The sequence below is a fragment of the Aquiflexum sp. TKW24L genome (assembly GCF_023502205.1).
Lineage (GTDB): Bacteria > Bacteroidota > Bacteroidia > Cytophagales > Cyclobacteriaceae > Cognataquiflexum.
The window spans coordinates 1-57,671 of record NZ_JAMFLG010000013.1 but is presented as its reverse complement, the minus strand read 5'-3'; the positions used below and the strand labels follow the sequence as shown (position 1 = coordinate 57,671).

General features: G+C 40.1%; 51 protein-coding genes and 1 tRNA gene (1 of these 52 running past the window's edge). 34 read left to right on the top strand and 18 right to left on the bottom strand.

All coding sequences use genetic code 11. The features are described 5' to 3' along the window. Positions 1 to 968: the 5' portion of an ABC transporter permease gene (locus M3O96_RS10540; RefSeq protein WP_249720465.1), read on the bottom strand. Its footprint begins 277 nt before the window's first position; the window shows 968 of its 1,245 coding nt (coding positions 1–968); it begins with the start codon at positions 966 to 968; the stop codon falls past the left edge of the window. A 123-nt stretch (positions 969 to 1,091) separates the two neighbouring features. On the opposite strand from M3O96_RS10540, the gene queA reads away from it, so the two are divergent. The 5 genes from queA (at position 1,092) to M3O96_RS10515 (ending at position 5,627) form a co-directional block, all read left to right on the top strand. Further along, positions 1,092 to 2,141: a tRNA preQ1(34) S-adenosylmethionine ribosyltransferase-isomerase QueA gene (gene queA, locus M3O96_RS10535; protein ID WP_249720464.1), complete on the top strand. Its 1,050-nt coding sequence runs from the start codon at positions 1,092 to 1,094 to the stop codon at positions 2,139 to 2,141. Positions 2,142 to 2,249: 108 nt separating this feature from the next. Continuing rightward, positions 2,250 to 2,930, top strand: coding sequence for a 2-C-methyl-D-erythritol 4-phosphate cytidylyltransferase (locus tag M3O96_RS10530; RefSeq protein WP_249720463.1), 681 nt, complete (start codon positions 2,250 to 2,252; stop codon positions 2,928 to 2,930). Positions 2,931 to 3,061: 131 nt separating this feature from the next. Next, positions 3,062 to 3,850 (top strand): LiaF transmembrane domain-containing protein, encoded by a 789-nt coding sequence (locus M3O96_RS10525; RefSeq protein ID WP_249720462.1) that lies wholly within the window; start codon positions 3,062 to 3,064, stop codon positions 3,848 to 3,850. A gap of 12 nt (positions 3,851 to 3,862) precedes the next feature. Further along, on the top strand, positions 3,863 to 4,903 hold the full coding sequence (locus tag M3O96_RS10520; protein ID WP_249720460.1) for a sensor histidine kinase: 1,041 nt from the start codon (positions 3,863 to 3,865) through the stop codon (positions 4,901 to 4,903). Next, positions 4,896 to 5,627 (top strand): LytR/AlgR family response regulator transcription factor, encoded by a 732-nt coding sequence (locus M3O96_RS10515; RefSeq protein WP_249720457.1) that lies wholly within the window; start codon positions 4,896 to 4,898, stop codon positions 5,625 to 5,627. Before M3O96_RS10520 ends, M3O96_RS10515 begins: the two co-directional genes overlap by 8 nt. Positions 5,628 to 5,652: 25 nt before the next feature. Here M3O96_RS10515 and M3O96_RS10510 read toward each other — a convergent pair whose 3' ends face one another. Further along, positions 5,653 to 5,874, bottom strand: a complete 222-nt coding sequence (locus M3O96_RS10510; RefSeq protein WP_008625540.1) for a DUF2795 domain-containing protein — start codon at positions 5,872 to 5,874, stop codon at positions 5,653 to 5,655. Between the two features lie 76 nt (positions 5,875 to 5,950). Then, complete coding sequence (locus M3O96_RS10505) at positions 5,951 to 7,198, bottom strand: DUF349 domain-containing protein (RefSeq protein ID WP_249720455.1); 1,248 nt, start codon at positions 7,196 to 7,198, stop codon at positions 5,951 to 5,953. A gap of 136 nt (positions 7,199 to 7,334) precedes the next feature. Here M3O96_RS10505 and ettA point away from each other — a divergent pair, with 136 nt between their 5' ends. Then, positions 7,335 to 9,014 carry an energy-dependent translational throttle protein EttA gene (gene ettA / locus M3O96_RS10500; protein ID WP_249720453.1) on the top strand — a complete coding sequence of 560 codons (1,680 nt, stop codon included), beginning with the start codon at positions 7,335 to 7,337 and terminating at the stop codon, positions 9,012 to 9,014. Between the two features lie 511 nt (positions 9,015 to 9,525). Further along, positions 9,526 to 10,848: a pyridoxal phosphate-dependent aminotransferase gene (locus tag M3O96_RS10495; protein ID WP_249720576.1), complete on the top strand. Its 1,323-nt coding sequence runs from the start codon at positions 9,526 to 9,528 to the stop codon at positions 10,846 to 10,848. A 110-nt stretch (positions 10,849 to 10,958) separates the two neighbouring features. On the opposite strand, the gene M3O96_RS10490 is transcribed toward M3O96_RS10495, so the two are convergent. Beyond that, a complete protein-coding gene (locus M3O96_RS10490; protein ID WP_249720452.1) occupies positions 10,959 to 11,969 on the bottom strand; it encodes a zinc dependent phospholipase C family protein in 1,011 nt (336 codons plus the stop codon). Positions 11,970 to 12,174: 205 nt separating this feature from the next. On the opposite strand from M3O96_RS10490, the gene rpsT reads away from it, so the two are divergent. From rpsT to M3O96_RS10445, 9 genes are all read left to right on the top strand, one after another. Then, positions 12,175 to 12,429 carry a 30S ribosomal protein S20 gene (rpsT, locus tag M3O96_RS10485; protein WP_241143139.1) on the top strand — a complete coding sequence of 85 codons (255 nt, stop codon included), beginning with the start codon at positions 12,175 to 12,177 and terminating at the stop codon, positions 12,427 to 12,429. Between the two features lie 197 nt (positions 12,430 to 12,626). Next, on the top strand, positions 12,627 to 13,328 hold the full coding sequence (radC, locus tag M3O96_RS10480) for a RadC family protein (RefSeq protein WP_249720450.1): 702 nt from the start codon (positions 12,627 to 12,629) through the stop codon (positions 13,326 to 13,328). Between the two features lie 3 nt (positions 13,329 to 13,331). Further along, positions 13,332 to 13,952, top strand: a complete 621-nt coding sequence (locus tag M3O96_RS10475) for a DUF1684 domain-containing protein (RefSeq protein WP_249720447.1) — start codon at positions 13,332 to 13,334, stop codon at positions 13,950 to 13,952. 141 nt (positions 13,953 to 14,093) lie between these two features. Beyond that, entirely contained in the window at positions 14,094 to 16,505 is a 2,412-nt protein-coding gene (gene pheT, locus M3O96_RS10470) for a phenylalanine--tRNA ligase subunit beta (protein WP_249720446.1), read from the top strand. A gap of 2 nt (positions 16,506 to 16,507) precedes the next feature. Further along, the gene (locus tag M3O96_RS10465; RefSeq protein WP_249720444.1) at positions 16,508 to 16,792 is read left to right on the top strand and encodes a hypothetical protein; all 285 of its coding nucleotides are present in this window, start codon (positions 16,508 to 16,510) and stop codon (positions 16,790 to 16,792) included. A 1-nt stretch (position 16,793) separates the two neighbouring features. Further along, a complete protein-coding gene (locus M3O96_RS10460) occupies positions 16,794 to 17,078 on the top strand; it encodes a cell division protein ZapA (protein ID WP_249720441.1) in 285 nt (94 codons plus the stop codon). A 74-nt stretch (positions 17,079 to 17,152) separates the two neighbouring features. Further along, the gene (gene rny / locus M3O96_RS10455; protein ID WP_249720440.1) at positions 17,153 to 18,718 is read left to right on the top strand and encodes a ribonuclease Y; all 1,566 of its coding nucleotides are present in this window, start codon (positions 17,153 to 17,155) and stop codon (positions 18,716 to 18,718) included. A gap of 106 nt (positions 18,719 to 18,824) precedes the next feature. Next, positions 18,825 to 19,577 carry a zinc-dependent peptidase gene (locus tag M3O96_RS10450; RefSeq protein WP_249720438.1) on the top strand — a complete coding sequence of 251 codons (753 nt, stop codon included), beginning with the start codon at positions 18,825 to 18,827 and terminating at the stop codon, positions 19,575 to 19,577. An 89-nt stretch (positions 19,578 to 19,666) separates the two neighbouring features. After that, positions 19,667 to 20,953, top strand: coding sequence for a M20/M25/M40 family metallo-hydrolase (locus tag M3O96_RS10445; protein ID WP_249720437.1), 1,287 nt, complete (start codon positions 19,667 to 19,669; stop codon positions 20,951 to 20,953). A gap of 405 nt (positions 20,954 to 21,358) precedes the next feature. Here M3O96_RS10445 and M3O96_RS10440 read toward each other — a convergent pair whose 3' ends face one another. From M3O96_RS10440 to M3O96_RS10425, 4 genes are all read right to left on the bottom strand, one after another. Next, entirely contained in the window at positions 21,359 to 22,999 is a 1,641-nt protein-coding gene (locus M3O96_RS10440; RefSeq protein ID WP_249720436.1) for an ABC-F family ATP-binding cassette domain-containing protein, read from the bottom strand. A 161-nt stretch (positions 23,000 to 23,160) separates the two neighbouring features. Further along, positions 23,161 to 24,819 (bottom strand): MutS-related protein, encoded by a 1,659-nt coding sequence (locus M3O96_RS10435; RefSeq protein WP_249720434.1) that lies wholly within the window; start codon positions 24,817 to 24,819, stop codon positions 23,161 to 23,163. Between the two features lie 10 nt (positions 24,820 to 24,829). After that, positions 24,830 to 25,093, bottom strand: a complete 264-nt coding sequence (locus M3O96_RS10430) for a DUF2442 domain-containing protein (RefSeq protein ID WP_249720432.1) — start codon at positions 25,091 to 25,093, stop codon at positions 24,830 to 24,832. A gap of 11 nt (positions 25,094 to 25,104) precedes the next feature. Beyond that, positions 25,105 to 26,703: a phytoene desaturase family protein gene (locus M3O96_RS10425; protein WP_249720429.1), complete on the bottom strand. Its 1,599-nt coding sequence runs from the start codon at positions 26,701 to 26,703 to the stop codon at positions 25,105 to 25,107. 399 nt (positions 26,704 to 27,102) lie between these two features. Here M3O96_RS10425 and M3O96_RS10420 point away from each other — a divergent pair, with 399 nt between their 5' ends. Further along, positions 27,103 to 27,378: a hypothetical protein gene (locus M3O96_RS10420; RefSeq protein ID WP_249720427.1), complete on the top strand. Its 276-nt coding sequence runs from the start codon at positions 27,103 to 27,105 to the stop codon at positions 27,376 to 27,378. Positions 27,379 to 27,559: 181 nt separating this feature from the next. Here M3O96_RS10420 and sucD read toward each other — a convergent pair whose 3' ends face one another. Next, positions 27,560 to 28,441: a succinate--CoA ligase subunit alpha gene (gene sucD / locus M3O96_RS10415; RefSeq protein WP_249720425.1), complete on the bottom strand. Its 882-nt coding sequence runs from the start codon at positions 28,439 to 28,441 to the stop codon at positions 27,560 to 27,562. Positions 28,442 to 28,569: 128 nt separating this feature from the next. On the opposite strand from sucD, the gene M3O96_RS10410 reads away from it, so the two are divergent. Genes M3O96_RS10410 through M3O96_RS10390 form a run of 5 tightly spaced genes read left to right on the top strand, consistent with a single transcriptional unit; the run spans position 28,570 to position 35,579 of the window. After that, positions 28,570 to 32,010 (top strand): sensor histidine kinase, encoded by a 3,441-nt coding sequence (locus M3O96_RS10410; protein WP_249720423.1) that lies wholly within the window; start codon positions 28,570 to 28,572, stop codon positions 32,008 to 32,010. Between the two features lie 51 nt (positions 32,011 to 32,061). Next, positions 32,062 to 33,240, top strand: a complete 1,179-nt coding sequence (locus tag M3O96_RS10405) for a hybrid sensor histidine kinase/response regulator (RefSeq protein ID WP_249720573.1) — start codon at positions 32,062 to 32,064, stop codon at positions 33,238 to 33,240. Next, positions 33,240 to 33,875 (top strand): ABC transporter ATP-binding protein, encoded by a 636-nt coding sequence (locus tag M3O96_RS10400; protein ID WP_249720421.1) that lies wholly within the window; start codon positions 33,240 to 33,242, stop codon positions 33,873 to 33,875. Before M3O96_RS10405 ends, M3O96_RS10400 begins: the two co-directional genes overlap by 1 nt. Beyond that, positions 33,872 to 35,095: an ABC transporter permease gene (locus M3O96_RS10395; RefSeq protein WP_249720419.1), complete on the top strand. Its 1,224-nt coding sequence runs from the start codon at positions 33,872 to 33,874 to the stop codon at positions 35,093 to 35,095. Before M3O96_RS10400 ends, M3O96_RS10395 begins: the two co-directional genes overlap by 4 nt. Positions 35,096 to 35,141: 46 nt before the next feature. Beyond that, the gene (locus M3O96_RS10390) at positions 35,142 to 35,579 is read left to right on the top strand and encodes a hypothetical protein (protein ID WP_249720417.1); all 438 of its coding nucleotides are present in this window, start codon (positions 35,142 to 35,144) and stop codon (positions 35,577 to 35,579) included. Between the two features lie 76 nt (positions 35,580 to 35,655). On the opposite strand, the gene M3O96_RS10385 is transcribed toward M3O96_RS10390, so the two are convergent. After that, positions 35,656 to 36,480 carry an aminotransferase class IV gene (locus tag M3O96_RS10385; RefSeq protein WP_249720415.1) on the bottom strand — a complete coding sequence of 275 codons (825 nt, stop codon included), beginning with the start codon at positions 36,478 to 36,480 and terminating at the stop codon, positions 35,656 to 35,658. Between the two features lie 285 nt (positions 36,481 to 36,765). Here M3O96_RS10385 and M3O96_RS10380 point away from each other — a divergent pair, with 285 nt between their 5' ends. After that, positions 36,766 to 37,188 carry a hypothetical protein gene (locus tag M3O96_RS10380; RefSeq protein ID WP_249720413.1) on the top strand — a complete coding sequence of 141 codons (423 nt, stop codon included), beginning with the start codon at positions 36,766 to 36,768 and terminating at the stop codon, positions 37,186 to 37,188. Between the two features lie 7 nt (positions 37,189 to 37,195). On the opposite strand, the gene M3O96_RS10375 is transcribed toward M3O96_RS10380, so the two are convergent. The 3 genes from M3O96_RS10375 to M3O96_RS10365 are packed head-to-tail and all read right to left on the bottom strand — an operon-like array spanning position 37,196 to position 38,858. After that, positions 37,196 to 37,636: a c-type cytochrome gene (locus M3O96_RS10375; RefSeq protein ID WP_249720412.1), complete on the bottom strand. Its 441-nt coding sequence runs from the start codon at positions 37,634 to 37,636 to the stop codon at positions 37,196 to 37,198. Positions 37,637 to 37,639: 3 nt separating this feature from the next. Further along, on the bottom strand, positions 37,640 to 38,302 hold the full coding sequence (locus M3O96_RS10370; protein WP_249720411.1) for an SCO family protein: 663 nt from the start codon (positions 38,300 to 38,302) through the stop codon (positions 37,640 to 37,642). Positions 38,303 to 38,312: 10 nt separating this feature from the next. Next, positions 38,313 to 38,858: a CopD family protein gene (locus M3O96_RS10365; RefSeq protein WP_249720409.1), complete on the bottom strand. Its 546-nt coding sequence runs from the start codon at positions 38,856 to 38,858 to the stop codon at positions 38,313 to 38,315. A 50-nt stretch (positions 38,859 to 38,908) separates the two neighbouring features. Between M3O96_RS10365 and M3O96_RS10360 the strand changes: the two genes are divergently transcribed. From M3O96_RS10360 to M3O96_RS10350, 3 genes are read left to right on the top strand one after another with little or no spacing between them, the layout of a single operon-like run. After that, positions 38,909 to 39,313 carry a hypothetical protein gene (locus M3O96_RS10360; protein WP_249720407.1) on the top strand — a complete coding sequence of 135 codons (405 nt, stop codon included), beginning with the start codon at positions 38,909 to 38,911 and terminating at the stop codon, positions 39,311 to 39,313. A gap of 44 nt (positions 39,314 to 39,357) precedes the next feature. Beyond that, positions 39,358 to 40,362 (top strand): methylmalonyl Co-A mutase-associated GTPase MeaB, encoded by a 1,005-nt coding sequence (gene meaB, locus M3O96_RS10355; protein WP_249720405.1) that lies wholly within the window; start codon positions 39,358 to 39,360, stop codon positions 40,360 to 40,362. A gap of 14 nt (positions 40,363 to 40,376) precedes the next feature. Continuing rightward, entirely contained in the window at positions 40,377 to 41,138 is a 762-nt protein-coding gene (locus tag M3O96_RS10350) for a DUF3298 and DUF4163 domain-containing protein (RefSeq protein ID WP_249720403.1), read from the top strand. A gap of 50 nt (positions 41,139 to 41,188) precedes the next feature. Here M3O96_RS10350 and dnaA read toward each other — a convergent pair whose 3' ends face one another. Further along, a complete protein-coding gene (dnaA, locus tag M3O96_RS10345; RefSeq protein ID WP_249720402.1) occupies positions 41,189 to 42,610 on the bottom strand; it encodes a chromosomal replication initiator protein DnaA in 1,422 nt (473 codons plus the stop codon). A gap of 470 nt (positions 42,611 to 43,080) precedes the next feature. On the opposite strand from dnaA, the gene M3O96_RS10340 reads away from it, so the two are divergent. The 3 genes from M3O96_RS10340 (at position 43,081) to M3O96_RS10330 (ending at position 48,937) form a co-directional block, all read left to right on the top strand. Beyond that, complete coding sequence (locus M3O96_RS10340; protein WP_249720400.1) at positions 43,081 to 44,502, top strand: methylmalonyl-CoA mutase family protein; 1,422 nt, start codon at positions 43,081 to 43,083, stop codon at positions 44,500 to 44,502. Further along, positions 44,499 to 46,622 carry a methylmalonyl-CoA mutase gene (gene scpA, locus M3O96_RS10335; RefSeq protein WP_249720398.1) on the top strand — a complete coding sequence of 708 codons (2,124 nt, stop codon included), beginning with the start codon at positions 44,499 to 44,501 and terminating at the stop codon, positions 46,620 to 46,622. Before M3O96_RS10340 ends, scpA begins: the two co-directional genes overlap by 4 nt. A 149-nt stretch (positions 46,623 to 46,771) precedes the next feature. After that, the gene (locus tag M3O96_RS10330) at positions 46,772 to 48,937 is read left to right on the top strand and encodes a cation:proton antiporter (protein ID WP_249720397.1); all 2,166 of its coding nucleotides are present in this window, start codon (positions 46,772 to 46,774) and stop codon (positions 48,935 to 48,937) included. A 27-nt stretch (positions 48,938 to 48,964) separates the two neighbouring features. On the opposite strand, the gene M3O96_RS10325 is transcribed toward M3O96_RS10330, so the two are convergent. From M3O96_RS10325 to M3O96_RS10310, 4 genes are all read right to left on the bottom strand, one after another. Beyond that, positions 48,965 to 49,285: a 2Fe-2S iron-sulfur cluster-binding protein gene (locus M3O96_RS10325; RefSeq protein WP_241124582.1), complete on the bottom strand. Its 321-nt coding sequence runs from the start codon at positions 49,283 to 49,285 to the stop codon at positions 48,965 to 48,967. Positions 49,286 to 49,300: 15 nt separating this feature from the next. Then, on the bottom strand, positions 49,301 to 50,305 hold the full coding sequence (locus M3O96_RS10320) for an NAD(P)/FAD-dependent oxidoreductase (RefSeq protein ID WP_249720395.1): 1,005 nt from the start codon (positions 50,303 to 50,305) through the stop codon (positions 49,301 to 49,303). 96 nt (positions 50,306 to 50,401) lie between these two features. Next, complete coding sequence (locus M3O96_RS10315) at positions 50,402 to 50,833, bottom strand: MarR family winged helix-turn-helix transcriptional regulator (RefSeq protein ID WP_249720393.1); 432 nt, start codon at positions 50,831 to 50,833, stop codon at positions 50,402 to 50,404. Positions 50,834 to 50,925: 92 nt separating this feature from the next. Further along, positions 50,926 to 51,786: a toxin-antitoxin system YwqK family antitoxin gene (locus tag M3O96_RS10310; protein ID WP_249720391.1), complete on the bottom strand. Its 861-nt coding sequence runs from the start codon at positions 51,784 to 51,786 to the stop codon at positions 50,926 to 50,928. 138 nt (positions 51,787 to 51,924) lie between these two features. Here M3O96_RS10310 and M3O96_RS10305 point away from each other — a divergent pair, with 138 nt between their 5' ends. From M3O96_RS10305 to M3O96_RS10285, 5 genes are all read left to right on the top strand, one after another. After that, positions 51,925 to 53,127, top strand: coding sequence for a pyridoxal phosphate-dependent aminotransferase (locus M3O96_RS10305; protein WP_249720389.1), 1,203 nt, complete (start codon positions 51,925 to 51,927; stop codon positions 53,125 to 53,127). A gap of 94 nt (positions 53,128 to 53,221) precedes the next feature. Beyond that, a complete protein-coding gene (locus tag M3O96_RS10300) occupies positions 53,222 to 53,932 on the top strand; it encodes a glycosyltransferase family A protein (protein ID WP_249720387.1) in 711 nt (236 codons plus the stop codon). Positions 53,933 to 54,665: 733 nt separating this feature from the next. Then, positions 54,666 to 55,736: a DUF4421 domain-containing protein gene (locus M3O96_RS10295; protein ID WP_249720386.1), complete on the top strand. Its 1,071-nt coding sequence runs from the start codon at positions 54,666 to 54,668 to the stop codon at positions 55,734 to 55,736. Positions 55,737 to 55,793: 57 nt separating this feature from the next. After that, on the top strand, positions 55,794 to 57,338 hold the full coding sequence (gene amaB, locus M3O96_RS10290; RefSeq protein ID WP_249720385.1) for an L-piperidine-6-carboxylate dehydrogenase: 1,545 nt from the start codon (positions 55,794 to 55,796) through the stop codon (positions 57,336 to 57,338). Positions 57,339 to 57,488: 150 nt separating this feature from the next. Further along, a tRNA-Val gene (locus M3O96_RS10285) sits at positions 57,489 to 57,563 on the top strand. The last annotated feature ends 108 nt before the right edge of the window (positions 57,564 to 57,671 follow it).

Below are 57,671 nucleotides of genomic sequence, written 5' to 3'. Positions count from 1 at the left end.
ATGTTGGTTCTTTCTTTTACAGATACAAACATGATATTGGCAATTCCGAATCCGCCTACCAAAATTGAAAATCCTCCGATCACCCATCCTGCCGCACTGATCACGTCAAAGATAGATCCGATGGTATTCATGATAAATTCCGATTTGTTAAGAGAAAAGTTATCCTCTTCTGTAGGTTTCAAACCTCTTTTGGCTCTCAAAGAGCCAATGATCTCATTTTCGAGAGCCACCATTCCAATATCGCTATCCAATCCTTTGATGGCAATACTCGGTTCTATTCCGTTTTTGCCCACAAAAAACAATTTTGTAAAACTCCCATAAGGGATCATTACAGCTTCATCTTTGGAGGCGATTTCAAAAAGTCCTTCTCCTTCCAATTCGAATATACCGATGACAACAAACTTTCCTCCTTTAATTTTTATTTCTTTTCCTATTGGGTCGGAATTGGGAAATAGAGTTTTCGAAATTTTTTCACCAATGATGGCCACATTTCTTGAGGCATTAATTTCGGATTCTGTAAAAAACCTACCCGACTCTACCGGCACATCATATACGTCTTTGTAAGTAAATGTCACGCCGCTAAGGTTAGCTCCCTTAAAAGAGTTACTTCCAAATTGAACTGTAGATCTTGATCCCGCAGAAAAAGAAACCGCTTCGGTATTTTTGAGCTTATCTTTAAGGAATGTGTATTCCCCATAGGTATTATAAGGTCTTCTCAAGTATTTCCACCAGGGACGGTCAGGTCCCCCTACATAATAAATTCGGTTGATCGTGACAACGTTATTTCCCAAAAAGCTAAAACTCGATTTGATGTTTTTTTCCAGAGAATCTACCAAAGTGAAAACAGCGATGATCGCAAAAATCCCCACTGTTACTCCCAATAAGGAAAGTATGGTTCTTGTTAAGTTGGATTTGAGTGCCTGCATCGCAAACCTCAAGCTTTCCCAGGTTAATTTCAGAAATATCACGTCTAAGAAGTTGTTTTAAAAGTAATTGGCAATATAAGTAGATTTCGGGATTTTTATTTTTAACTTTGCGGTTTTTAAATCTTAAATTAAGACCAAGCAATTAGCATATCATATTCATAACCTATGAAGTTATCCGACTTTAAATTCGACGTCCCCAAAAAATTAATTTCTTTATATCCCACACCTAATAGAGATGAGTCCAGACTGATGGTGGTTAATAGGAAAACAGGTGAAATAGAGCACCGTATTTTCAAAGACATCATCGAATATTTTGGAGACGGTGATGTGTTCGTTATGAACAACACCAAAGTTTTCCCTGCAAGGTTGTACGGTAACAAAGAAAAAACAGGTGCAAAAATCGAGGTTTTTCTTTTGAGAGAACTGAATCAAGACCTGAGACTTTGGGATGTGTTGGTAGATCCTGCCCGAAAAATCAGGGTTGGTAACAAGCTTTATTTTGGTGACAGTGACTTGGTAGCCGAGGTAATTGACAATACCACTTCTCGCGGAAGAACCATCAGATTTTTGTTTGATGGTACCGATGAGGAATTTTATAAGACCATTGATACTTTGGGTGAAACGCCGATTTTGAAGGAGTTCATCGAAAGGAAGGTCGAAACTGAAGATAGGGAAAGATACCAGACCATTTTTGCTAAACACGTCGGTGCTGTTGCGGCGCCTACCGCAGGTCTTCACTTTACACCACATTTGTTGAAAAGACTAGAGCTTAAAGGTGTTGAGGTTTGCCCAATCACTTTACACGTAGGTCTTGGTACTTTCAGACAAGTGGATGTGGAAGATTTGACCAAACATAAAATGGATTCTGAAAATTATGACATCCCACCAAAGACCGTCGAATTTGTGAATGAAGCATTAGATAGCAAGAAAAGGGTAGTGGCTGTGGGTACTACAACTTTGAAAACCATCGAATCTTCTGTCACAGCAAATAACAGGTTGAAGGTAAGTAGCGGATGGACAGACAGGTTTATCATCCCTCCTTATGATTTCAAAATAGCAAATTCATTGATTACCAATTTCCATTTACCTGAATCAACTTTGTTGATGACAACTTCGGCATTTGGAGGATACGACTTGGTGATGAAAGCATACAGAGAAGCAATCAAAGAAAAATACCGCTTCTTCTCCTACGGGGATGCGATGTTGATTCTCTAAACTAAAAAAAAGGCTCGAAAGAGCCTTTTTTTATTGTTAATTATTTTTTGATCTTGTGATAAAACAGGGAAACAAAGAATACTTTACTTTTGGCAACCAAATTGCAAAATGAAAAAATTCGCCATCATTGTAGCAGGAGGAAGCGGTACCCGAATGGGAGCGCATATTTCCAAACAATATTTAGAAATTGGAGTAAAGCCCATTCTCATGCATACGCTTGAGGTTTTTTACCATACTATTTCGGACATCCAATTGATTTTGGTGATTCCTGAAGGTGACTTTGATTTTTGGGAAAATTTGTGTGATCAGTATAATTTCGAAATCCCCCATTCTATAATTAGAGGAGGAAACAGCAGGTTTCAATCAGTCAAAAATGGCTTAAACTCAATCAATGAAGATCAGGGAATTGTTGCCATACACGATGGTGTAAGGCCTTTTGTAAATCCTGATGTAATAATTGACAGTTTTGTGGTCGCAGAAAAATCCGGTTCAGCCATTGCGGTAGTTGCACTAAAAGATTCCCTTAGAAAATTGACCGATGATGGGAAGTCATTTTTTCAAGAAAGGCAAAATTTTAGGTTGGTACAGACACCTCAAACTTTTTTGCTGTCCAAAATTAAAAAAGCATTTGATGTAACTGAATTGTACCATTTTACAGATGATGCCACCGTATATGAGCATCAGGGATGGCAAGTAGAGTTGATATCTGGAAATCTTGAAAACATCAAAATCACAAGTCCCGATGATATGATTTACGCCGACTTTTTGATCAAAAAGCGAAATCTTTAAATCCCGTTTACCTAGTAATTTCCGACATTCACCGAGAATCCACGGGCGGTAACCTATTTCCATTCCGCTTTTTTTAACCCATGGTATAGCTTTGTCATCATCAAATCAATAGTATTAAACCAATTTCAATCATGGCAAAGAACAAATTTTCCTCTAAAAACAATGACCTGACAGCAGGTATCATCATTCTCGCTATAGGCGGTGTTCTATTACTGAAAGCTATGGGCTTCTGGTTTCCCGGTTGGGTTTTCTCTTGGCCGATGATATTCATCGCGATCGGTATAGTCAGTTTGATCAAACATAATTTTCAGAGTGGCTTCGGAGTATTTATGTTGTTGTTCGGAGCTTTCTTTTTGGTCAAAAAAGAACTTGGAATCCCCGTTGAAATTCAGCCATTCCTTATTCCTATTGGACTGATCGTGCTAGGCATTTTCTTGATATTGAAAAGAAATAGTGACAGGAACAAATTCACCGGTGATTTCTTCAAGACTTACAATAAGTCTGACAAACCATTTGGAACATCTACCGAGCAGACAAATGCCACATTCGCAAAGCCGCAAAGTATACCCTTCACCGATAATGGTGACACTATCAATGCTCAGGCTTTATTTACTGGTATAGAAAAACGAGTGTTGTCCAAAAACTTCATGGGTGGCAAAATCTCCGCGATTTTCGGTGGAACTGACATAGACCTTTCTCAGGCAGACCTTGCTGATGGGGCTATTATCAATATCGAGGTTGCATTTGGAGGCGTAAAACTGATTGTGCCACCGCATTGGGACCTTCAGATCAATGTGACCAATATCTTCGCAGGCATTGAAGACAAAAGAATGTATCCTCAGACTCCGACAGATGGAACCAAAGTTTTAAGAATATATGGATCTGTGATATTTGGAGGCTTGGAAATCAAATCTTTCTAATCGAGAAGTCAGATGCTGAAAAATCTTGTCTCCCGCAAAAATTTTGATTGGTTAAAAGCCTTAGCTGCTGTCCTGATCTGGATAGTGGCTTTGGCCTATCTGATTTCATTTTATGGATTTCCCATAAAACCTGCATTGATAGACGCTACGGTTCATACAATATTGGTTTTATTTGGATTTTGGCTACTGGAGAATGTATTCAAATATTATCTTCCGAAGCGGTCGCAGGGTTGGGTTGTCCTAAATGCTGGATGGATTCTTTCATCGGGTTTGGTGTTTTCAGGAGTTTATCTTCTAAGATTATTTATTGGTGAGGGAGAATACCTGGATTTTGTGGAATATGTTATGCTTGTCAAGGGATTGTTAGCCTTCATTTTATTTGTTTCATGGGCGGCACTTTTGGTATTCAATGCCAAAATTGAGGATCAACTCAAAACCAAAGAGCGTCAGGAAAAGATCAATCAGATGGCAAAAGATGCTGAACTCTATCATTTGCGTCAGCAGTTACAACCACATTTTTTATTTAACAGCCTCAACTCCATCAGTGCTTTGATCAAAAATCAACCAGAGAAGGCGAGGGAAATGGTTCTACAGTTGGCGGAATTTCTTAGAGGAACCATCAAGAAAGATGACCAAAATTGGCTGACTGTCTCTGAAGAAAAGGAATACCTTGACCTATATCTGGAGATAGAAAAGGTACGTTTTGGACACCGGTTAAATGTAGACTTTATAGCTGATGGAACAGTAATGACAGCGAAAGTACCTCCTCTTATGATTCAACCTCTTTTGGAGAATTCCATCAAGCATGGACTCTATGGGGTTACGGGTGATGTTTTGATTAAATTGAAATTTGAAATCGAAAATAATTACCTGTTGGTGAGTTTGTCAAATCCTTTTGATCTTGAAGCAGGCCCCGCAAAAGGGGCAGGATTTGGCCTTGACGCAGTCAAAAGGAGGCTATATTTGATGTTTGGAAGGAATGACCTATTAGAAACCCAAGTGTCAGAAAAAGTATATACCGTAAATCTAAAAATTCCCCAAAGAAATGATTAAGGTTTTGATCATAGATGATGAGCCATTGGCAACAGAGTTGGTCAAAGAATACCTGTCCGACTATCCTCAATTTGAAGTTCAAAAAGTCTGTCATGATGGCTTTGAGGGTTTGAAAGCTATTCAGGAATATAGCCCTGATTTGATTTTTCTGGATATACAAATGCCCAAACTCACAGGATTTGAATTGCTGGAATTATTGGATCATCCGCCTTCGGTGATTTTTTCAACGGCTTTTGATGCCTATGCACTCAAGGCATTTGATGCCCATGCGATAGATTACTTGTTGAAGCCATATTCCAAATCCCGGTTTGCAAAGTCATTAGAAAAATTTCTGCAATTAGGCAATAACATAGAGGCTATTAATTCGGTCAAAAATGAAGGGAGTTTTCAGGAGTCAGCAAATAGGGTAGTATTAAAAGTGAAAAATGACATCAAAATCATTCCGGTCCATGATATCAAATACCTTGAGGCCAATGATGATTATGTGAATATCTTCACCAAAGAAGGAAAATTTTTGAAAAACAAGACGCTTTCATTTTATGAAAAATCACTTGATCCTTCCCAATTTGTGCGGGTACATCGCTCATATTTGGTCAATATCTCGGAAATCACCAAGATTGAACCCTATGAAAAAGAAGGTTACTTATTGAAGCTGAAGGGCGGGGAAAGTATCCCTGTGAGTAAATCCGGATTACCAAAACTCAAAGCAGTATTGGGTTTATAAAAAAAAGCCCAGAAAATGGGCTTTTTTAATATTCGTCTTCATTAAAGAAGAAGTCATCTTTTGTCGGATAATCAGGCCAAATTTCCTCGATATTTTCGTAGGGCTCCCCGTCATCCTCTAATTCTTGGAGGTTTTCAACAACTTCCAGAGGAGCACCTGAACGGATTGCATAGTCTATCAATTCGTCTTTAGTAGCAGGCCATGGTGCGTCTTCAAGATATGACGCAAGTTCTAGTGTCCAATACATAGTGTGAGTTTTAAATGTTTACAGCCTTAGCGGTCTGCAAAAATAGAAATTGTTTTAAATTTTCAATGTTAACTTATTATTTATTTAAAAGTTCTTTGAGAATGAAAGTTTTCACATCTATTTTTCTTTTAAATGTGCCTATTTTTCTTCTCATCATGACTTCAAAATCTTCCTCATTTGTTCTGAAATTCTCGGCATTGTCCTTTACGGTCGCCAATTCACTTTCATCACGATGAATCAAATCCCTTAAAATGGCTGATTTAATTCGTTTTTGCTCAACCCTGTCTTTTTGATTGAAGTCCTCATATTTGGATAATGCCAATCTTTCCAAGAACAATTTTTCAAAAACTATCTCTGAAAAGAAAATAAAAGAACGCATGATTAGATTGGCTTCTTTTGGTTTACGCTGCGGAAGTTTTTTCCATTCTGCCTGCAACCTTTTGGCTGCAGAAACTACATCAGGATTGGTTTCCGAATAGGCAAGCTTTTTCATTTCCTCGGTCATGGACTCTAGTTTTTTCATCAGTTCCCAAGGTTTCATCTGGGGACCTGTTTCCATCGTCCTGCGGAATCGGCTGAAAATCCTGTTGTTTATTTTGGAAAACTCATCCCAAAGGGGCTGTCTTTTTTCTGCTGGTACCCGACCGGCAGCTTTCCATTCCTTTTGGATACGTTTGGAAATTTCAAACGCACGTTTTGCATCAGGGTTGTCAAATGCTGACCTTGCCTCAAGGACAAGTTTTTCGTAAATTTTAATGTTTACTTCGGCCTGAACGGCCATGTCCTCAAAAAAGTTCTTTCTATTTTCAAAAAAGGTATCAATTGCCGTATTGAAGGTCTCCTCCATTTCCTCTTCAAATTCCTTTTCTACCGGACCTGTCTTGATCCACCGCATTTTCAGATTTTTGAATTCCTCAGCGGTTTCTTTCCATTCAGTACTGTTTTTTAAAGCTTCCGCCTCCAAAATGAGTCCACGTTTGATTTCAAGATTTTTCTCCCTGTTTTTCTGAATGATATCTTCAAGATAAACCTGAAGCTGCGTCAGGTCATCTATCAAAGGAATAAAATCACCCAGAGCATCATATTCCAATAAGGAATCTTTTAGATGGATCAATTTCATTAGAAAAGAACCTTTGTTTTGGTTCTCCTCAATGTCTTTTTTGAGGAGCCCTATTTTTTCTTTGAGAGTCGTGTACCTGTCCTCAAAATACTTGATAGTAGACGCCTCGTCTTCTTTTACTTCTCCAATCACCCTGTCTGGCTGATTCAAAAATTCCCTGAGATAAACCTTGTTATCTTTAATGTACCCGTACGGATGCTCCATTGCGATTTTAATAGGTTGGTTTGTGGTGTAACCCTTCTTTTTTGCAAATTAATTAATTCAAAAGCATTTATCCTAAGAAAGGTCTTTTTTTGCCATCTTTGTCCATCATCGTATCAAAATCAATCAAATAACAGTTATGAGTGCTGAAAAAATCATATTTTCTATGGCCGGTGTGTCCAAAATCTACCCGCCACAGAAAAAAGTTCTGAAAGACATTTATCTCTCATTTTTTTACGGAGCCAAAATCGGAGTTCTCGGTCTAAATGGATCTGGAAAAAGTTCCCTTCTAAAAATCATTGCGGGTATAGACAAAGAGTTTTTGGGTGAAGTTGTATGGTCCCCAGGATATACCGTCGGGATGCTAGAGCAGGAGCCAAAGCTTGACCCAACAAAAACCGTCAAAGATATTGTCGAAGAAGCAGTGGCTTCTACAGTAGCATTACTCAAAGAATTCGAAGAAATCAATGAAAAATTCATGGACCCAGCCCTGATGGATGATCCGGATGCCATGGATAAACTGATCACCCAGCAAGGTGAAGTGCAGGAAAAACTTGATGCAGCCAATGCTTGGGAATTGGACACCATGTTAGAAAAAGCCATGGATGCTTTGCGCCTTCCTCCAAGTGATGCCATCGTTGGAAACCTTTCAGGTGGAGAAAAAAGAAGGGTTGCGCTTTGTAGGCTCTTACTCATGGAACCGGATGTGTTGCTTCTCGATGAACCTACCAACCACCTAGATGCTGAGTCAGTACTTTGGCTCGAGCAGCATTTACAACAATATAAAGGGACCGTAATCGCCGTAACCCACGATAGGTATTTTCTTGACAATGTGGCCGGATGGATTTTAGAACTCGACAGGGGAGAAGGTATTCCTTGGAAAGGCAATTATTCCTCTTGGCTTGACCAAAAACAAAACCGACTGAAACAAGAAGAAAAGACTGAATCCAAAAGACAGAAGACTTTGGAGCGGGAACTTGAGTGGATCCGCATGACACCAAAAGCCCGTCAGGCTAAAGGAAAAGCCAGGCTAAGTGCATATGACAAACTCATCAGCGAAGAAGGAAAAGAGAAGGAAGCTAAACTTGAATTGTATATTCCACCTGGGCCAAGATTAGGAGCAAAAGTCATTGAGGTAAATGGCGTTTCTAAGGCATATGGTGACAAATTACTTTTCGATGACTTGTCCTTTAACCTGCCGCAAGGTGGTATAGTTGGCATCATAGGTCCAAACGGTGCCGGTAAATCCACGCTTTTCAAATTGATCACAGGTCAGGAAAAAGCTGATGCTGGCTATTTTGAAGTTGGTGAGACCGTAAAGCTGGCCTACGTTGATCAAGAACATGACAGGCTTGATGCAAATAAATCCGTGTATGAGACTATATCGGGTGGAAATGAAATCATCAAGCTTGGCAACAAAGAAATGAATGCCCGTGCATATGTCGGCAAGTTCAACTTTGCCGGATCTGATCAGGAGAAGAAAGTGGGAATCCTCTCAGGTGGTGAAAGAAACCGTGTGCACTTGGCCATTACACTCAAAGAAGGTGGTAATTTACTCTTGCTCGATGAACCAACCAATGACTTGGATGTAAATACACTCAGAGCACTTGAGGAAGCCTTGGAAAATTTTGGAGGATGTGCAGTTGTCATTTCCCACGATAGGTGGTTTTTGGATAGGATATGTACACATATCCTGGCTTTTGAAGGAGATTCGCAAGTGTATTGGTTTGAAGGTAACTTCTCCGATTACGAGGAAAACAAGAAAAAGCGCCTTGGTGATGTGGCCCCGAAGAGGATTAAGTATAAGAAGTTGAAGTAAATTTTCAGCTTGAAGGAAAATTAAAACCTCCAACCTGAGACAGTGGGTTGGAGGTTTTTTTATTGCTTTATTTTACCCCGAGTCAGGTTTTTATTTGATTAAAATACTGAATATGAGTTTTTTATATAAAGCTTGTATTTGAAATACAAGCTTTTGGCTTTTCAGCAATTAGAATTTTTTATCCAGACGTTTATTTGAGAATTTAAATAGATTCATCCTATCAAAATTTATCCTTACTAAGGGGCTTTTACGGCAATTTCATGTAACAGAGTAAGGGTAGTTTCACCAATTCTTGTAACAGAATAAGGGCAATTTTCTTTATTTCTTGTAACAAAGTAAGGGCAAGTTGATCTAACAACACCTTTTATCTTAATAATTTGGTTTAACTGCCGGTATAAATTCAAGGTTGATTTTTTGCAATACTCTAATCAGGTTGCATCTTTTTTAATGAATCCGCAATCATTCATTTCGTTTTTTGTTTATTTGTTTCCGATTTCCAAATACTAGTATGATGAGGACATTGTTATTGAGGCCGGGAGCCGAAGAATTGAATTATGAGATCAGGGGCATAGTCAAAAAAGCCCGTCAGGTTGAAGCTTTGGGCTATGAGATCACATGGGAAAACATCGGCGATCCCATCCAAAAGCACAATATTGTCCCCTCTTGGATGAAGGAAATAGTGTCTGACCTTGTAAGCCAAGATAGCACATATGGGTATGCAGATTCCAAAGGTGTTCTCGAAACAAGGAAATTTTTGGCAGGATTGAACAACCAAAAAGGGGGTTCTCAGATCACAGCAGAGGACATCTTATTTTTCAACGGACTTGGAGATGCCATTGCAAAAGTTTATCAATTTCTCATACCTACGGCAAGGATCATTGGACCCTCTCCAGCTTACAGCACCCACAGTTCGGCCGAGGCTGCACATGCCAATACCGCACCGATTACCTATACTTTGGATCCGAATAATCAGTGGCTTCCAGACATGGAGGATCTATACAACAAAGTCAAGTACAATCCTTCCATCGTTGGGATATTGATCATTAATCCTGACAATCCTACAGGAATGGTTTACCCCAAAGAGGTTTTGGAGGGTTTTGTGAAGATTGCCAAGGAATTCAAATTGCTATTAATAGCAGATGAAATCTATCAGAATATCACGTACAACGGCGTGAAAGCCGTTGCACTTTCGGAAGTGATAGGGGATTTGCCGGGAATTTCGCTGAAAGGTATTTCCAAGGAGTTTCCTTGGCCCGGTTCGAGATGCGGTTGGATGGAATTTTACAACAGGAATGCTTCCAAGGAATTCACGAAATTTTGTCAGACTTTGGAAAACGCAAAAATGATAGAAGTGTGCTCCACTATCCTTCCCCAGCTTTCCATCCCAAAGATCATGAGCCATCCTGCGTATACTGAATACAGGCAGGACGCCAATGAGAAAATAGGTAGAAGAAGCAGGATCATGGAAGAGATATTGGGAAAAATTCCCGGCATCAAATTCAATCCTACCAAAGGTGCATTTTACAATACGGTGGTGTTTGATGAGACTTTTTTGGATGCTCAGCAGTTTTTGCCGATCAACAATCAAAAGTTACAGGAGCTGTTAGATAGCTGGCTTCAGGAAGAAGACATGCCCTTGGATAAGCGTTTTGTGTATTATCTTTTGGCCTCGGCCAATATCTGTGTGGTTCCAATCAGCTCCTTCTGTTCTGATCTGAGAGGTTTTAGGGTAACTCTTTTGGAGGAAGATGAATCTGTTTTTCGACAGACTTTTGAAAGATTGGGAGATGCGATCCGTTTTTACCTGAATTCTACCAAAAAAGAATTGGTTTAAATACTCAATGTGCTAGCGTTACCTTCTTCTACCAGACCTCTTGGTAACTCATGTAATCACACTTTCAAAATAATATCTATCAATATCTAATATCTATCAATATCAATTTTTTAAGGCCTCCACATACTTCTGAAGAAAGATTTCCGTAATTCCTCGGGATTTTCACTGCTTGCCATGCCTTCGTGGTCACGGACTTTCAGTGATTTAGGGTTTTCTATTTTTTCTTCTTCTAAGTCGATTGGGTTTTTCATCAAGGAATTGAGATCAGGCTGACCAGCGTCTATCCATGCCGTGTACCAAAAATCAGAGATCATTTTGACAGAGCGACGCATTTGTCTTTCCACTTGCCCTGAAAGCATGTTGTTGTAAGCGATGGTAAAATCCCTTGAATAGACTTTGGTGCTGATTCCGCCCCTTTCGTCGTAGCTGTATTTTTTGTCTTCAGAAAAGCTTTCAGTCAAGGTCTTTTCAAAATTCAAAACTGAATCCAAAGCCAGATGCGCTACGATAATTGCATCCCAAGCCTCAAGTTGCGGTTTTTCCAAGTATTCGGCCTTGCCCACAAAAAAATCAAAATCATCAGATAGCAATTCAGGAACTCTGCTTTCCCAAAATGCATGGATTCCATATTGGTTTGTCAACTGCCCATTATAGTTTTTGGTCGTATGCAATGGCACATTGATGTCTGCAATGTAATGTCCAAGGTCCGCCGATAGCCGGAGAATGGCTTTGACATCCTTTCTTTTGAAAGCCTCTGTCAGTTGGATTTTGGTATGGTAGGCATTCCATGGACCGATGCCATGGGCACGCAATTCTTCTTCAGTGAAAATTTCCAAAGCCTGATTCCAATACCTTGGAAGGGTATATACTGCGCTGTCCCCATAAGCGTCTGCATCCAAAAAGTGTTTTTCCGCCTCTCCATTTACTGCATAGCGCCTTCTATCCGGGTTTATGGCATTTTCGGTAATATAATCTATGTTGCTTTTGAAAAACCCGATCATTTCCGGGGGAAGGCTGAATACTGCCAATCTGTTGATCCTTCGGTGGGCAAAGAATCCCCATGCCCCAAGATCGGGGATGGAAAAAATGAAAATTAAGCCCAGAATCAAAAATTTCCGCATTCCTAAAAATAATCATAATTTCCATTTCTGTAAAATGAAATTGTATTACATTTGCAACCTATCGGCGGAATCTGAAAAATCTCACAGATTTATGGGCTTTACTAGGTTTAGTTCGGAAATCCTATTGTGTTTCAAAATTAATCAATTACATTTGCACTCCGTTTAGGGTAAGGGTGTATTAACAGAAATTAAGTAATATAAGGATATGGCAAATCACAAATCGGCATTAAAAAGAATCCGTGCAAACGAAGCCAAGCGTTTGAGAAACAGATATCAGCACAAGACTACAAGAACTTTCATCAAGAGATTGAAGTCTGCTACTGACAAAGTTGAAGCGCAAGAGCTTTTGAAAACAGTTACCTCTATGATTGATAAACTTGCAAAAAAGAATATCATTCATAAAAATAACGCTGCCAACAGAAAGTCAAAACTGACCAAGTTTGTCAACGCTCTAGCCTAACAAAGAAATTTTAGAAGAAATCAGCCTTGGTGACTCCACCAAGGCTTTTTTTGTTTCATCTAGTTCATAGTAAAAAAACTTAAACGTTTAATATGCCCCTTGGAAGGCACTTGGTCTTTCATAGTTTTTTGGCATTATGTACTTTTAAAAACAGGGACAATTTCCAACATAGGAAAAATTTCTTTTAAAGACTGTTTATGAAAGACTATCAATATTCGATTAAAATATCTGCATTGGCGGAGGAAGACAGGCCTAGAGAAAAGCTACTTCTCAAAGGCAAATCTGCACTTTCAGATGCAGAATTGATTGCCATCCTGATCGGTTCAGGTACTAGATCGGTCAGTGCCGTAGACTTATCCAAACATATTCTATCTGCCGTCAACAATGACTTGGGAGAGTTGGCGAAGATGAGTATTCCTGACCTCAAAAAATTTAAGGGTATTGGGGAAGCCAAAGCTATTTCTATCGTCAGCGCCTTGGAATTGGGAAGGAGACGAAAACAGATTAGCGATCAGACCAAAAAAATTAAAATAAACGGTTCTAAAGATGTTTTTAACCTGATGGGGCGTGAGCTTATGGATGAAACCGTGGAGCATTTCTATGTATTGCTGCTGAATAGGAGTAATATTCTGATCAAGAAACAATTGATAAGTTTTGGGGGAACAAATGGAACAGTAGCTGACCCAAAAATCATCTTCAAATATGCATTGGATTCGATGGCCTGTTCCATCATTTTGGTGCATAACCATCCCTCGGGAAACCTGAGACCATCGGAGCAGGATAGGATTTTGACAAGTAAACTCAAGCATGTTGGAGAAAATCTGGAAGTACAGGTGATTGACCATGTGATTTTCACTGATGTTGCCTATTTTAGCTTCGCCGATGAAGGCTTGTTATAAAAAATGAAGGCAAACAACATTTTAATTATTGGAGTATTGGCAGTGATCGGACTTGCGGTAGTTTATACCATGACAGGAACCGAAAATCCTGAAGTGTATGTGGAGAAAGTTGAAAAGGAGCGTGACCGCCAATTCAAATTTATTAAGTTCAATATTGATTCACCTTTGAGTGAAATTCAAAAAAAAGATTTTAGAGAACTTGATTTTTTTCTAATTGATCCAAAATATAAGGTTAGGGCAAAGATGATTCCCTTGGAAGAAAAGAAGATGATCGAACTCCCAATGACAGATGGGACGGTGGAGAAGTACCTCAAACATTCTTTTGCCGAATTTGAATTGAATGGAAAGCCCCAGAAATTATTGTTACTCCAATCGGTGAAAGAGATGGACAAGCGAAATTTTTTCCTTGCCTTTGCTGACGAGACAAGTGGAAAAGAAACCTATGGAGGTGGAAGATATATCAATATCCGGCAGGATGGCAAAAACAGCATAACCATCGATTTCAATATGGCCTACAATCCATATTGTGCCTACAATCCGGATTTTGCATGTCCGCTACCTCCAAAAGAAAATATCATGCTAATCCCAATACCCGTGGGAGAGAAGGATTATAAGAAGGAGTGAAGTATAATTGGGTGTAAAGTTCTATAGTTAATTTTCCCGTGAGGCTTTGTTCATTAATCATTCGACATTTTTCATTCATAACCTTCCCACCTCCATCAATTCTTATAAATTTGTGCCTTGTTCTGAAATAACCGTGCATTCATGAAAATTTCCATAAATAGATTAAAGGATTTTATTGCTTTGGATCAATCTCCTGAAGAAATAGCTTCTCTTCTGACAGGATCAGGATTGGAAGTAGAAGGGATCGATAAGTTTGAGTCCATCCGGGGTGGATTGGAAGGTGTGGTGATTGGGGAAGTCATGACATGTGAGCGACATCCCAATGCAGACAAATTGAGTGTGACCACGGTTGATGTGGGAGGAGAAATAGTCCCAATTGTTTGCGGAGCACCCAATGTAGCCAAAGGACAAAAAGTGGTGGTTGCCAAAGAAGGATCAATTTTGTATCCTGTATCAGGTGAGCCATTGGAAATCAAAAAAGCAAAAATCCGGGGCGAAGTTTCTCAGGGAATGATCTGTGCGGAAGATGAAATCGGCATTGGTCAAAGCCATGCTGGCATCATGGTATTGGATACAGAATTGCCAAACGGAACTCCTGCTTCACAATATTTCGAAGTAGTCAGTGATCGTGTTTTGGAAATAGGCCTTACACCAAACCGTGCTGATGCAGCATCGCATCTTGGTGTGGCGCGGGATTTGAAAGCTTTGTTAAAAAGAGAAATATGCCTTCCTTCTGTGGATCAATTCAAGATTGACAATAACAAAAGGTCAATTCTTGTAGAAGTAGAAAGTGCCATAGATTGCCCAAGATATTCAGGTTTGACCATTTCCAATATCAAAGTTGGCCCATCTCCTGAATGGCTGAAAAATTACCTCAGGGCTTTGGATCTAGAGCCGATCAATAACATCGTGGATATTACCAATTTTATCCTTCACGATTTGGGTCAGCCGCTTCATGCTTTTGATGCAGATAAAATTTCGGGTGACAAAATCATTGTTAAGCGGCTGCCTAAAGACATTTCATTTGTCACCTTGGATGACAAGGAAAGAAAGCTTTCCAGCGAAGAATTGATGATCTGTGACGAAAAAGGAGGATTGTGCATCGCCGGTGTTTTTGGAGGAAAAGGATCGGGTGTATCTGATGCTACTACTTCTATTTTCTTAGAATCTGCTTATTTTTCTCCTGATATTATCCGCAAGGGAAGTCAATTTCATGGGTTGAAGACTGATGCCTCATTCCGATTTGAAAGGGGAACGGATCCGAATATGCCTATCTATGCATTGAAAAGAGCAGCAATGCTTATCAAAGAAATAGCCGGAGGAGAAATCTCTTCGGATATCATAGACCTTTATCCACATCCTGTTTCTGATCTTTCTATTGAAGTGACTTATGCCAATATCAAGAGATTGATTGGAAAAGAACTCGCAAAGGAAGAGATCAGAACCACTTTGGAAAATCTTGACATCAAGTTTCTGTCAGAATCAGAATCCGGATTTACTGTTTCGGTAAAGCCGTATAGAGTTGATGTGACAAGAGAAGCGGATGTCATCGAAGAGATTTTAAGAATCCACGGATTTGACAATGTGCCTTTGTCAGAAAATCTGAAAGCGGATTACCTTGCCGAATATCCTGCAAAGGACCTCAATAAGCTGCAATACAGACTAAGCGAAATTTTATCCGGATTGGGCTATTTTGAGATCATTACCAATTCCCTAACCAAACCTATTTACGCTGAAAAGTCCGGCTTTTTGGAAGCAGGCAAAAATGTTGAAATCCTGAACAAACTCAGTGAGGATCTAGGCGTGATGAGACAATCTTTGTTATTTTCCGGATTGGAAGTTTTGTCTCACAATATTAACCGAAGACAGAAAGACCTGAAATTGTTTGAGTTTGGTACTGTATATTTCAAAGAAGAATTGGGTTACCGTGAAGAAAAGCGGTTGGCATTATACCTGACCGGAGACAGGGCTGCCGAAAGTTGGCTCTCACCGTCCAAATCTGTGTCCTTTCCTGATATTTATGCTGTTGTTGAATTGATTTTGGAAAAAATGGGCATCGACAATTCTGAGGTTCAGATTGTTCATGAAGCACCGTTTGATTACGCCCTCCAAATCAATCTCGGAACAAAGGAATTGGGAAAAATAGGTTTGGTTCAGGAAGAAATCGGGAAGTTGTCTGAGGTCAGGCAGGAGGTCTTCTTTGCGGATTTGAATTGGGACTTGATCACAAAAAAATCCAAAGGCTTGAAAAAGTACTCTGAAATCTCCAAATTCCCGGAAGTTAGGAGAGATTTGTCCTTGGTGATTGACAAGAAAGTTACCTTTGATCAGATCAAAAAAGTCGCCAACAAGGCCGGAGGTAAGTTGTTGCAAAAAGTTGGGGTGTTTGATGTGTATCAGGGAGACAAGATTGAAGCAGGCAAAAAAGCGTACGCTTTGAGTTTTTACCTTCAGGACAATGAACAGACCCTTACAGACAAAGTGATTGACAAAGCCATGTCCCGGCTGATTGAAAGTTTTGAAAAAGAAGTGGGGGCATTTATCAGAAAATAAAAATGATTCACGAAGAACTTCAGCGCACAGAGAAGCTGGCTGCACAGGTCAGCCGCAAACTTCAGCAACTTGATAAAGACAATCAAGCGCTGAGAGAAGAGACTTTTTCCCTTCGTTCCAAACTCGAAGAGAAAGAGAGGGCGTTGGAGGATTTTAAAAATCAAATAAAAATAGCTAAACTTGTAAACAGCATACCGGTAGAAGAAATGGAATCTGCTGAATTGAGAGAAAAAATCAATAATTACATAAAGGAAATCGATAATATAATTGCCTACTTGTCTGAGTGATATGGAGACACTTTCTATAAGGTTGAAAATCGGGGATCGCGAATATCCCATGAAGGTGAAGACAGAAGACGAAGCCAAAATCAGACATGCGGGTAAATTGATTAATGATAAAATAAAAAGATACAGGGAAGAATTCGGTTTGGATGACCGTCAGGACTTGTTGGCTATGGTAGCTTTTGATTCAATGGTCGAATCCATGGATCGGGATATGATCAATACCGATAATAGCGAACAGATTAAATCCAGTATCGACAGGATCAATGATCAGCTGAGTTCCCTCTTGTAATACCAATACCACTCTCATTTTTGAAGATTTTTTCGTTTTTCCGGTAGGTAAATATATACCTATCCAAAATATCTATGGAATCATCATTATACATCATTATTGCAGGCATATTAGGCCTGGGGTTAGGAGCAGTCGTCGCTAGCCTTTTTGTAAAAAACAACAGTAAAAAACTTGAGGAAACAGCCAAAGAAAAGGCCAAAAGTCTCATCCGTGAAGCAGAAATCAATGCCGAAGCCATCAAGAAAGAACGCATGCTTGAGGCTAAAGAAAAATACCTGAAATTGAAATCAGAGTTTGAGGAGGATGCCAATAAGAAAAAAGCCATCATCATCACCAACGAAAACAAAATCAAACAAAGAGAGCAGGTTTTGGCCAAAGAACTGGAACAGATCAAAAGAAAAGAAGCCGAACTTGACAGTAAGAAAGAAAACCTAACCGCTCAGCTTCATTCTGTTTCAGTAAAAAAAGAGGAACTTGACAAAGTAACTAGTCAGCGTATCTCAGATCTTGAAAAAATAGCAGGACTCAGCAGAGACGAAGCCAAAGACCAATTGGTCGAAATGCTCAAAGATGAGGCTAATACCAAAGCCTCTTCCCATATCAAAGACATCTTGGACCAAGCCAAATTGACAGCGACCAAGCAGGCCAAAAAAATCGTCTTAGACACCATCCAAAGAACAGCCACGGAGCATGCGATTGAAAACTGCGTCTCGGTATTCAATATTGAATCAGACGACGTCAAAGGAAAAATCATCGGTAGAGAAGGAAGAAATATCCGAGCCTTAGAAGCTGCCACCGGTGTAGAAATCATTGTAGACGATACACCTGAAGCGATCATCATATCGGGTTTTGATCCGGTAAGGAGAGAAGTTGCGAGATTGTCACTACATAGGTTGGTGCAAGATGGAAGGATTCACCCTGCAAGGATCGAGGAAGTTGTAGCCAAGACAGAAAAGAATATTGAAGAAGAAATCGTAGAAATCGGAGAAAGAACCTGTATCGATCTCGGTATCCATGGGCTTCATCCGGAGCTGATCAGAATGGTCGGAAGGATGAGATTCCGTTCTTCCTATGGACAGAACTTGTTGCAACACTCAAGAGAAGTAGCCAAGCTTTGTGCGACCATGGCAGCCGAAATGGGATTGAACGCCAAGCTTGCAAAAAGAGCAGGGTTGCTCCATGATATCGGAAAAGTATATCCTGAAGAAGCGGAACTTCCCCATGCCATCCTAGGGATGGAGCTTGCCAAAAAATACAAGGAACATCCTGAAGTCATCAATGCCATCGGTGCCCACCATGACGAGATTGAGATGACTTCGATGATCTCTCCCATTGTGCAAGCATCTGATGCGATATCAGGTTCTAGACCGGGGGCTAGAAGGGAAATCATGGACAGCTACATCAAGCGTCTGAAAGAATTGGAAGAACTTGCTTTGGCTTTTGATGGGGTTAATAAATGCTTTGCCATGCAGGCAGGACGGGAACTCCGGGTTCTTGTAGATGCAGACAATGTAGACGATCAGACAGCAAGCAAACTATCCTTTGACATTTCCCAAAAAATCGAAAAAGAAATGCAATATCCCGGTCAGATTAAAATCACGGTTATTCGTGAAATGAGGGCGGTGAACTACGCAAAATAAATTCAGTATTTAAAAGAAGTAAGAAAACCGAAGTTCATTGAGTTGAACTTCGGTTTTCTTTTTATATTTTTATCGGGATAGTGTAAGTTCAATTTCACCCACCCACATGCGATACAGTCTGTTTTTTTACCTTTTCCAAAAAGCCAAAATCCGGCTTGGAATACTCAAATTGACGAAGGAAGATGTTGATATTTTGGAAAGTTTTTTTGCCTATTACCGCCAACTTAACCCAAAACATAAAATAGACTTTGAGAAGCGGCTTGTTTATTTTCTAGCCATCAAAAAATTTGTCCCAAGAGGAATAGAAATGGTGACCCGGGAAATGGAACTGCTGATCGGTGCCACGGCAGTGATGATTTCTTTTGGCTTTCAGGATGTCCACCTGAAGCATTTCAAAAAAATCCTCGTTTACGGTGACAATTACTATTCCACCATCAACCTGCAATACCACCAAGGAGAAGTCAATCCGAGGCTTGGAATCATTGTGATTTCATGGAAAAATTTTGTGAAGGGAATGGAAGATGGGACAGACGGCATCAACCTTGGGATACATGAAATGGCACATGCACTGAAGCTAGAAAATCAAATCCATTACAACGGGCAGAGTAATTTTTTTAGCCCCAAGAGATGGATGGATTTTTCGGTTTTAGCCAAAAATGAAATCCAGCGAATTATGGACGGGGAGGACTCCATATTTAGGGATTCGGCGGCCAACAATCCCCATGAGTTTTTTGCAGTGGCGTTGGAATCGTTTTTTGAAAATCCCCAAAGGCTAAAGGATTATGATAGCGGCCTGTACCAATCTTTGGCCTTTTTATTGAAGCAAGATCCGATTGTTTTGAGTAATGGAAGATCGTGATTCTATGAAAGCAACGTGGAGAAATTTACAGACGGTATTGTCCCTAATCCTGAATTTATTCTAATTCGCTTTATCAAATCCCCTCACAAATGAAACTGAATCTGACCGTCCTCCTTGTATTTTCCGTGTTTTTTGGAAATCATGTCTTTGCCCAGACTATTCAACCCAAATACCAAAAAGAAGTACAGGAACTGGCGAAGAAACCTGCAATAAAAAAGGCATTCGAGTACATTATCGAGATCGATCCGGTAACCATTCAGGATATGATTACCCTGACAGAAATCCCAACGCCGACTTTCCACGAGAAGGAGAAAGGCATTGTCTATGCAGAAATGATGCGCAAAGCCGGGGCTGACTCTGTTTGGACAGATGAGGTAGGCAATGTCGTTGCTTTGCGGAAAGGAACCAAATCGGACAAAACAATTGTGGTGGATGCACATTTGGATACTGTTTTTCCCTTTGGCACCGATGTGAAAGTCAAGCAAAGAGGCGATACACTATTTGCACCTGGGATCACTGATGCTAATAGGGCTTTGGCAGTAGTAGTGGCTTTGGTCAAAACCATGAGCAGTCAAAACATCAGGACTGAAAGTGATATTTGGTTTACAGGTTCTGTTGGCGAAGAAGGTCTAGGAGACTTGAAAGGTATGAAGCATCTTTTCCGCGAAGGTGGGCAGCCAATCGCCTCTTTTATTGCCATTGATGGAGGAGGACTGGAGGATATTGTCAATGGTGGGATTGGATCGCTTCGATACAGAGTAACTTTCAAAGGTCCGGGAGGACATTCCTACGGGGCTTTTGGGATCGGAAATCCGCACAATGCACTCGCACAGGCAGTGGCTTCTTTTGTACCGAAAGCCGATGAATATACCAAAGAAGGTTTGAAAACAACGTACAGCATTTCAGTCTTGGGAGGAGGTACTTCGGTCAATTCCATTCCCTTTGAATCGTGGATGCTCGTGGACATGCGTTCCGAAAGTCAGGATAAGCTTAAGGGGATCAACCAAATATTCTTGGAATCTATGCAAGAAGGTTTGGCCAAGGAAAACAAAATCATCCGCAGGGGCGAAGCCTTGACTGTCGACATCGAAAAAGTAGGAGACCGTCCTAGCGGCATCGCATCACCTGAATCGACTTTGATCCAACAGACCATGGCTGTTGCCGATTATATGACCAGAGGAAAGAAGCCTGAGCTGAGTTCTAGCTCTACCAACAGCAACGTGGCATTTTCCAAAGGAATTCCTGCAGTTACCATCGGCCGTGGTGGCATTGGATATGGTGCACACAGCCTAGGAGAGTATTTCATCAACGAAGATGGCCACTTGGCTATCCAACAGGCTTTGTTGTTGGTGTTGATGCAGGGGGGATGGAAATAAGGATCAATTTGTGGTTTTTCATTTCAGTATCCTGTAATCTGATATTTATGGATATTGGGATATTTTTAGATATTATTTGTAAAGCCCCGATTCTAGCATCAAGGTCAAGATCCTAGCAATTATTTCGACGAACGCAGTATATCCACCTTATCACAAACTGAAATCATTTAATTTTCCAGAATAAATCTATACCAAAAATTATGATCCAATTTTTAGTAAAGGTTAAGATCTTAGAATTTATATCGCCGAAGGCAATATATCCACGTATATCACGAAGTGTATATCATTTTTGTATCACGAAGTATATATCATTTCAAAATGTAGGTCTAAAGATAAAGGAAAGGCTAATTTCTTAGCAATTATATCGCCGAAGGCATTATATCTACTTATATCACGAAGTATATATCATTTTGAATTCCTCTCAACCTCTCTCAAATTCTCCAATTTCTTATTCCTCAAAAATCCATTGATATCCTCGAAGTGTTCCTTTACCCGTTTGTTCCCAAATTCAAATACCTTGGTTACCAAGCCATCCAAGAAATCCCTGTCGTGGGACACGATGATCAAAGTCCCGTCAAAAGCCTTCAAGGCATCTTTGATGATGTCTTTGGTTTTCATATCCAGGTGATTGGTAGGCTCATCGAGGATCAGGAGGTTGACCGGTTCAAGAAGCAATTTGATCATCGCCAACCTTGTCTTTTCACCGCCGGATAGAACCTTCACTTTTTTGTTGATGTCGTCTCCCTTGAACATAAAAGCGCCCAACAAATCCTTGATCTTTCCCCTGATTTCTCCGACCGCGATCTGATCAATGGTCTCGAATATGGTCAAGCTTTCATCCAATAATGAAGCCTGATTCTGTGCAAAGTAGCCAATCATGGCATTGTGGCCCAACTCGCACTTGCCTTGAAAATCAATTTCACCCATGATGGCTTTGATCATCGTGGATTTTCCTTCACCGTTTTTACCTACAAAGGAGATTTTCTGCCCGCTCTCAATGATCATACTTGCATCCTTGAACACGACATGATCGCCATAAAATTTGGTAAGTTCCTCGACGATCACAGGGTATTTGCCGGATCTTGGAGAAGGAGGGAAGCGCAGTTTCAAGGCAGAAGTATCCACTTCGTCCACTTCAATGATTTCCATTTTCTCCAGCATTTTCACCCGTGACTGCACCTGAAGGGTTTTGGAATAGGTCCCTTTGAAGCGGTCGATGAATTCCTGAATATCGGCGATAATCCTTTGCTGATCTTCGAAATGCTTCTGCTGCTGCTCGCGTCGCTCTTTTCTCAGTTCTAGGTAATGGCTGTATTTGGCTTTGTAGTCATATATCCTTCCCATCGTCACTTCGATGGTCCGGGTGGTGATGTTGTCCACAAATGCTCGGTCGTGGGAGATGACCACCACGGCTTTAGCTTTTTGGGTCAAAAAATCTTCCAGCCATTGGATGGATTCTATGTCAAGGTGGTTGGTCGGTTCATCCAAAAGGATCAAATCAGGTTTCTGCAACAGTATCTTGGCTAGTTCGATCCTCATCCTCCATCCACCGGAGAACTCAGACGTTGAACGTTTGAAATCTTTCCTTTCAAATCCCAATCCAAAAAGTACTTTCTCCACTTCGGCTTCGTAATTGACTTCCTCGATCGCGTAAAATTTTTCACTGAGTTCGGACACCTGCTCGATGATTTTGTAATATTCATCAGAATCATAGTCAGTCCGGACGGTCAGTTCTTCATTGAGCCTTTCGATTTCGGTTTTCATGTCGAGGTAGGATGCAAATGCCTTGGAAGTTTCTTCAAAAACCGTACAGTCATCCGCCGTCAGGAGATGCTGTGGCAGGTAAGCGATTACAGAGCCTTTTGGGGAAGAAACGCCTCCTGATGAAGGTTTGGTCCCGCCGGCGATGATTTTGAGCATGGTGGATTTGCCGGCGCCGTTTTTGCCCATCAGGGCTATTTTGTCATTTTCATTGATGGAAAATGACACATCACTGAAGAGGGCTTTGCCGCCATGGATGACGGAGATATTGTCTACTGAAATCATGGAACCTGAAAATTAATCCGCAAAGGTAAGGAATTGAAAGATTGGAAAATTCAAAAATTGTAAAATTGGAGTGATAGAAGTTTTTAAAGTATTACATGCTGCTACAAACAAATTCCTTGGCTTTTAAATCTGAAATTTTTATTTCTTTTCATGTCCTAAACCTAGGGGATTTGTGGCCATGCTCCTAAAGAAGAACTAATCTCCTGCGCTTCTTTAATCACATCGGCAGGATAATTGGATAATTCCAAAATCTTAATTGCATTTCTTGTTTTCAACTGACCTGACTTAATCGTATGATCGAAATGAAGCGCTTTGTTTTCCACTGTCTCGGTAAAGTGGTATAAGTCATATTCTTGTGCAAGCATGTCAGCCAATTCAATATCGTGTGTGGCTACAATGACGATATTTTCATTGCGGTTTAAATAGGAAAGTATTGCCTTGGCAGACGCAATTCTTTCGATGGTGTTGGTCCCTTTAAAAACCTCATCCAAAACGAAAAGATTTTGGTCGGCAGATTCAACTTGCGCTATCAATTTGGCCATAATTTCGACTTCTTGGAAATAATAGCTTTTTCCATCAAACAAATCATCATCTATCCTAATCGATGAAAATTGTTTGAGAATTGGGGATGTGAATTCGTCAGCGAAACAAGTATAAATTGTCTGGGCAAGGATTGAATTAATGATCAAGGATCTTAAAAATGTTGATTTCCCGGACATGTTGGATCCTGTAATCAGAATGCTTTTATTGGTTATTGTCAGGTTGTTTTTGACGCAATCCTCGATTAAGGGATGGTATAGATTCTTTAGAATTAACTCCTTTTTTGCTGAAATAAATTTTGGCAAACAGGTTTTTTCATTACCCGCTCTTAAAGAAGCAATTGAAATGGCTGTATCAATATGGCCCACATAATTGAATAGGTTTTGAATGGATGATTTTTTGGATTCCAACTCTTTGGTTATTCTGTAGAGGGCAAATACTTCCACCAAAAAAAACGCCTTGATCAACTCAATCAGATAGGTTGCAACAAAGCTTAATTCAGATTTGATCCCATTATCGATGGTAAGGTTTATGAGAAATACCTTTTGCTGAAATGATTTCAAATCTGAGATGCTTTCCTCAATTTTTTTGTCGGAAAACTCATCGCCTTTTTTAACCAACACCTTAGATACATTGATCAGGTTGTTCAATTGGGGAAAAGACCTAAGAAACTGAAATGTATTGTTCTTATTCCAATAATGTAAAAACATATTTAAAGTCAAAAAAAGGATCAAAACCAATATCAGTACCGGAAATTTGACAGATAGAATCAATAAAGAAATCAGAATAACAAAATCCAAAATGAGAAGGTTAAACCACCTTGGTTTTTCCAAAAGTTTGTCCTTTAGTAGGGTAGTGATGTAGTAGGCTCCGCTATTATTTAGTTTTGAAAGTTCAATTTGGATAGATTCCCTGAGTTGTTTGTCCCCAGTAAAAAGTTTGATAAGGCTTTCCGATGGATCAACAGTATTATGGGTTGGTTCTATCAATTTTTTGAAGAGGTATTGCTGACCTACTTTACTGCTGGTCCGATCTATAAATTCAAATAGTCCGTAAAAGTCTATGTCCTCGGTCGTTTGGCCACTCAGTCGATGAAACTTCTCGGTATTTACTATATCTGCATATTTGGATATCCTGTTAAAGTCGAACGAATCCAATTTGGGTTTGCCCCAGGAAGACTGGATTTCTCCAAGTTGCTTTTTCTTGTTTCCTTGTTTATTTCGGTAAAATAAAAAAACCACTAGTATGATCCCAATTGCCCCTAAAATGAGATATTCCATCTTTCAGTTATCACTTTTCAGCCAGTACTTCATTTTCCTCTGCTTGATAACTTCGTAAAAAGTCAGGACAAAAATCATAGTCATTAGGCCAATAAATCCCACGTCCATGTTCATATAATTCCACCTTTTTGAAATATGCTGGATCCAAAAGAGCCTTACTTAGATCGCTTTCTCCTAAGAAGGGTGAAAAATCAATGATTTTTTGCTTTTTATCACTAAAGGAGAAATCAATTTTATTATTTTTCAGCACTTCAAGTTTTAATATACTTATCATAGTTTCTTGTTCTATGATTTCATGATGGTTTTTACCAGATTTTTCCTCAAAATAGCGGATGAAGTAATCAACCCGCTCATAAGCGCGCCTCCGATCCCACAGGAAACAATATCTTGCCCAGTCAGGTACAGGTTTTTAAAAGGCGTTTGTGGAGTGAGGTGTTCATTTCGGAATCTTTCAGGACTATGTTCGAGCCCATATATTTCACCTGATTGGTAGCCTGTAAAGTTTTTAGTGGATAGAGGCGTGGAAAGCTCGTAATAATCTATCTGTCCCCTTAAATGCGGAAGTTGTCTGTAGAGCTTTTCCAGTAATCGCAGGGACCATTTCTCTTTCATGGCATTGTAATCTTCCCCTCTTTTTCCCCAACGGGTATCTTCCCAGTTTTTAAACCACTCATACGGAGCCAGCGAGATTATCTCAATGGTGGAAGTCCCGGGGTAACGATTAACCCAATCCGGATCTTTGGTTGAAGGAAAGGAAATATAGACGACGGGAAATGGCTTCTCATCTGGATTGGCGAGATATTCCCGCACAGTTTTATCGTGGTCGTAGCCGGGGTAAATCCAAAAATTGGAAGTAGGCAATTGTAATTCTTGGCTGTTTTTTTTCAAGCCGATATACAGACATATATGTGCCACGGATGCGCGCAAGCCATCAAATTGCCGTTCCAGTTTGGGATAAAGTGGATGCTGCTTGCCGATGAGTTTTTGAAAGGTATTAAAAACCCCTGCATTGCTGATAATGTGGTCAGCTTTCAGCACATGGTTATCAGCCATGCGCACGCCTACTGCCTTATTTCCTTCGAAAATAATCTCCTTCACCTCAGCATTGGAAAACACATCTCCGCCTCCTGCTGTGATTTGGGGATAGATGTATTCCGCAATTTTGGCCGATCCGCCTACAGGGAAGTACCCTCCGTTGAAATAGTGATTGACCAGGATGGCGTGCATGGCAAAGCTACTTTGTGCAGGAGGAAGACCATAATCACCATATTGGCCACAAAGTACGCCGATTAGTTTTTCATTATCCGTAAAAGTACGGAGCATTTCGAGGGTGGTGATATCTGAGAATTTCAGGAACTTCCTTGAAGTCCATTTTCGCAGCCATTTCCCTATTAAACCTGGAACTACCTTCATACTGTAGAAACCCCTGCTGCTTACAATTACATTTTTCACTGCTTCCATGTAGCGGTCAATGGCAGCATGGTCCTCAGGAGTATCAAAATCTGACTTTAGTTTGGTTACAAGATTTTTCCGGCCTTTCACCAAATCATAGGTTTTATCCTCAAAAACGATCTTATCATACACTTCTCCCATGTCTTCCCACTGTAATTTCCCTTGCGTGATGTGTTGGAAAAGGCGGGGCATAAGTTTTTGGTCATTGTGCATATCGCCGACATAGTGAATGCCCACGTCCCATTCATAATCTTTCCTTTTGAAAACATGGGTAAAACCGCCAATGGTATAGTGTTTTTCAAGTACAAGCACCTTTTGTCCGTGTTGGGAAAGTAGGGCAGCCGTAGTAAGCCCGCCTAGGCCCGAACCAATGACAATGGCATCATACTGGCCGGAAGGTTTACTTTGTTTGTAGGAAGGGTAATTGCGCATGATCAAGCTTTTTACTTAAATATAGTGCAATAGAAAGATATAGCAGTAGAAATTTCTTTAAACTGTATGAGAGGGAATGCGCTACTAGAGCGTATTCCATAAGCTACTGAAGGATATTCCGTTTGTCTGAAATAGTCTTTGGCGGGATAATCCAAAAATAAGTCAAAGATATTTTAATATTAAAAGATTGAAAAAGTGGAGCACATCTTTATTGGCTGAAAGAGTATCCAAACCATTCATCCTGAGGCTGGCTAAATTAGATTTACTTTATTTGATTGTTGCGACTGTCTCCTGTCTCCTGTCTCACGTCTCAAATCTCAATACTCCTTTAAAACAAAAACAATTTTAAATATTACTTAGGAATGGTTATTGTATTATTTATTGAAAAAATCAAATAAAATGGATAACCGAGAAAAATTAGTAAAAATGGATAGGGCTTTGATGTTGTTGGAAGATCTCAAAAACAGTCAAATAGCCATGGTTGAAAAAGCTTCCCAATTACAGGTGGATGCCATGCAGTTTAATTTTGGAGAAATGGAAAAAAATATCGGCGAATTATTTACCAGATACAATGAATCGTTGGACATGGTCAATGCCGAAGCGGAGAGATTTGAATTGAAAAGAAATGAGTTTGAGAAAAAACATGGATTGAACATCGTAGAAGAAGAATTGTAAAATAAGTTTTTATTAGAAGGCAAAACTTTTGCTTTTAATAAACATTATCCAGAAAATTTCCCATCAAGTTCAGCATTACTTTTTAACAAAAAACCGCTTGGAGTTTCTCCAAGCGGTTTTTTTATTTTTAACCAATTAACCATCCCGATAGCTATCGGGACCAATTAACCAATTTATTTTATCAGGCTACAACTCCCAATACCTTCGCCATCACAGCGCCGATTTCAGCCGGAGATTCTGCCACGTGGATTCCGTTCTCAGCAAGGATACGCATTTTTGCAATTGCTGTGTCATCAGCACCACCGATGATCGCACCGGCGTGGCCCATTCTACGTCCAGCAGGTGCGGTCTGACCGGCGATAAATCCCACCACAGGCTTTTTGTTGCCGTTTGCCCTGATCCATCTTGCAGCATCAGCTTCGTAATTTCCACCGATCTCACCGATCATGACGATCGCATCGGTTTCGGGATCTTCCATCAAAAGTTGCACTGCATCTTTGGTGGATGTTCCGATGATCGGGTCTCCACCGATTCCGATGGCTGTGGATACACCTAGTCCTGCTTTGGCGATTTGATCCGCTGCTTCGTAGGTCAATGTTCCTGACTTGGACACTATTCCGATTCTTCCTTTTTTGAAAACAAAGCCTGGCATGATGCCCACTTTGGCTTCACCCGGAGTGATGACCCCTGGACAGTTAGGACCGATAAGGGTTGCGCCTCTTTCTTTGATATAAGGTTTTGCTTTCATCATGTCAGCGACAGGAATACCCTCCGTGATGGTGATGATCACCTTGATTCCTGCATCAGCAGCTTCCATGATGGCATCAGCAGCGAATGCCGGTGGAACAAAAATAATCGATGTATTGGCACCTGTTTTCTGTACAGCTTCTTCTACTGAGTTAAAAACCGGTTTTTCCAAGTGTCTGGTGCCGCCTTTGCCAGGTGTTACACCGCCAACCACATTGGTTCCGTATTCGATCATTTGCTGTGCGTGAAAAGAACCTTCCGAACCGGTAAAGCCCTGCACAATTATTTTGGAATCTTTATTGACTAAAACACTCATGCTGCGATTTTTATAGTTTGCACAAAAATAAAGGATTAAGCCCGTCCACAAAAAGAAAAGGGAAACAATATCCAATTAATTTACACTATCCGTATCTTTTTCTAATTTAGACGGCGTACGGTACCCCTATGCAAAAAGCGCTTTTTCTCATTTTCTTTGTCTTGATCGGAAATGTCGGTATTTCTCAGACCTTCCAGTTCAATAATCAGATCAAAGGAGTTGAACTTCCATCGGATATTATATTTGAGGTTACTCAGGATCAGCAAGGGTTGATGTGGTTCAATACTTCCCTTGGGGTTTTTTATTCCGACGGTTTTGGCACCTATCCTATTCCCGAGGAGATCCAAAGTCAGCTTGCCAAGGAAGTCAGGATATTCAGAGACGAGGAAGATAAAATTTGGGTAAGCAATTTGGTCAATGAACCAAAGGCTTTCTTTTATTTTGATGGGTCTTGGACTGAGTTTGACCTAAAGAATCTCCTTACCTCTACCCAAAACCACAACCATTTGCTGTTTTTACCCAAGAAAACGGCCATTGGCTGGCAATACCTTTTATTTTCAGACACCAAACTTTTTTCCAGAAATGAAAATGAAAAAAAATGGCATGCACAGGATTTTGACTTCAAAAGTTCAGGATTATACAAATCTGACTTATGGACAAAGGATGGGATACTGGTACTCTTTAGATACAGTTCTTATATATTTCAGGATGGAGGATTAAAGGAATATGCGTTTAAAGGTATTGATTTGCCTGCAAAGGTCCAGCACATTGCGTATGACGAGGTCAGTAAGGGCTATTATTTTCTTGGACTTGATTTTTTGGCCTTTGGTAAGAATTACCACTCACCCGAAAAAATTATAAGACAAAATTTTGAAAGAGAAATTTTTAGCGTTGTGGATTTCAGCCACCTGCAGGTATTTGAAGGTAGGGTATATTACAACTATAATTCACAGTTATATAAGTATGAACCCAAGCTGGATAAAAGTCTTGAAATCGATTCTTATGATGTCCTTAAAGCCTATTTTATTTACAGCTTTTTTGTGGATAGGGAAGGTATCAAATGGATTGCAACCAACCGTGGACTTACTAACATCAATTCCCTTAGATTTATCAATTACAGTTCCAAATCGCTTTTGGATGATGAGGTCACGGCTGTAATCAGGTTGGATTCTTCCAAATATTTGATAGGATTTAACAATGGCCTACAGGTTTGGTCAGAAAATTCTAATGTTGTAACCCTTTATGGATATGAGGGATTGGTTGGCCATCCAAAATTTAGGATCAGTAATTTTTCCAAAGACACATACGGCACCATATGGATTTCATCCAACCTTAAAGGAATAGGACGGTTTGATCCAAAAACCTCCCGGACAGATTTTGTCCCCAATCCTGAGGGAAGATTCGTGACCTCTGTCAGGGCAATCGGTGACAGTCTGTTCATTGCTGCAAGGGATAAACTCTATCTTTCTTCTATCAAAAATGAAAATGAAAAGCATTTTCAAAATGAAATCACAGATGTAGTTTTAAAAAATCTGGGTCAAACCCAGATTTTTGTCAGAAAGACAGGCAAACTCAAAGACGGCAGAATATTATTTATGCAAGGAGGGAGCCCGAATTTTTCAACTGGATTGGTAGAAAAAGACAACCTTATAGCTGCAGTTGGATTTGATTATATTGAGGAAGATGGTGGTTGTCTGATATTGGGATCAGAAAATGGACTTAAATATTATTGTGATGGAAAACTCGATTATTACCGCATTGAAAATGGAATAATTGATAGGCCTGTTTATGCGCTGTTAAAGGATACCAACGGTTTTTTGTGGGCCGGCACGGACAAGGGTGTCTACCGCATCAAAAATGGCAAATCTGACTATTACACCGAAATCAGCGGCCTTTCAGGCTTGGAGATAAATAGAGGGGCATTGATGGAAAGTGACAACGGCAGGATCTGGATTGGGTCGAGCAAGGGATTGTCAGTATTTATCCCTGAAGAAAATATCGATAGAGTGTATGCCCCACTCACCGGAATCCAATCTGTCAAAGTCCTCGGTGCCGACAGTATCCGAATTGATTTAATGCGGATTCCCAATGAAATCAATAACATTGAAATCACTTATAGGGCGGTGACTTTTATCCAACCCAATGATCTTGTGATCAAGTACAAGCTCGAAGGCTTCCACGAAGATTGGATAGAAATAGTCAATCCAAGAAGCAATGTATTGACTTTCAATAACCTGCCGCCTGGCAGTTATAGATTTTTGCTTCAGGCAGGGGTAGATGGTAATTTTATAGTCCCTGAAGTTTCTTCTGCCGAATTCAGGATTTTGAAGCCCGTCTACCTTCAGGCGTGGTTTGTAATCGTCTTGTTGTTTGTCTTTTTGCTTATAGGATTTCTTTTTAATACACTTCTTAATCTTTTGAGAAAAGAAGGTTTACTCAAAAAAACAATCGATGAAAAAATCAAACAGGTTTTCAATACTGAGGACCAGTTTAGAAATGTCTGGATCAGTTCCAAGGACGGATTGATGCTGTCGACAGATCAGGGGAAAATTATCGTTGCAAATCCTAGCCTTGCCAAATTGGTTTCTATTCCGGTCAAAGAACTGGAGAAAAGATATATATCAGACCTCTTTTCAGATCCGGAATTTTATAAAAGCCAAAAACCTATCATTCAGCAAGGCATTACAAACGAAGAAAGCCAAGGTAAAACTTTCGAATTGGGTATGCCATTGAAGGGTGGAACGAGGGAAATCGAACTTTATGTGGCAAAGTTGAAATCCGAACATGCAGGCAATCCCTTGATCTTAACAGTTTTTAGAGACATTACCGAGAAAAAGGCATTTGAAAAAGGCCTTCAGATAGCCAAAGAAAAAGCAGAAGAGGCCAATAAATTAAAGTCTAACTTTCTTTCTAATATCAGTCATGAAATCAGGACACCTCTCAATGGAATTTTGGGCAGTACTGAAAACATTATTCTTCAAAGGCAGAACGATCCCAATTTAATTTCCCAGCTTGAAATTATACAAGAATCCGGAGAGCGGTTATTATCTACGATCAACAGTATCCTTGACCTTTCAAAAATTGAAGCAAAAAAACTTGAAGTGTTCTACAAAGAATCCAATATCAATGATTTTTTGGCAACTATCATGCTTCCCCTTAAAGGTCTTGCTATTCGAAAGGGTCTTTTACTCTCGGCCAAATATGAAACCCAATCATTGAAGGGTTTGATTGACCAGAGGTATTTTGAGATGATTGTCAACAACCTGGTAGGAAATGCTATCAAATACTCTGAAAAGGGAATAATTTCGGTAAGATTAAGGGGGTTTGACGAAAAGATTGAACTGACCGTATCAGATCAAGGCATAGGAATGAGCGAAGATTTTCAGAGGATTGTGTTCAAGCCTTTTGAGCAGGAAAGTAGTGGAAATAGCAGGATTTATGAAGGAACAGGACTTGGACTAGCCATTACCAAAAACCTCGTTGATATCTTGGGGGGGACTATTCTTATCGAAAGTCAAAAAGATCAGGGTACAAAGGTAACTGTAATCCTTCCTTTAGGTAAAAAATGATTTTTGGAAATGATTTAAACTTGTAATTTGCAGCCATATTTAACAGCACACATGTTTCCACTTCGGATTTTAATTACAGAGGATGACCACGTCTCAGCGCTATTGCTCAAAAAAGCATTAGAAAAAAATAACCATGAGATCATCGGGATTTCTGATTCCGGTGAGAAGGCGCTGGAAATTCTCGAACACAATCAGGCCGACATTGTCATGATGGACATCAACCTCGCCGGAGAGTTGGATGGAATCAAGACCACAGAGATCATCAATGAAAAATATGATATCCCTGTAGTTTACCTCAGTGCGAGTTCGGATGCCGAAACCCTCACAAAAGTCGTCGGCACCAATCCGAGTGCTTATGTCATCAAGCCATTCAATATCAGGGAACTGAACATGGTGATTGAACTGGCGATTTTTAAGGACAGAAAAGAAAAAGAACTCCAAAAGCTTAACAATGAGCTTGAAGAGAAAGTAAGGCAACGTACCAAGGATCTTGCTGAAGCCAATAAGGAGTTGACAAGGGCTTTGGAAAAAGAAAGAGAAATAGGAGAGTTGAAGTCAAGGATTGTATTGAATGTTTCCCACGGATTCAAAACCCCGCTTACCTCAATCCTCAGTTCTGCACAATTGCTCCAGCAGTATGCGGAAAAAGACCATCCATTCAAGCCAAAAATCGTCAAGCATGCCACCAAAATCGAAAACTCAGTACGAAGCTTGAATAGTCTGCTTACCTCGGTTCTATTTTTTGGAAAAGCGGATGCAAATAAGATTGACTTTAGGCCAAAGAAAATGTTTGTCGCTGCACTTTTCAATGAAATACTTGACGTGGTCAAGGCAGGTTCTGAGCATGATGTCAAGATCAATGTAAAATTGGAAAATCTCCCGAAAACAATCGTTTCGGATTCAGACTTGTTATACCAGATCTTTGAAAACCTCCTTTCCAATGCAGTTAAATATTCAAAAGATGGTCAGGAAGTTGATTTTACCGTATGGTTGGATAGCGGCAACCTAAAAGCCAAAGTCAAAGACAAAGGTATAGGAATTCCTGAAAAAGAGCACGACCAGCTTTATGACAGATTTTTCAGAGCCAAAAATGTCGGGATTATTGAAGGTTCAGGTCTAGGATTGTCCATTGTCAAGAAGAGCATCGAAGTTCTTAATGGTGACATCACATTTGAAAGTGCACAGGGAAAAGGAACTACATTCCAAATCAGCATACCGATCCAAGAATAATGATTTTAAAAGCGAATAACATCGGGTTTTATTACGATCCAAAACAAAAATTTCAAATCCCGGACATCCACCTTGGTGCAGGAGATCAAATGTTGATCCTTGGCAAATCCGGCAGTGGTAAAACTACCATTCTAAACATCATCGCGGGATTATTAAAACCAAAATCGGGGAATGTAGAAATTAGCGGAACCGATATTTATTCTTTGAAAGGATCGCAATTGGATAAATTTAGGGGAAAAAACATTGGGATCATTTTTCAAAAGCCTCACATTCTTGCCCCGCTGACGGTGGAGGAAAACCTTCAGCTTGCCAATTTTTTTGTTAAGGAAAATACGCAATTGATTGAACCTCTTCTCAAGGAATTGGGGATTTGGGATAAAAGAAAAGCCCGAATCAGTACTTTGAGTGAGGGTGAGGCCCAAAGGGTTTCTATCGCCCGAGCATTGGTCAACAGGCCGAAGTTAATCCTTGCCGATGAACCAACAGCGAGTCTTGATGATGAGAATGCCGCAGCAGTGGTCCGACTTCTTCAGGTTCAGGCCAAAAAGTACAATGCCGCGCTGATCATCGTGACCCATGACCAGCGGGTCAAAGACCATATTTCCAACCAAATAATCATAGGAGGCCAATCATGAATATGATCAAATTGAGTTGGAAATACCTGATCGCCAAACCACTAAGTACTGGTTTGAATATCCTGTTATTGGCTTTGGGATTGGCGATCATTACGGTTTTGATTCTGATTCAGGATCAATTCGAAAACAAAATGACCAAAGATGCGGAAGGAATCGACCTTGTCGTCGGTGCCAAAGGAAGTCCGCTTCAGTTGATCCTTTCGAGTGTTTACCATATCGATTTTCCTACGGGAAACATTGATCTGAAAGATGCCATGGCTCTTTCCAAAAATAGATTGGTAAAGAATATTATTCCTCTTGGCCTAGGTGATAATTTTCAGGGGTATAGAATTGTCGGTACCAACCATGATTATTTAGACTTGTATACAGCAAAATTTTCTCAGGGAAGCGCTTGGGAAAAGCCTTTTGATGTCGTCTTGGGCTATGAAGTGGCACAAAAGATCGGATTAAAAACTGGTGATAATTTTATAGGTTCACATGGAATCGGGAGTAGCAGCCACGAGCATGATGCGCATCCTTACGTGATTACAGGGGTGTTAGCTCCTATGGGAAATGTCTTGGACAAATTGATCCTGACGAGCATTGAGTCAGTATGGTATACCCATGACGAGGAACATGACCATGCCACCCACGAGGCGCCTGTTGCTAAAAAAGGTTTTCCAATCACAGACCAAGATAGGGAAGTCACCTCACTCTTGATCCAATATCGGAATCCGATTGCAGCGGTACAGTTGCCAAGATTTATCAATAGTAAAAGTGCACTGCAGGCAGCTTCGCCTTCTTTTGAGATTTCAAGATTGTTTGAATTATTGGGAATTGGGGTGAAATTGATCCAAGGCTTAGCCATTGTGATCATCATCATTGCAGGCCTTGGGATCTTCATCGCCCTGTTCAATTCGCTGAAAGAAAGGAAATATGACCTTGCAGTGATGAGAACTTTAGGTGCTTCAAGCTGGCAGTTGTTTCTCCACATAGTTTTGGAAGGAGTGATTCTGACAATTCTCGGCGCGGTTGTTGGTATTGCGATCGGGCACCTTTTCTTAGTCATTCTCGTTATGCAAAACGATCAGGGAGCCATCAGTACACTGAGTGCCGCAGTTTTTCTGAAAGAGGAACTTTGGATTCTTGGTTATGCAGTGATTGTGGGGATTCTCGCCTCTCTTATTCCTGCTTGGAACGCTTATCAAACAGATATTGCCAAACAACTGACCAAAGCGTAGATTTACAATCAGTATACCGCCAAATAAAATTTAAATGGGAATAACCATGATATTGAAGAGAATTACAGTCTTAATGATGCTTACCATTGCCACAAGCTTTGCTTACGGGCAAAGTTCAACAGTTTGGAAAGACTTGGCTCAAGTGACCTACAAGATCGGTCAAGATGAATTTGGCGAGCTTTATATTCCTGTTTTTGGTCCAAGTATCAAAGGTATGGAAGGAAAAGTGGTAGAGGCTGATGGCTATATCATTCCGTTTGAAGGCATGTTTAAGCCCGAGCATATCATATTGTCTTCCCTTCCTTTAGCGGAGTGCTTCTTTTGCGGTTCGGGAGGACCTGAGACTGTTATGGAGGTCATGCTAAAATCTCCGATAAAATATACTTCCAAAAGGGTGAGGGTAAGAGGAAAGCTAACGCTCAACGACAAAGACCCTGAAAAATTAATGTATATACTTAAGGATGCTGAATTGCTTGCAAACTGAGGTAATTAGAATTTTATGATCAAAAAAAATGTCAGTGGATCTCACTGACATTTTTTTTTGATTTTTTTAGTATTGACTAAACCAAAATACTGTTCTTTTCCATTGCAGCAAAAGCTGACATCAGTTGAATTGTTCTAGATCCCGGGATTCCCGATCCGATTTTTTTATCATCTATCATTGTAACAGGAAGGATTTTTTTGGTGGTAGCTGTCATGAATAACTCATCTGCATCCAACACTTCTTCAAAACTTATTGGTCTTATTTCAATGCCTGGCTCAAGCTCCAATACTCTCATTCTCGTGATTCCATGTAGTATATTTTGGTCAGGGGTTGCGATCCTTCCGTCTTTTAACACAAAGATATTGGACCTAGAACTCTCTGAAATGAAGCCATTGTGATGATAAATAACATCTTCTGCACCTTCTTTTTTCCAATTGACACTGTGCCAGACCGGAAAGGCATAATTGGTGGTTTTGACATCAGCAATAGCACGCACATGGTCTGCAGACAATAGTTTCACACCATTTTCATATTTGTGTGGAGCAGGAAAATCAAGGTCCTCGCAGAATATAAAAAGAGAGCCATCTGTGGGTGAAAAATGGTTGTCCGAAATGCCACCTGAGAGAAGCATTCTGACTCCTCCTTGTTCCAAGTCATTTTTTTGAATCAAATCATGGATAATTTGTGCGAGTTCTTCTTTGGAGAAGTCAAGTTGCAGATGGGTTTTATCCGCTGACCGGACAAATCTGTCCAAATAATCCGACAAAAAAAGTGGCCTATAACCTGAAGTTCTAAAAAAATCAAAAATTCCATACCCCCTGATCAACCCAATATCCATTGGGTGGATTGAAGCTTTTTTTGATTCAATAATATGGTCATTGGAGAAGCAAAATTGTTTCATAAATTAAGGATTATGTCAAATTTCCGGTTGTGATTCCGTATATCCGGTATTTATTCAAAAATACAAATTCCTGTCGGATTAATACAGATAGCGATTTCAGTTTCCTTATTTTTGATTTAAATGTGCATTAAGACTGCGAAAAATGAAAGGAGAAATGTGATGAATAAATTTAGACAATGGAAAAAACATATTAAAAATCTAAAAAGGTATAAAAAAATGAAATAGATCATTATTAATTTCTTTTTATAGTTTAATTGTATTTTATTTGGCCAAAGTCCAAATTTTATGAGCCCAAACTATTTAAGATTTTTCGTTGTGGTTTTTTTCTTCATTTTTGCCTGTGCCCCAGATAAGAAAGAAACCAATGAATTACTGAAGCAGGAAGTGATTTCCATCCACGATGAGGTAATGCCCAAAATGGATGAACTGAAAAAACTTAAAAAGGATATACTCCAAAAAGTAGAAAACCTTGAGTCAGACTCTACCTCCAATTCACTTGAAATTGAAAAACTTAATAAAATTGCACTTGACTTAGACGCTGCCTTTGAGGGAATGTTTGTGTGGATGAGACAATTCAAATCAACTTATGATGAAATGACACCCGAAGAAGTTGAAGCTTATCTTCTTGAACAAAAACTTAAAGTGCAGGTAGTTAATGATCAGATCAAATCTTCCATTGAAGCTGCAAATCAAGAAATGGGTAATTAGGAGAAGATCAATTTTTTAAGTACCCTTCTACCATACCTGCATTGACCACCCCCTTTTCACTTCCCCAGATATTGTACAGATAGGTCATAATATGGGCAATTTCGATATTGGTAAGTCTGGAATTGGCAGGCATTTCCTGATTGTAAACAACACCGTTGACAGTGATTTCCCCTTTTTGACCGTACTTGATAATCTTTGCAGTTCGGGAGATGTCAGCTAAAAAATAATCAGATTGATTAATCGGCGGAATAAGCCTGCCCAAACCCATTCCATTGCTTTGATGGCAGTTGGCACAGTTTGCTTCATACAAAGTCTTTCCCTCTATCGCGTATTGGAGTACTTTTATATCCGAAATCCCTGCGAGTGTATTCTCGGGATTTGAAGATTTAGGATTGCATGAGAACAGGGAAATTATGGTTAGGATTAAAGCATTGAATAGATTTTTCATGGATTACTTCTGAACCAATTTTGGGATATCATTCATCAGCCGATTGACCTGATCTTCCTTGGTTCCGTCATATACTCCTCGGATATGCCCTTTTTGATCAACCAAAATAAATGCCCCTGAATGGAGATATCCTCCCGGTTCTGCCTGATCTGCCATGGCAGTTGTCATATAACTTGTCTGTCCTATTTCAAAGATTTTCTCTTGATTACCGGTGAGGAAATGCCATGTTTTGTCATCCTCTACCCCAATTTTTGAAGCAAAATCCTTTAACAATTCAGGCGTATCATGGGACGGGTCCAAGGTGTGGCTGAGGATGAGAAAATCCGGTTGGTCTTTGAATTTTTCATAAACCCGAAGCATTTGGGTTTTCATGATGGGACAAATCGTCGGGCAGCTTGTAAAGAAAAAGTCAGCAACATATACTTTCCCAGTCACCGAGTTTTTGTTGATTTCTTTTCCTTCCTGATTGGTGAATGAAAAATCGGCGATTTCGTGGTACACGGTATCCTGAACCTTTTTTCCATCCTTTTCAATTTCCTCGACATGTCTGTTGCCCAAGATTGGAAGTGAAAGATTTGAATTTTCCTGACTATTCTTTGGAGAGCAATTCCAAATCAATAATGCTAGAGCTGCAAGAAATAATTTATTAAGAAATGATGTATTCATTGTTTTGTTTTTAATTTTTGGAATTTTTTTCCCTGACTTTTTTATACCATTTGATTCCAAGCATCATGGTAATGCTCAAAACAAGTAATCCTCCGATTCCCCAAACGACACTGATGAGGCTTTTTAGCACGATGAGGAATACGATCGCAAATAGCAAAACTGTCGCCACTTCATTCCACATCCTTAATTGCGTGGAGGTCCATTTTGTTTTGCCATCTTGCAAATCTTTGTAAATCCTGTGACAAATGAAGTGGTAAATATAGAGCAACAAAACAAAAGCAAGTTTGGCATGCATAAATCCCAACTGCATATATCCCCATCGGTAATACAGAACCAAAATACCAAAGATCAATGTAAGGATTGCCGAAGGCCAGGTGATGATAAGCCAAAGGCGATTTGCCATCAAATTCAATTGAGGGACAAGAATCCGTCTTTCCTCTTCGGGTTTTTCCAATGCCTCTGTTTGGTAGATAAAAAGTCTGACGATATAAAACAGTCCTGCAAACCACGTAGTTACAAAAATGATATGTAATGCTTTGATGTATTCGAAAGCCATCTTGAAATTTTTCCTCTAAATTAAAGCTTAATATTCAAAAACCTCAAAATATGGCCTCCCGAAAGTTATTTTATGGATTATTGATTGCTGTTGTTGCCATCGTGGTGTGGATTGTGGCAGATAGTCTTTCACAGCCTGGTATCAGCGAACTGAAAGGCGAATATACAGAAGTAGCATTTTTTAGAAATGAAAACAATACAGGACCGATAGTCAGGATTTATTCCGTCTATGCTCCTGATTCACTTTGGGACGAAATGGAACAATATGGGAACTATATGCCCCATACCAAATATGGAAATACCAAAGTCTTTTTCTTCAATCAGGTAGCTAAAACTCCTAAAGAGATTGCTCCTGAATCGCCTTATTTTGACACGAACCTAGGGCAGGATTGCATTGCCATGTATGAAAAGACCGCTATGGGTCAGGTCAACTTTGTCAAATATCCTTTCAAATAAATCCCTTAACTTTAAATGTTCTACTTCAAATAAAACAACCTGTTTTGACTAAAAACCGACTTTCATCATCCGATTATATTCAGGGGATTCTACAGGGAGACAGGGTAATTCTCAGCCGTGCCATCACTTTGGTGGAAAGTGCCTTGCTTTCGGACCAATTGATCGCAGAAAAAGTAATGGAAGGGGTTTTGCCTTACTCCGGAAAATCCATAAGGATTGGAATAACAGGTGTTCCCGGTGTTGGGAAAAGTACTTTTATCGAAAGTTTCGGAAAAATGCTGGTAGAATCGGGCCACAACGTAGCAGTACTTGCAGTGGATCCTAGCAGTCAGCAATCCCATGGAAGTATCTTGGGGGACAAGACAAGAATGGAGAGTTTGGCTGTTGACAAAAGAGCATATATCCGTCCTTCCCCTGCGGGAAATACCCTCGGTGGCGTAAGCGCCCGCACACGGGAGGGAATGCTGCTTTGCGAAGCCGCAGGATTTGATGTGATATTGATAGAAACGGTTGGAGTAGGTCAATCCGAAATCACCGTCAAAGGAATGGTTGATTTTTTCTTGTTGCTGATGTTAGCAGGTGCAGGGGATGAACTGCAGGGAATCAAAAAGGGAATCATTGAAATTTGCGATGCCATGGTGATCAACAAAGCAGACGGAGCAAATCTTGAATCTGCCAAAATTGCCAAAAGGGAATATGCCAATGCCCTTCACCTTTTTCCTTCTAAAGAAAACAGTTGGAATCCACAGGTGAAAATCTGTTCTGCTTTGGAAAATTCCGGATTAAAGGAAATTTGGGAGATGGTCAAGGAGTATCAGGAAAGGATGATTATCAATGGTTATTGGGATCAAAATAGGTCCAACCAAAGGGTCAATTGGCTGCATGAACATGTCCGGTATCTTTTGGAAAAGAGTTTTTTTCAAAATGAAAAAATCAAAAATCAATTGGATCAAATTTTGCCTGAAATTACCTCAGGGAGGCTTTCCCCGATCGCAAAAGCGAGAGAATTGGTAGATTTATTTACAGGAAAAAGTAAAGGGGATAAATAAAATCTATCGCACAGGTGAAAAATGGAAGACCAGCTAATTTAATTTTTATTGCCCTGCTATTCTATTCCTGCCAATCCAGGACAGCGGAATCCAATGTTTTGGATTTTCAGCAAAAGACGTTTGAAAAAGTAGACTGTGCAGGGCAAGATTGCGCCAAAGTCAGTTTATCCTATCCGTTCTTTCCTGGACCATCCGAATCAGCCGATTTCCTCAACGCCCATATGGAGCAACAGTTGGTGATGTTTTTGAATATTGGTGAAAATCAGGAAATAGTTCCCTTGGATTCGGCGGTTACCACATTCCTTGATTCCTATGTTGCATTTAGAGAAGATTTTGATTCACCGCAGGAATGGGAAATCATGATAGATTCCAAGGTCACATTTCTTGGGGATAAATTGATCAGCATCGTCTTCGATTCCTATTCATTTACAGGAGGGGCACATCCTAATAGTTACCGCCTTTATCTGAACTTTGATCTGGGTAAAAATGCACCATTGAAGAACGAGGATTTGGTCTTGGATAAAAATGCCTTGCTGACATTGGCAGAGTCCAAATTCAGAGACTACCATGGGGTTCCCCAAAGTGTATCCTTGGCAGAAGATGGCTCGTTTTTTTTGGAGAATGACAAGGATTTTTTTCTGCCTGCAGCGATGGGATTTGAAGGTGAAGATTTTGTCCTGTTTTACAATCCTTACGAAATCGGCCCTTATGTAATGGGACCAACGGAATTGAGATTTACCAAACAAGAGATAAAGGGCTTGATTCTTATTCCTTGACTTTCAGAGGGGGAAAATCTATGTCCAATCCATTTACTAAAAAATGAAAATCAATAAGACCTCATTTTGAATTTTTTCTTCAGGTCATTCACCGAATTTCTAAAAGCGGAATCTGTTTCCATGAAGTCGTTCACCGTCTGAACAGCATGGATGACCGTGCTGTGGTCACGGCCACCAAAATGATACCCGATTGATTTCAAAGAATGGTTGGTAAATTCCTTTGCAAAATACATGGCTACCTGACGGGCAGTCACAATTTCCTTTTTACGGGTTTTAGCTTTAAGGTCATCAATCTTGATGTCGAAATAATCAGAAACAGTCTTTTGGATAAAGTCTATTCCAACTTCAGTTTCAATGTCCTTGACAATATTTTTCATGATCGCCTTGGCCAAAGCAAGGTCGATTTCGACACGGTTCAATGAAGCATGAGCCAAAAGTGAAATCATCACCCCTTCGAGTTCTCTCACATTGGTATCCACTGTATAGGCCAAATATTCGATCACATCATCGGGAATATAAATTCCTTCAGACTGCATTTTCCTCTTGATGATCGCTACCCTCGTCTCAAAATCCGGCATCTGCAGATCCGCAGTCAAACCCCATTTGAATCTTGAAAGCAGTCTTTCTTCCAAACCCTTCAAATCCTTTGGAGGACAATCGGAAGTCATGATGATCTGCTTTTTGTTTTGATGAAGGTGGTTGAAAATATGGAAAAACATCTCCTGGGTCCTGTCTTTCCCAGCCAAAAACTGGATATCGTCGATGATCAATACGTCCACCTGCATGTAAAAATTGGTGAAGCTTTTTACGTTTCCGTCTTTGATGGAATCCATAAATTGATTCACAAACTTTTCGGAAGAAACATACAGCACAAATTTATCTTCAGGTCCGTTTTTGATTTCGTTTCCTATGGCCTGCACAAGGTGGGTTTTGCCTAATCCAACTCCACCATAAACCATGAGTGGATTGAATGAAGTGATACCAGGCTTGGTTGCCACCGCAAACCCTGCAGATCTCGCCAATCTGTTGCAATCGCCTTCTATGTAGGTATTGAAAGTATAATTCTGATTAAGGTTGGATTGCAGGAGCGTATCACTGTTGAGTGATTGCATGTCAAAAGGGCTCCTGTGTTCGGTCGGTAATGGGGTTTTTTTCTGAGGTGTATTGGAATTTCCCTGAGGGAAATTGACCATATAAGGTTGGTTTTGGGAGTTACCTCTATCGACCACTACCGCATATTCCAATCTGCCATTATTGCCTAAGGTAGCTTTGATGGCAAGCTTCAAGACATTGACGTAATTATCTTCTAACCATTCGTAAAAAAACTGGCTTGGAACCTGAATAGTCAATGTTCCACCTTCCAAACGAACGGGATTGATAGGCTTAAACCAGGTAGAAAAACTCTGTTCATTAACGTGTTGTTCTATCACACGCAGGCATTCATTCCATACTGCATTTGCCTCTGAACTCATTTATATTTTTGTGTACAATGGATGGTAATATTGAGATAACCTTGCCTTTTTTTGAGGGGCCTCAAAATTGCGGAAAAATTATTTAAATAAAAAATCGAAAGGCCCTTGACTTTTCAATAAAAAAGCAAACCTTTTATCCTTTCAGATTTTTTGTTTTTTGACCTTCCGTGTTGAAAAAATACAATCATCCTGCAGCGCTCATGAGGCAGGTTTACGGGTTGGTTTTTGGAAATGGAATTTGCATAATAATTCTTAATATTTTTAATTTCCTTGCCGGATCCCAAGCTTTGACTCATTCCTTTTCCTTAAAATCGAACATTCAATTTTCATTTTTGAATTGCAATCAAATAATGGGTTTTGAAAGTTCTAAACCCTATTTTTACCTTGCTAAAGAATCGCACCTTTTTGCAACTCAGATTAGAATTGCCAAAATGAGTGCTGTATTTCTTTTTAATCCCGTAAACCCAAATATGAAAATTAATCTGTTTGAAGACTTTCCTAAACATTCAAAGGAGGACTGGATGGTTCACATCATCCGTGACCTCAAAGGAAAGGATTATGAAAAAACCCTGACATCTCTCACGGAGGATGGGATAAAAATTGAACCCATTTATACCAAACAAGATGGGCAGGGATTGGATGTACTGGACTACTACCATAACCGTGTCCATCAAGCATCCTCCATCCTGGGACTTCCTCCGAGAATATGGTCCAATGTTTCCGCTTTTGAAGGACCTGATGAAAAAACAACCAATGCTGAAATACTGGATGCCTTGCTCAATGGTGCCGATGCTTTGATGCTTCAGTTAACAGGGGATGAAAATTTGGAAGTTTTATTAAAGGAAGTCAATCCAAAATATATTGAGATTTTTTTGTCCTCAAAAGGTGATCCGGTCAAGGTACTTCAAATGTTTGTCAAATGGATCAATGATAATAACTGGGAAACAAATTCAATTCGAGGAGGACTTTTGTGGGAAGGTTTTGGATCAGTTTTGACCCAAGGAATAGGAAAGGAAACCATTACTGAGACTGCCATAGCACTGATGCAATTGGGGGAAGACCTTCCAAGATTCAGGGTATTTTCTATTGGTGCAGCTACCTACCATGATTCGGGAGCGAGCCTTGTTCAGGAGTTGGGATATGCCTTTAGCTCATGGATTGATTTGATAGAAGTCATGGTTGATCAAGGGTTTTATCCTCAGGAAATCATCCAAAAGTCGATGTTAAGAACATGTGTGGGTGGTGATTTTTTTCTTGAAATTGCCAAAGTAAAAGCTGCAAGAATAATGATGCATAAAATCATAAAGCTTTATCAAATCGATATTCCAGCCGAGGACTTATTCATATTTGCACAGACCAGTCTTTGGACTAAAACAAAATTGGATATAGAAACCAATATGGTCAGAAATACCACAGAGGCGATGGCTGCTATTCTTGGCGGCGCAAATGCCATGTATGTTCTTCCACATGACATCGCAAGTGGAAATTCAACATCGCTAGCTAATAGAATGGCTAGGAATGTATCTAATATTCTGAAGGAAGAAAGCTATTTGGATAAGATCTTGGATCCTGTGGCAGGTACTTATTATGTAGAAAATCTGATTGTGGAGATTTTGCAGAAAGTAAAAACCTTCATGGAGAGCATTGAAAACAATGGTGGTTGGTGGTCTTGTTTTGAGTCAGAGTTTATCCAAAATTCTGTTAAGGCTTCCCGAAATCGGAAAATGGAAGAAATCTTAGAGAAGAAAAGAACCAAAATAGGAGTCAATAAATATCTAAGTCAAAAGAAAAGTATTTTCAATTCAGGTGAATTTCCAATGGAAGAAAGTTGGCAGCTTTTGCCATTTAGAGATAGTATGTCAGTCGAAAACCAAAAAAGCCAGAATCCATGAGACCTGACATCAGTAAATTGAATTTTGAGCCTACTGAAAATCCCAATCCCTTGTCTTCCGGATCTGTTTGGGAAACTGCCGAGAAAATCAGTGTGCCAAGTGTCTTCAACAAAACGGAAATTGACGAGCTCCATCACACTGATTATGTAGCCGGTTTGCCGCCTTTTTTACGGGGACCTTACAGCACGATGTATGTCCTGCGTCCTTGGACTATCCGTCAGTATGCCGGATTTTCTACAGCAGAGGAGTCAAATGCCTTCTACCGCCGTAATCTTGCCGGAGGCCAAAAGGGACTTTCCGTTGCCTTTGACTTGGCTACTCACAGGGGTTATGATTCGGATCATCCAAGAGTTGTTGGTGATGTTGGCAAAGCCGGTGTTGCCATTGATTCTGTTTTGGATATGAAGATACTTTTTGACGGGATTCCATTGGATGAAATGTCCGTGTCTATGACCATGAATGGCGCAGTAATTCCCATTCTTGCATTCTATATCATCGCAGCGGAAGAACAGGGTGTCAGTCCAGAGCAACTCAGCGGTACCATTCAAAATGATATCCTGAAGGAATTTATGGTGAGGAATACTTATATCTATCCTCCATTGCCATCGATGCGGATCATTGCCGATATTTTTGAATATACTTCCAAGCACATGCCGAAGTTCAATTCCATCTCGATCTCAGGCTACCACATGCAGGAAGCAGGCGCTACGGCGGAGTTGGAGTTGGCTTATACTTTGGCAGATGGATGGGAATACCTGAGAACAGGAGTCGCTACCGGTCTTGATATCGATGACTTTGCGCCACGTTTGTCTTTTTTCTGGGCAATTGGGATGAACCATTTCATGGAAATAGCCAAAATGCGGGCTGCACGATTGCTTTGGTCAAAAATCGTCAATCTATTTAATCCCAAAGATCCCAAATCACTTGCCTTGAGGACCCATTGTCAGACATCAGGTTGGTCGCTCACTGCGCAGGATGTTTTCAATAATGTAACAAGGACAACGGTCGAGGCATTGGCAGCCGTACTCGGTCATACCCAATCTTTGCATACCAATTCATTTGATGAAGCGATTGCATTGCCTACGGATTTTTCGGCAAGGATTGCAAGGAACACCCAACTCTACCTTCAGGAAGAAACAGGAATCACCAAAGTAGTCGATCCTTGGGGAGGGTCCCATTATGTTGAATATCTGACAGACCAATTGGTTGAAAAGGCTTGGGGCCTGATCATGGAAGTGGAGCAACTCGGAGGAATGGCCAAGGCAATCGAGGCTGGGATTCCTAAAATGAGAATCGAAGAAGCAGCTGCCCGAAAGCAGGCGAGGATTGACAGCGGCAAAGATGTGATCGTGGGTGTCAACAGGTACCAAAATGAGGACATTGCGGATTTTGACATAAGGGAGGTTGATAACGATGCCGTCAGACTTTCTCAAATCGAAAGATTGAATAAATTGAAAAAAGAGCGGAATAGTGAAGAGGTCGAAATTACGTTAGCTGCTATCACTCAATGTGCCAAAACCGGAGAAGGCAACTTGCTGGCTATGGCTGTGGAGGCAGCAAGAAAAAGAGCTACTTTAGGAGAAATATCAGATGCTATGGAAAAGGAATTTGGCCGACATAAAGCCACGGTAAAATCCATCTCTGGAGTTTATTCGGCAGAAGCAAAGGATGATTCAAGCTTCAAAGAAGCAAAGGAATTGGCTGATAAATTTGCGGAAATGGAAGGACGGAGGCCTAGAATCATGGTGGCGAAAATGGGGCAGGACGGACATGACAGAGGAGCCAAAATCATTGCTACAGGATTTGCAGATTTGGGTTTTGATGTGGATATCGGGCCGTTGTTTCAGACACCTGAAGAAGTCGCCATGCAGGCCGCAGAAAATGATGTCCATATTGTGGGTGCTTCATCCTTGGCGGCGGGACATAAGACTTTGGTCCCGGCATTAATTAATGAATTAAAAAGATTGGGTAGGGGAGATATCATGGTCATTGCAGGCGGGGTCATTCCTCCAAATGATTATGAATTTTTGGAAAACGCCGGAGTTGCTGCAGTTTTTGGACCTGGGACAGTGTTGTCCAAGGCAGCAATTGAAATATTAAAGAAGCTTATGGAAGCGTAAATACCCTACACTTTTGGAGTCATAAATTCATCCTCAAAATAAATATAACCTGAATAATAATCAGTCTATATTTTTTTGAAAGCAGATTTTGCAAAGGATTTTATTGGGATATTTTATCGTAATTTGGAGTTTATTTGAAATTCGATACTATGGTTTTTTGTGCAGACTTGAGCTTTAAACTTCCCTGGGAAAACCCAGTCTTGATTTTTTCGAGCATCCTTTTTATCATTTTATTTGCTCCTATTTTATTGAATAAAATAAAAATACCCCAACTGATAGGTTTGATCTTGGCAGGTGCGGCTATCGGGCCAAATGGGATAAACCTTTTGGAGCGGGATAGCAGTGTTGTTCTATTTGGGACTGTAGGATTGCTGTATATCATGTTTTTGGCCGGACTTGAAATTGATCTTGGTGACTTTAAGAAAAATAGTAGCAAAAGCATGGTGTTTGGTATGTATACCTTTTTGATTCCCATGGCATTAGGAACCTTGGCGGGGATTTATGTGCTTAATTTCAGTATTCCGACTTCCGTTCTTTTGGCAAGTATGTTTGCTTCCCATACCCTGATCGCCTATCCGATCATCAGTAAGATGGGCGTGATCAAAAACAAAGCAGTGAGCGTCGCTGTGGGAGGGACTTTGATCACTGATACGCTTGCTTTATTGGTCCTAGCCGTTGTCGTAGGAATGTCCACGGGTGAAGTGACCGGAGGCTTTTGGTTGAAACTGGGTGTATCAATTCTGGTTTTTGCAGGGATTATCATTTTCCTGTTTCCAATACTTGGAAGGTGGTTTTTCAAGAGGAATGATGACAATATTTCCCAGTATATTTTTGTTTTGGCCTTGGTTTTCCTTGGAGCTTTTTTGGCTGAAGCTGCAGGTATTGAAGCCATCATCGGAGCATTTCTTGTGGGATTGGCCTTGAACAGGCTTGTTCCCCATACCTCACCATTGATGAATCGGATCGAGTTTGTAGGCAATGCTTTATTTATCCCATTTTTCCTTATTGGTGTCGGAATGTTAATAAATTTTAGGGTTTTTTACATGGACAAAGAAACCATATTTGTTGCCATAGTGATGACTGTTATCGCAACCCTGTCCAAGTTTTTAGCAGCTTATTTCACTCAAAAAACATTCAATTTTTCACGGGCTCAGAGAGATGTTATTTTTGGATTGAGCAATGCCCAAGCAGCCGCGACATTGGCTGCGGTTTTGGTAGGTTACAAAGTTATTGTAGGAGAAACGGAAACAGGTGAACCTATCAGGTTGCTGGGCGACAGTATTTTGAACGGGACAATTTTGATGATTTTGGTGACTTGTACCATAGCATCTCTTGTGGCACAAAAAGGTGCAGCCCAACTTGCATTGGAAGATGATGCAACTGAAAGTGAGGCTGACAGTGAGAAAGAAGTTGAAGAAAGGATTTTGATCCCCGTCAATTATCCTGAAAATATCGAGGAGCTGATTCACCTTGGCGTGACCATCAAATCCAAAGCTTCAAAGAACTCCCTCTATGCTTTAAATATTGTTCCTTCTGATTCCTCAGACGAAAGCAAAGAGAAATTTGCCAAAAAGCTTTTGGAAAAAGCAAGCATCAGTGCAGCCGCTACTGATAACAATTTGACCGAATTGATCAGGTATGATTCTAATCTGGTCAACGGAATCACCAATGTGGTTAAAGAAAACAAAGTCACAGACATTATTTTGGGGCTTCACAAACAACATGGAATCTCGGATTCATTTTTAGGAAAACTTACAGAAGGGATTTTGAGCAAAAGCAACATCACGGCTTTTATTTACCAAAGTCATCAACCGCTAAATACTGTAAGCAGGTACATTATAGTAGTACCTGAAAATGCTGAAAAGGAAATGGGATTTGTTTTCTGGCTATTGAGAGTCTGGAATATAGGAAGAAATACCGGCTGTAAGTTGGTGTTTTACGGCGCCAAAGAAACGCTTAAATACATTGCAGAAGTACAGAAAAAATACAGCATCGAAACTGGGTTTGTTGAATTTTCAGATTGGGAAGATTTTTTGATTATCTCAAGAGATTTGAAGGAAAATGATGCACTGATGGTGGTGTTGAGCAGAAAAAGTGGCGTGTCGTTTGATCCTGTGATGAATAAGATCCCTAAATTTTTGAACAAATATTTCAATAAGAACAATTACATCCTGATTTATCCCATGCAGTTTGACCTCGAAGAAGGTGGACGGCACAATTATATCGGAACTTCCATTATCAATCCGTTACTTTCCGGGATTCAGGATTTTGAGGGCTTCTCAAATACTGTTTCTAAAATTTTCAGGAAAAAATAAAACCCCGTTTTTGGCCGGGGTTTTTAATCAATTGTCTTCTCCTCTTAACTTGACTACAGCTCCTTCAAGCATGGGGCTTATCCTGACCTGACACGCAAGTCTGCTGGTTGGATAGTATTCGGGAAGATTTTCTAATTGGTCAAGCTCCGCATCCGAAGCATGACCAAGTTCATCCTTCCCTTCCAAAATCTCTACATGGCAGGTAGCACAAAGTGCCATGCCACCACAAGTGGCCAAGACAGGATATTCACAGGCTTTTAATATTTCCATTAAGTTCAACCCCATATCAATGGGAGCTTCCACAGGTTGACGGTTGCCGTCGTGATCTTCTACAGTAAATGTAACCATGTTCCAAAAGTAAGATTAAAATGAGTTAACACCGTTGACAGTGGTGTATTTAAAGCTCAATTTTTGGTCAGGATAGACAAATTTAAATGCAGAATGCATCATGATCGCCGCTTCATGGAATCCACAAAGAATAAGTTTGAGTTTGCCCGGGTAAGTGTTGATATCTCCAATGGCATAGATTCTTTCTACTCCGGTAGAATAATCACGCGTATCGACTTCGATGGCATTTTTGTCTATGTTCAATCCCCAATCGGCGATAGGTCCAAGTTTTGGGCTCAAGCCAAATAATGGGATCAAATAATCAGTATCAACTGTGATTTCTTCTTTGCTTTTTCCTTCCAAAACAACTGTCTTGAGAGTTCCATTGCCGCCAAGTTCTTTTAGGTTAGCAGAAAGAATCAAATCAATTTTTCCTTTGTTGGCAAGGTCATAAACTTTGGCAGCAGAATCTGGCGCTCCTCTAAAAGTTTCGTTCCTATGAACCAAAGTGACTCTTTCGGCCACATTGGAAAGGTAAATCGCCCAATCCAAAGCGGAATCACCACCTCCGGCGAGCATTACTTTTTTGTCTCTGAAATGCTCCGGATTTTTGACCATGTATGTCACTCCTTTACCTTCAAATTTTTCTAAATTCTCCAATACAGGTTTTCTCGGTTCAAATACTCCCAATCCTCCGGCAATGATGATCACCTGAGCGTGAACTTGGGTTTTGTCATTGGTCGTTAGAATGAATGACCCATCGGCTTGCTTTGCCAAATGGTCCACTCTTTCTCCCAAAGTAAAGGTTGGCTTGAAAGGTTTGATTTGTTCCATCAGGTTATCTACCAAGTCCTGTGCCTTGATTTCAGGATATCCAGGTATGTCATAGATGGGCTTTTGAGGATAAATCTCTGAAAGCTGCCCCCCAACTTGGGGAAGATAATCAATCAGATGGCATCGCATCTTAAGAAGTCCTGCTTCAAAGACTGCGAATAACCCTACAGGTCCGGCTCCGATGATACAAAGGTCAGTAGTAATCATGATGTTTGCTTTTTAATTTTTTAAACCAACAGATGGCGCTATTGTTCGTGCAAATATAATTAGTATAACAAGTATATTTTAAAACTTGGCTATATTCTATTCCAGATTGTTATAAATGGTATTTAAAATCCTTTTGAATTCTTCAAAATCGGTTTCGCCAAGATTTTCCCAGGCTTTTTCCCGTATAGAAGCAATCTTCGGCTTCAGTTCTTCTACTTTTGAAATTCCCTCTGCTGTCAATACCAAATGGAAACTCCTTCTATCCAAAGGATGGGGGACACGCTCTACATATCCTTTTTTGGTAAGAATATCAACGATACGGGTAAGTGTAGGCTGGTCCTTGAATACCATTTGGGCCAATTCTGCCTGACTTAGCAATTCATTTTCAGAGAGATTTTTCATGATCAGCCATTGGTCAACTGTTATGTCAAAGTCCTCAAGGTTGAATTTCCTTTGGGCATACTGCTTGACCCTTTTGGCAGTTCGGTCAAGTAGGAATGAATACTTACTGAATTGTTCTTGTGTCATACTAATAATTAGCATGACAAATATAACAATTAGAAATAAATTAAAAATATTAACCTACAAATTTTATAGGGAATTAGCGAAATGCTTGGAGATCAATTAGAGGCTAATCCTTCTTTTCTGTATATGAGATTGCCTTCCTTGTCCCATTCTGCCCGGATGTAGGGAGTAAAGTTTTTGGTGAAGGGTTTTTCTTGATATTGGATTTCTCTTTTTCTAACGGTTTTACCTTTTGCATTCCAATATTCGGTCCACAGCCCGACTTTCTCTCCAAAGTGGAATTCCCCGATTACTCCCACTTGGCCATTTTCATGGAAGTGGAAAAAATTACCCTCCATCAAGTCATACTCAATAGGAATCAGTTTTTCAATTTTCTTATCCTCTCCTTCATAATAGGTTACTTTTGAGTCTTTTGGCCACCCTTCAGCATAATGTAACTTGTCCTGCAATACTGTCTTGATATCAAAAGTCAGCCAAGTTCCGTGTTTTGTACCAAAAAAATAATAGCCTTTTTCTACCAAGACATCTCCGATTTCTCTCTCATAGGGTCCGTGGAGAAGGTAACCTCTAGCCGGATCAAAATCCTTATTACGGATGACTTTATCGCGGGAATCTATCCAGTAAATATCCCTGATGTAGGGATCCACAGGCCGATTTTGAGTGGTATAGTTATAAATCTGGTATTGGGTCTGATCCCGGACATTTTGTTTAACGTATCCTTTCTTGGTTTTTTCCCCGAAATAGATGTTCTTTTTGATCTTCTTTTTTTCCGCTTTTTTCTTTTCTGTTTTGGTATTGTCATCAAAAAGCAACAAAGGGGCAGTTGTGGGCAAAAATCTTTCAGAGACCACTCCGGAAGAATCAGGATCTGCAGTTTGAGTTTTCTTTTCTTTTTGTCCAAACGCCGGACCGCAAAAAAGGACTATAGTCAATATAAATAAAAGTCTTGTTTTCATCTATTTTACAAACGATTTGTCGGGTGACATTATTTTATTGTAAAAATATAGAATCCTTGCCAAATCAACAGTTTAAGTTTAGAATTAATCATTGTTATCTGTATTTTTGCCCGGATTTAAAAACAACAACCAAGAAAAATGAATTCTATATTATCCGATCGGATCAATCAGATGGAAGAATCGGCCACATTGGCCATGGCAAAAAAAGCACGTGAACTCAAAGCCCTAGGAAAAGACATCATCAGTCTTAGTTTGGGAGAGCCTGATTTCAAAACTCCCAAGCACATTCAGGAAGCAGCCAAAGCAGCGATAGATGAGGGCAAATACTTTGCTTACTCACCTGTAGCGGGATATCAGGACTTAAGGGAAGCGATTGCCAAAAAGCTGAGAGATGAGAACCATATCACTCAGGCGAAGGCGGAGAATATTGTGGTTTCTACTGGTGCGAAGCATTCCATTGCCAACGTATTTATGTGCATGATCAACGAGGGTGATGAGGTCGTTATTTTTTCTCCATATTGGGTAAGTTATGCTGAGATCATCAAGTTGGCAGGTGGTGTGCCTGTTTTGATCGAAGGTAATCTTGAGAATAATTTCAAAGCAACTGCCGCCCAATTGGAAGCTGCATTGACCGACAAGACAAAGGCTGTGATTTACTCCTCACCTTGTAATCCTACAGGTTCAGTGTTTAGTAAAGAAGAATTGGAAGCTATCGCAGAAGTAATTAAAAAGAAAGAGGATCTCTTTGTAATTGCCGATGAGATTTACGAATTGATCAATTTCAAAGGTAAAAACACCAGCATTGCCTCATTCCCGGGAATGTTTGAGCGGACCATTACGGTCAACGGCTTTTCCAAAGGATATGCCATGACAGGATGGAGAGTAGGTTATATCTGTGCTCCTTTATTTATAGCTAAAGCCTGCGAAAAAATGCAGGGGCAATTCACTTCCGGAGGAACAGGGATCGCACAGAGGGCCGCATTGGCTGCCATTTCTGGGGATCAGCAACCTTCAAAAGAAATGGAAAAAGCTTATTTGAGAAGAAGGGATTTGGTCTTGGGATTGATCAAAGAAATTCCCGGGATCAAAACCCACATTCCTGAAGGTGCATTTTATTTCTTTCCGGACATTTCAGACTTCTTTGGAAAGTCAGCTGATGGCCACACCATCAAAACTGCAGATGATTTCTGTTTGTATATCCTTGAGAAGGCAAATGTTTCCTTGGTTACAGGAGAAGCGTTCGGAGCTCCAAATTGTATCCGATTGTCTTACGCCGCCTCGGATGAGGAGTTGGTGGAAGCAATGAAAAGAATGAAAGAAGCCTTGGCTTTACTGAAATAAGAATCTTGCGTTGATTCACACAGCCCTGAGGTCACCACCTCAGGGTTTTTTTATGCGTTTTTATCTGGTAACTTTGAGCATTAAACCTCGATCCATGCTGAAAGTCCTTGTAATTACTCCTGTCAAAAATTCAGTTGAAAGTACATTGGAATGCGCGCAAGCCATTGCAAGTTCCAATTTTCCGGTGAAGCATATAATTTTTAATGATTTTAGTGCGGAGGAAACAAAGCAACGTTTGGAGCAGGAAAAAGGACAAATCGGGTATGAATTGATACACCTTGAGGATATCACGGATACTCCCTCTCCTAATTACAAACTTGTATTGCAAATGGCCCAAAAAGAAGCTGTAAATCTTGGGCTGCCTTTGATTGTGGTTGAATCTGATGTCATTATCAAAAAAAATACCATTCAGGAAATGATTGGATTTTTGGAGTTAAATCCCCAATCGGGTTTAATTGGGGCAATTACGGTAGGGGAAGATGGGAAAGTGAATTTCCCTTACCTCAAATTTAAGTCTAACCAAGAAGTTGTCATCAAAACCGAAAGAAGCCTAAGTTTTTGTTGTACGCTGTTTTCGCCGGAGTTTCTTTCGAAGTATGATTTCATGGAACTCGATGATACCAAAGACTGGTACGATACATTTATGTCCAAAAAATCGGTAGGATTGGGTTTTGATAATTACGTGCTGATGAATACTCCGGTTCTACATAGACCGCATGGAAGTAGACCATGGAAGTTGCTGAAATACAGCAATCCCTTCAAATATTATTTTTTAAAATTCTGGAAAGGGCGGGATAAGATTTAAATGGGGTGTATATAATCATGTGGTCCGAAAGGGTATTTGCATTAAATTGTTTGCGGTTTTTTTTGAAAGATGATAGGTAGGTGAAACTTAATATGATTTTGGAATTCTAATTTATTTTGGATTCTTAAAACACCTGCTTCAATTCAATTCAAAGTATAATAATATTCTGGTTATCGTAACAAATCTTGTAATTTGCTAACATTGACATAATTGAAATATAAAATTTCCAAGAAATTTTTTATTTTATTGTTTTTCTATTTTTAGTTGCCAAAATGAATCAATTTTCATCAGCCGATTTCCAAAAAGAAACTCTAAGCAGAAACCCCTCATCTACTAAAATAACAATATATTGAATATCAGTGAAATATGTAATATTTTTTGAGATAGATTGGAAACCAAAGCATCTGTATATAAAATGAAAAATATTTTTTATATGTTCTAAATAGTTTTAAAAGCCTTAGAACCTTGATTTTATACTTTAGTTCAAAAATATTTATAATTTTTTGGCTAATAAATCAAAAAATACCGTGATTGGCCTATTGCAATTTTCAATAAAAGTTTTTTATATTTGTCTCGGGTGATTAAGCAACTTTTTCTGCTAAAGACTTTTGATAATAAAACTGAATGGAGATTATTTAGATAATCATTTTTACTAATCTCCATTTGACATTAGAAAATCCGCACTAGTTGCGGATTTTTTTATTTGTGGACTTGATATTGCTTATTTTTGGGTATGGTAAAACTGCGTATAAATTGTTTCGTGCTATTTGCTAAAAATTTTTTCATTGGATTTTCAATAGCCTTAGGTTTCCTTTTCCTTTTGCCATCCAAATCAATAGCAAAAGAGGATACGACCTATTATGTTTCCTACAGGAACTTATTGACTACCAGGATATACACATCTAGGAAATATACCTCTCTTTTGATAACTGAAAATAACAAGGGTTCACGAATAGGACTTGAACCAAATTCTACCCTTAACCTTGGGGTGGGTGCCACTTACAATGATTTTACGCTGAACCTCGCTTATGGCTTTGATTTTATGAATCCTAATCGGGATCAAGTAGAAACACAATATTTGGATTTGCAGGCACATGCTTATCCCAAAAATTGGGTAATTGATCTATTTGCACAATTCTACAAAGGATTTTATGTAAATAGTTATACAGGTCCGCTACCCAATATCCCTTCTGAATTGGCATTTCCGGAAATGAAAGTAAGAAAGTTTGGTGCCAACGTTCAGTATTTATTTAATGGAGACAAGCTATCTCTTAAGGCAGCTTTTCTTCAAAGCGCTTGGCAAAAAAAATCCGCTGGAAGTCTTGTTGCAGGCATGGAGTTTTATTTTGGATCTGCTCAAGATGAGAATAACATACTTGCCGAATTTGTTCCCGTCCCCTTACAATTTAAAAGGCTTAATTTTTTTGAAATTGGACCCAATTTAGGATATGTGCATACTATTGTGATTGCCAAACATTTTTTCATTACAGGAATGGTTTCAGGAAATATTGGCATAGGAAACACCAGAATTTCTTCCGATCTGGCCCAAGAGGGAAGTTGGGGTTTTAACACCAATTATTTCCTAAGGGGTTTTGTAGGGTACAATGGTCCTGTTTGGTCGGTCAATGCCAATTATGTCCATAATAATGTCCGTATTCAAGAGGCGAGGAATTATTTAACAGATTTTCAGACAGGTAATTATAGAATCAATTTTGTCTACCGGTTCAATGTTGGTCCAAAACTTAAAAAACAACTAGACTATATCGACATCAACAGATACCTTCCCGAAAAAAAAGATAAGTAAAACCAGTAGGCGATTTTTTTATATTTTTACTCCCAAACCAGTAAATCCAAACATACCATGTCAGATCAATTCGGTATTCAATCCGCACTCCAAAACCTTGGTATCAAGCCGGAAAACCTAGGAACTTCCACCGGAAATGAGTGGATCAATACAGGAAAAGATTATATCAGCTCTTATTCACCGGCCGACGGCGCTCTTATCGGCAAAGTCCAAGTGACAGACCGTCAAGGGTATGAAAAGGTCATCGCCAAATCCCAAGAAGCATACCAGATCTGGAAAACCACTCCGGCACCAAGGCGTGGCGAAATCGTCCGCCAAATGGGAAATGCACTCCGCGAAGTAAAAGCCGATTTGGGCAAACTGGTGTCTTACGAAATGGGGAAATCCTATCAGGAAGGACTTGGCGAAGTGCAGGAAATGATCGATATCTGTGATTTTGCAGTAGGGCTTTCCAGACAGCTTTATGGATTGACGATGCATTCCGAGCGTCCAGGACACAGGATGTATGAGCAGTGGCACCCGATCGGAGTAGTTGGGATTATTTCAGCTTTCAACTTCCCGGTGGCCGTTTGGTCGTGGAACAGCATGATTGCTTGGGTATGTGGGGACGTCTGTATATGGAAGCCATCGGAGAAAGCGCCTTTGTCCAGTGTTGCCTGCCAGCATATTATCAATAAAGTGTTGAAAGAAAACGGATTGCCCGAAGGAATTTCGGGATTGATCGTCGGTGATTACAAAGTAGGGCAGATGATGACGGAGGATACCCGGGTTCCTTTGATCTCGGCGACAGGTTCCACCCGAATGGGGAAAATAGTCGGCCAAGCTGTTGCTGCTAGATTAGGCAGGTCATTGTTAGAACTTGGTGGCAACAATGCCATCATCATAACCGAAAACGCTGACCTGGAAATTGCCATCCGTGGTGCACTTTTCGGGGCAGTGGGGACGGCTGGACAGCGCTGCACTACCACAAGAAGGCTGATTATCCACGAATCCATTTATGATACCTTCAAGCAAAGATTGGCCGCGGCCTACACCAAATTGGTCATCGGAAATCCATTGGATGAGAAAAACCATGTAGGTCCTTTGATCGACAAAGAAGCAGTGGACATGTATCTCAAAGCTATAGAAAAAGTCAAAAAGGAGGGAGGAAAAGAATTGGTCGAAGGCGGAGTACTCAGCGGGTCAGGTTATGAATCCGGCTGCTATGTGAAGCCTTGTATCATCGAAGCTGAAAACCACTTCGAAATGGTACAGCATGAAACTTTTGCGCCAATCCTCTATATCATGAAATACAATACGCTGGAAGAAGCCATTGCCATGCACAACGGTGTGCCTCAGGGATTGTCCTCAGCCATCATGACGCTGAACATGCGGGAGGCAGAAGCATTTCTTTCGGCTGCTGGTTCGGACTGCGGCATCGCCAATGTCAATATCGGTACCTCAGGCGCAGAGATAGGTGGTGCTTTTGGCGGAGAAAAAGAAACCGGTGGAGGCCGCGAATCCGGTTCCGATTCTTGGAAAGCCTATATGCGCCGACAAACCAATACCATCAATTACAGCACTTCCCTGCCTTTGGCGCAGGGGATAAAGTTTGATATATAGTAGGCGAGAAAAAATCAGGAATGATCAAGGAATAAAATCCCTTCATTTTCAAGTGATTATTGAAATAAGGGATTTTTTTTCATTTTATAATTTGTACCAAATCAAATTAAATCTACCTTTGCAATCCGTTAAAATAACAAAGGTTATTTCGGGAGTTTAGCTCAGCTGGTTCAGAGCATCTGCCTTACAAGCAGAGGGTCGGGGGTTCGAATCCCTCAACTCCCACAATTATTATTCACACCTCATTTATTGGGAGTTTAGCTCAGCTGGTTCAGAGCATTCCGATCTTAAATCGGAAGGGTCAATGGTCCGGATCAAAAGAATATTTATTGA

Coding starts and splice junctions, on each gene's coding strand:
- M3O96_RS10330 (WP_249720397.1), top strand. CDS start 46,772: ATGGTTTTTTGTGCAGACTTGAGCTTTAAACTTCCCTGGGAAAACCCA.
- M3O96_RS10360 (WP_249720407.1), top strand. CDS start 38,909: ATGGCCTCCCGAAAGTTATTTTATGGATTATTGATTGCTGTTGTTGCC.
- M3O96_RS10365 (WP_249720409.1), bottom strand. CDS start 38,858: ATGGCTTTCGAATACATCAAAGCATTACATATCATTTTTGTAACTACG.
- M3O96_RS10525 (WP_249720462.1), top strand. CDS start 3,062: ATGGCAAAGAACAAATTTTCCTCTAAAAACAATGACCTGACAGCAGGT.
- M3O96_RS10385 (WP_249720415.1), bottom strand. CDS start 36,480: ATGAAACAATTTTGCTTCTCCAATGACCATATTATTGAATCAAAAAAA.
- M3O96_RS10465 (WP_249720444.1), top strand. CDS start 16,508: ATGATTCACGAAGAACTTCAGCGCACAGAGAAGCTGGCTGCACAGGTC.
- M3O96_RS10300 (WP_249720387.1), top strand. CDS start 53,222: ATGCTGAAAGTCCTTGTAATTACTCCTGTCAAAAATTCAGTTGAAAGT.
- M3O96_RS10440 (WP_249720436.1), bottom strand. CDS start 22,999: ATGATTTCAGTAGACAATATCTCCGTCATCCATGGCGGCAAAGCCCTC.
- M3O96_RS10430 (WP_249720432.1), bottom strand. CDS start 25,093: ATGATAAGTATATTAAAACTTGAAGTGCTGAAAAATAATAAAATTGAT.
- M3O96_RS10495 (WP_249720576.1), top strand. CDS start 9,526: ATGAGGACATTGTTATTGAGGCCGGGAGCCGAAGAATTGAATTATGAG.
- rpsT (WP_241143139.1), top strand. CDS start 12,175: ATGGCAAATCACAAATCGGCATTAAAAAGAATCCGTGCAAACGAAGCC.
- M3O96_RS10400 (WP_249720421.1), top strand. CDS start 33,240: ATGATTTTAAAAGCGAATAACATCGGGTTTTATTACGATCCAAAACAA.
- M3O96_RS10530 (WP_249720463.1), top strand. CDS start 2,250: ATGAAAAAATTCGCCATCATTGTAGCAGGAGGAAGCGGTACCCGAATG.
- M3O96_RS10475 (WP_249720447.1), top strand. CDS start 13,332: ATGAAGGCAAACAACATTTTAATTATTGGAGTATTGGCAGTGATCGGA.
- M3O96_RS10310 (WP_249720391.1), bottom strand. CDS start 51,786: ATGAAAACAAGACTTTTATTTATATTGACTATAGTCCTTTTTTGCGGT.
- M3O96_RS10390 (WP_249720417.1), top strand. CDS start 35,142: ATGATATTGAAGAGAATTACAGTCTTAATGATGCTTACCATTGCCACA.
- queA (WP_249720464.1), top strand. CDS start 1,092: ATGAAGTTATCCGACTTTAAATTCGACGTCCCCAAAAAATTAATTTCT.
- M3O96_RS10375 (WP_249720412.1), bottom strand. CDS start 37,636: ATGAAAAATCTATTCAATGCTTTAATCCTAACCATAATTTCCCTGTTC.
- M3O96_RS10315 (WP_249720393.1), bottom strand. CDS start 50,833: ATGACACAAGAACAATTCAGTAAGTATTCATTCCTACTTGACCGAACT.
- sucD (WP_249720425.1), bottom strand. CDS start 28,441: ATGAGTGTTTTAGTCAATAAAGATTCCAAAATAATTGTGCAGGGCTTT.
- M3O96_RS10520 (WP_249720460.1), top strand. CDS start 3,863: ATGCTGAAAAATCTTGTCTCCCGCAAAAATTTTGATTGGTTAAAAGCC.
- M3O96_RS10425 (WP_249720429.1), bottom strand. CDS start 26,703: ATGCGCAATTACCCTTCCTACAAACAAAGTAAACCTTCCGGCCAGTAT.
- amaB (WP_249720385.1), top strand. CDS start 55,794: ATGTCAGATCAATTCGGTATTCAATCCGCACTCCAAAACCTTGGTATC.
- radC (WP_249720450.1), top strand. CDS start 12,627: ATGAAAGACTATCAATATTCGATTAAAATATCTGCATTGGCGGAGGAA.
- dnaA (WP_249720402.1), bottom strand. CDS start 42,610: ATGAGTTCAGAGGCAAATGCAGTATGGAATGAATGCCTGCGTGTGATA.
- pheT (WP_249720446.1), top strand. CDS start 14,094: ATGAAAATTTCCATAAATAGATTAAAGGATTTTATTGCTTTGGATCAA.
- M3O96_RS10410 (WP_249720423.1), top strand. CDS start 28,570: ATGCAAAAAGCGCTTTTTCTCATTTTCTTTGTCTTGATCGGAAATGTC.
- M3O96_RS10305 (WP_249720389.1), top strand. CDS start 51,925: ATGAATTCTATATTATCCGATCGGATCAATCAGATGGAAGAATCGGCC.
- M3O96_RS10325 (WP_241124582.1), bottom strand. CDS start 49,285: ATGGTTACATTTACTGTAGAAGATCACGACGGCAACCGTCAACCTGTG.
- ettA (WP_249720453.1), top strand. CDS start 7,335: ATGAGTGCTGAAAAAATCATATTTTCTATGGCCGGTGTGTCCAAAATC.
- scpA (WP_249720398.1), top strand. CDS start 44,499: ATGAGACCTGACATCAGTAAATTGAATTTTGAGCCTACTGAAAATCCC.
- rny (WP_249720440.1), top strand. CDS start 17,153: ATGGAATCATCATTATACATCATTATTGCAGGCATATTAGGCCTGGGG.
- M3O96_RS10420 (WP_249720427.1), top strand. CDS start 27,103: ATGGATAACCGAGAAAAATTAGTAAAAATGGATAGGGCTTTGATGTTG.
- M3O96_RS10370 (WP_249720411.1), bottom strand. CDS start 38,302: ATGAATACATCATTTCTTAATAAATTATTTCTTGCAGCTCTAGCATTA.
- M3O96_RS10320 (WP_249720395.1), bottom strand. CDS start 50,305: ATGATTACTACTGACCTTTGTATCATCGGAGCCGGACCTGTAGGGTTA.
- M3O96_RS10515 (WP_249720457.1), top strand. CDS start 4,896: ATGATTAAGGTTTTGATCATAGATGATGAGCCATTGGCAACAGAGTTG.
- M3O96_RS10445 (WP_249720437.1), top strand. CDS start 19,667: ATGAAACTGAATCTGACCGTCCTCCTTGTATTTTCCGTGTTTTTTGGA.
- M3O96_RS10405 (WP_249720573.1), top strand. CDS start 32,062: ATGTTTCCACTTCGGATTTTAATTACAGAGGATGACCACGTCTCAGCG.
- M3O96_RS10295 (WP_249720386.1), top strand. CDS start 54,666: ATGGTAAAACTGCGTATAAATTGTTTCGTGCTATTTGCTAAAAATTTT.
- M3O96_RS10435 (WP_249720434.1), bottom strand. CDS start 24,819: ATGGAATATCTCATTTTAGGGGCAATTGGGATCATACTAGTGGTTTTT.
- M3O96_RS10395 (WP_249720419.1), top strand. CDS start 33,872: ATGAATATGATCAAATTGAGTTGGAAATACCTGATCGCCAAACCACTA.
- M3O96_RS10340 (WP_249720400.1), top strand. CDS start 43,081: ATGAAAATTAATCTGTTTGAAGACTTTCCTAAACATTCAAAGGAGGAC.
- M3O96_RS10490 (WP_249720452.1), bottom strand. CDS start 11,969: ATGCGGAAATTTTTGATTCTGGGCTTAATTTTCATTTTTTCCATCCCC.
- M3O96_RS10510 (WP_008625540.1), bottom strand. CDS start 5,874: ATGTATTGGACACTAGAACTTGCGTCATATCTTGAAGACGCACCATGG.
- M3O96_RS10460 (WP_249720441.1), top strand. CDS start 16,794: ATGGAGACACTTTCTATAAGGTTGAAAATCGGGGATCGCGAATATCCC.
- M3O96_RS10505 (WP_249720455.1), bottom strand. CDS start 7,198: ATGGAGCATCCGTACGGGTACATTAAAGATAACAAGGTTTATCTCAGG.
- M3O96_RS10380 (WP_249720413.1), top strand. CDS start 36,766: ATGAGCCCAAACTATTTAAGATTTTTCGTTGTGGTTTTTTTCTTCATT.
- M3O96_RS10450 (WP_249720438.1), top strand. CDS start 18,825: ATGCGATACAGTCTGTTTTTTTACCTTTTCCAAAAAGCCAAAATCCGG.